The organism is Aliivibrio sp. EL58, from assembly GCF_900312675.1.
In the GTDB taxonomy this organism is placed as follows: domain Bacteria; phylum Pseudomonadota; class Gammaproteobacteria; order Enterobacterales; family Vibrionaceae; genus Aliivibrio.
Genome location: NZ_OMPC01000007.1, coordinates 115,344 through 173,014, shown reverse-complemented (window position 1 = coordinate 173,014; position 57,671 = coordinate 115,344). Strand labels below are relative to the sequence as shown.

63 protein-coding genes (2 of these 63 cut by a window edge) are annotated in these 57,671 nt (G+C 38.6%); 34 read left to right on the top strand and 29 right to left on the bottom strand.

Annotated features, from left to right (window positions below; genetic code table 11):
* The 23 genes from ED622_RS09350 to ED622_RS19945 all read left to right on the top strand — a co-directional run.
* Window positions 1–112: the final stretch of a ClpP-like prohead protease/major capsid protein fusion protein gene (locus tag ED622_RS09350; RefSeq protein ID WP_122033628.1), read on the top strand. The gene continues 1,877 nt to the left of window position 1, outside the view; the window shows 112 of its 1,989 coding nt (coding positions 1,878–1,989); the start codon falls outside the window, past its left edge; it ends in the stop codon at window positions 110–112.
* Between the two features lie 56 nt (window positions 113–168).
* Window positions 169–504 carry a hypothetical protein gene (locus ED622_RS09345; RefSeq protein WP_122033635.1) on the top strand — a complete coding sequence of 112 codons (336 nt, stop codon included), beginning with the start codon at window positions 169–171 and terminating at the stop codon, window positions 502–504.
* Window positions 505–516: 12 nt separating this feature from the next.
* Complete coding sequence (locus ED622_RS09340; protein WP_122033627.1) at window positions 517–819, top strand: hypothetical protein; 303 nt, start codon at window positions 517–519, stop codon at window positions 817–819.
* A gap of 1 nt (window position 820) precedes the next feature.
* Window positions 821–1,348 (top strand): hypothetical protein, encoded by a 528-nt coding sequence (locus tag ED622_RS09335; protein ID WP_122033626.1) that lies wholly within the window; start codon window positions 821–823, stop codon window positions 1,346–1,348.
* Window positions 1,311–1,766 (top strand): hypothetical protein, encoded by a 456-nt coding sequence (locus ED622_RS09330; RefSeq protein ID WP_162922494.1) that lies wholly within the window; start codon window positions 1,311–1,313, stop codon window positions 1,764–1,766. The genes ED622_RS09335 and ED622_RS09330 overlap by 38 nt, the downstream gene beginning before the upstream one ends.
* Before the next feature lie 6 nt (window positions 1,767–1,772).
* Complete coding sequence (locus ED622_RS09325; RefSeq protein WP_122033624.1) at window positions 1,773–2,435, top strand: phage baseplate assembly protein V; 663 nt, start codon at window positions 1,773–1,775, stop codon at window positions 2,433–2,435.
* Window positions 2,435–3,106 carry a hypothetical protein gene (locus tag ED622_RS09320; protein ID WP_122033623.1) on the top strand — a complete coding sequence of 224 codons (672 nt, stop codon included), beginning with the start codon at window positions 2,435–2,437 and terminating at the stop codon, window positions 3,104–3,106. The genes ED622_RS09325 and ED622_RS09320 overlap by 1 nt, the downstream gene beginning before the upstream one ends.
* A complete protein-coding gene (locus tag ED622_RS09315; RefSeq protein WP_122033622.1) occupies window positions 3,103–3,435 on the top strand; it encodes a phage baseplate protein in 333 nt (110 codons plus the stop codon). Before ED622_RS09320 ends, ED622_RS09315 begins: the two co-directional genes overlap by 4 nt.
* The gene (locus tag ED622_RS09310) at window positions 3,432–4,409 is read left to right on the top strand and encodes a baseplate J/gp47 family protein (protein WP_122033621.1); all 978 of its coding nucleotides are present in this window, start codon (window positions 3,432–3,434) and stop codon (window positions 4,407–4,409) included. Before ED622_RS09315 ends, ED622_RS09310 begins: the two co-directional genes overlap by 4 nt.
* Window positions 4,393–4,923, top strand: a complete 531-nt coding sequence (locus tag ED622_RS09305) for a phage tail protein (RefSeq protein ID WP_122033620.1) — start codon at window positions 4,393–4,395, stop codon at window positions 4,921–4,923. Before ED622_RS09310 ends, ED622_RS09305 begins: the two co-directional genes overlap by 17 nt.
* Complete coding sequence (locus ED622_RS09300) at window positions 4,920–6,101, top strand: phage tail protein (protein ID WP_122033619.1); 1,182 nt, start codon at window positions 4,920–4,922, stop codon at window positions 6,099–6,101. Before ED622_RS09305 ends, ED622_RS09300 begins: the two co-directional genes overlap by 4 nt.
* Window positions 6,101–7,042, top strand: coding sequence for a hypothetical protein (locus ED622_RS09295; RefSeq protein WP_122033618.1), 942 nt, complete (start codon window positions 6,101–6,103; stop codon window positions 7,040–7,042). Before ED622_RS09300 ends, ED622_RS09295 begins: the two co-directional genes overlap by 1 nt.
* A gap of 74 nt (window positions 7,043–7,116) precedes the next feature.
* Window positions 7,117–7,305: a hypothetical protein gene (locus tag ED622_RS09290; RefSeq protein WP_122033617.1), complete on the top strand. Its 189-nt coding sequence runs from the start codon at window positions 7,117–7,119 to the stop codon at window positions 7,303–7,305.
* On the top strand, window positions 7,305–8,480 hold the full coding sequence (locus ED622_RS09285) for a phage tail protein (protein WP_122033616.1): 1,176 nt from the start codon (window positions 7,305–7,307) through the stop codon (window positions 8,478–8,480). Before ED622_RS09290 ends, ED622_RS09285 begins: the two co-directional genes overlap by 1 nt.
* Window positions 8,473–8,964: a phage major tail tube protein gene (locus ED622_RS09280; protein WP_061036760.1), complete on the top strand. Its 492-nt coding sequence runs from the start codon at window positions 8,473–8,475 to the stop codon at window positions 8,962–8,964. Before ED622_RS09285 ends, ED622_RS09280 begins: the two co-directional genes overlap by 8 nt.
* A gap of 60 nt (window positions 8,965–9,024) precedes the next feature.
* Window positions 9,025–9,597 (top strand): phage tail assembly protein, encoded by a 573-nt coding sequence (locus ED622_RS09275; protein WP_122033615.1) that lies wholly within the window; start codon window positions 9,025–9,027, stop codon window positions 9,595–9,597.
* Between the two features lie 115 nt (window positions 9,598–9,712).
* Window positions 9,713–12,418 carry a phage tail tape measure protein gene (locus tag ED622_RS09270; protein WP_122033614.1) on the top strand — a complete coding sequence of 902 codons (2,706 nt, stop codon included), beginning with the start codon at window positions 9,713–9,715 and terminating at the stop codon, window positions 12,416–12,418.
* Between the two features lie 10 nt (window positions 12,419–12,428).
* Window positions 12,429–12,794, top strand: coding sequence for a phage tail protein (locus tag ED622_RS09265; RefSeq protein WP_122033613.1), 366 nt, complete (start codon window positions 12,429–12,431; stop codon window positions 12,792–12,794).
* Window positions 12,791–12,994 carry a hypothetical protein gene (locus ED622_RS09260; protein ID WP_122033612.1) on the top strand — a complete coding sequence of 68 codons (204 nt, stop codon included), beginning with the start codon at window positions 12,791–12,793 and terminating at the stop codon, window positions 12,992–12,994. The genes ED622_RS09265 and ED622_RS09260 overlap by 4 nt, the downstream gene beginning before the upstream one ends.
* On the top strand, window positions 12,985–13,962 hold the full coding sequence (locus tag ED622_RS09255) for a hypothetical protein (protein WP_122033611.1): 978 nt from the start codon (window positions 12,985–12,987) through the stop codon (window positions 13,960–13,962). Before ED622_RS09260 ends, ED622_RS09255 begins: the two co-directional genes overlap by 10 nt.
* 8 nt (window positions 13,963–13,970) lie before the next feature.
* Window positions 13,971–15,200 (top strand): site-specific integrase, encoded by a 1,230-nt coding sequence (locus tag ED622_RS09250; RefSeq protein ID WP_254052613.1) that lies wholly within the window; start codon window positions 13,971–13,973, stop codon window positions 15,198–15,200.
* Between the two features lie 75 nt (window positions 15,201–15,275).
* Window positions 15,276–15,563: a MarR family transcriptional regulator gene (locus ED622_RS09245; protein ID WP_122033609.1), complete on the top strand. Its 288-nt coding sequence runs from the start codon at window positions 15,276–15,278 to the stop codon at window positions 15,561–15,563.
* Between the two features lie 143 nt (window positions 15,564–15,706).
* Window positions 15,707–15,877 carry a hypothetical protein gene (locus tag ED622_RS19945; protein WP_162922493.1) on the top strand — a complete coding sequence of 57 codons (171 nt, stop codon included), beginning with the start codon at window positions 15,707–15,709 and terminating at the stop codon, window positions 15,875–15,877.
* 183 nt (window positions 15,878–16,060) lie between these two features.
* Here the strand turns inward: ED622_RS19945 and ED622_RS09240 are convergent, their stop codons facing one another.
* Complete coding sequence (locus ED622_RS09240; protein ID WP_122033608.1) at window positions 16,061–17,578, bottom strand: P-loop NTPase fold protein; 1,518 nt, start codon at window positions 17,576–17,578, stop codon at window positions 16,061–16,063.
* 276 nt (window positions 17,579–17,854) lie between these two features.
* Window positions 17,855–18,421 (bottom strand): PhnA domain-containing protein, encoded by a 567-nt coding sequence (locus ED622_RS09235; protein WP_122033607.1) that lies wholly within the window; start codon window positions 18,419–18,421, stop codon window positions 17,855–17,857.
* A gap of 301 nt (window positions 18,422–18,722) precedes the next feature.
* Here ED622_RS09235 and ED622_RS09230 point away from each other — a divergent pair, with 301 nt between their 5' ends.
* The 3 genes from ED622_RS09230 (at window position 18,723) to ED622_RS09225 (ending at window position 20,079) form a co-directional block, all read left to right on the top strand.
* A complete protein-coding gene (locus tag ED622_RS09230; protein ID WP_122033606.1) occupies window positions 18,723–19,523 on the top strand; it encodes a phytanoyl-CoA dioxygenase family protein in 801 nt (266 codons plus the stop codon).
* A 35-nt stretch (window positions 19,524–19,558) separates the two neighbouring features.
* Complete coding sequence (locus ED622_RS20165; protein WP_371413434.1) at window positions 19,559–19,627, top strand: hypothetical protein; 69 nt, start codon at window positions 19,559–19,561, stop codon at window positions 19,625–19,627.
* 77 nt (window positions 19,628–19,704) lie between these two features.
* Window positions 19,705–20,079 (top strand): phage protein, encoded by a 375-nt coding sequence (locus ED622_RS09225; RefSeq protein WP_122033605.1) that lies wholly within the window; start codon window positions 19,705–19,707, stop codon window positions 20,077–20,079.
* 566 nt (window positions 20,080–20,645) lie between these two features.
* Here ED622_RS09225 and ED622_RS09220 read toward each other — a convergent pair.
* From ED622_RS09220 to ED622_RS09185, 8 genes are all read right to left on the bottom strand, one after another.
* Window positions 20,646–22,058 carry a zonular occludens toxin domain-containing protein gene (locus ED622_RS09220; protein ID WP_122033604.1) on the bottom strand — a complete coding sequence of 471 codons (1,413 nt, stop codon included), beginning with the start codon at window positions 22,056–22,058 and terminating at the stop codon, window positions 20,646–20,648.
* A complete protein-coding gene (locus ED622_RS20085) occupies window positions 22,055–22,387 on the bottom strand; it encodes a DUF2523 family protein (RefSeq protein ID WP_122033603.1) in 333 nt (110 codons plus the stop codon). The genes ED622_RS09220 and ED622_RS20085 overlap by 4 nt, the downstream gene beginning before the upstream one ends.
* On the bottom strand, window positions 22,387–23,745 hold the full coding sequence (locus tag ED622_RS09210; RefSeq protein WP_122033602.1) for a hypothetical protein: 1,359 nt from the start codon (window positions 23,743–23,745) through the stop codon (window positions 22,387–22,389). The genes ED622_RS20085 and ED622_RS09210 overlap by 1 nt, the downstream gene beginning before the upstream one ends.
* 127 nt (window positions 23,746–23,872) lie before the next feature.
* Window positions 23,873–24,082 (bottom strand): hypothetical protein, encoded by a 210-nt coding sequence (locus ED622_RS09205; protein WP_122033601.1) that lies wholly within the window; start codon window positions 24,080–24,082, stop codon window positions 23,873–23,875.
* Between the two features lie 9 nt (window positions 24,083–24,091).
* Window positions 24,092–24,325: a hypothetical protein gene (locus ED622_RS09200; protein WP_122033600.1), complete on the bottom strand. Its 234-nt coding sequence runs from the start codon at window positions 24,323–24,325 to the stop codon at window positions 24,092–24,094.
* A gap of 19 nt (window positions 24,326–24,344) precedes the next feature.
* Complete coding sequence (locus ED622_RS09195) at window positions 24,345–24,698, bottom strand: DUF1293 family protein (protein ID WP_122033599.1); 354 nt, start codon at window positions 24,696–24,698, stop codon at window positions 24,345–24,347.
* 5 nt (window positions 24,699–24,703) lie between these two features.
* Window positions 24,704–25,801: a replication initiation factor domain-containing protein gene (locus ED622_RS09190; protein ID WP_122033598.1), complete on the bottom strand. Its 1,098-nt coding sequence runs from the start codon at window positions 25,799–25,801 to the stop codon at window positions 24,704–24,706.
* Complete coding sequence (locus tag ED622_RS09185) at window positions 25,788–25,994, bottom strand: hypothetical protein (protein ID WP_254052612.1); 207 nt, start codon at window positions 25,992–25,994, stop codon at window positions 25,788–25,790. The genes ED622_RS09190 and ED622_RS09185 overlap by 14 nt, the downstream gene beginning before the upstream one ends.
* A gap of 166 nt (window positions 25,995–26,160) precedes the next feature.
* Here ED622_RS09185 and ED622_RS09180 point away from each other — a divergent pair, with 166 nt between their 5' ends.
* Window positions 26,161–26,529, top strand: coding sequence for a DUF3693 domain-containing protein (locus ED622_RS09180; protein WP_122033597.1), 369 nt, complete (start codon window positions 26,161–26,163; stop codon window positions 26,527–26,529).
* Between the two features lie 172 nt (window positions 26,530–26,701).
* Here ED622_RS09180 and yciH read toward each other — a convergent pair whose 3' ends face one another.
* Together yciH and ED622_RS09170 are read right to left on the bottom strand one after the other, a co-directional pair.
* A complete protein-coding gene (yciH, locus tag ED622_RS09175) occupies window positions 26,702–27,013 on the bottom strand; it encodes a stress response translation initiation inhibitor YciH (RefSeq protein ID WP_122033596.1) in 312 nt (103 codons plus the stop codon).
* Between the two features lie 36 nt (window positions 27,014–27,049).
* The gene (locus ED622_RS09170) at window positions 27,050–27,400 is read right to left on the bottom strand and encodes a DUF3319 domain-containing protein (protein ID WP_122033595.1); all 351 of its coding nucleotides are present in this window, start codon (window positions 27,398–27,400) and stop codon (window positions 27,050–27,052) included.
* Between the two features lie 160 nt (window positions 27,401–27,560).
* Between ED622_RS09170 and ED622_RS09165 the strand changes: the two genes are divergently transcribed.
* On the top strand, window positions 27,561–28,475 hold the full coding sequence (locus tag ED622_RS09165; protein WP_122033594.1) for a tyrosine-type recombinase/integrase: 915 nt from the start codon (window positions 27,561–27,563) through the stop codon (window positions 28,473–28,475).
* A 36-nt stretch (window positions 28,476–28,511) separates the two neighbouring features.
* On the opposite strand, the gene ED622_RS09160 is transcribed toward ED622_RS09165, so the two are convergent.
* Window positions 28,512–29,504, bottom strand: a complete 993-nt coding sequence (locus ED622_RS09160; protein WP_122033593.1) for a D-alanine--D-alanine ligase — start codon at window positions 29,502–29,504, stop codon at window positions 28,512–28,514.
* Between the two features lie 51 nt (window positions 29,505–29,555).
* Complete coding sequence (locus tag ED622_RS09155; protein ID WP_122033592.1) at window positions 29,556–30,122, bottom strand: SPOR domain-containing protein; 567 nt, start codon at window positions 30,120–30,122, stop codon at window positions 29,556–29,558.
* 220 nt (window positions 30,123–30,342) lie between these two features.
* Here ED622_RS09155 and ED622_RS09150 point away from each other — a divergent pair, with 220 nt between their 5' ends.
* Entirely contained in the window at window positions 30,343–33,033 is a 2,691-nt protein-coding gene (locus ED622_RS09150) for a bifunctional acetate--CoA ligase family protein/GNAT family N-acetyltransferase (RefSeq protein WP_122033591.1), read from the top strand.
* A 263-nt stretch (window positions 33,034–33,296) separates the two neighbouring features.
* Here the strand turns inward: ED622_RS09150 and ED622_RS09145 are convergent, their stop codons facing one another.
* The 10 genes from ED622_RS09145 to ED622_RS09100 form a co-directional block, all read right to left on the bottom strand.
* On the bottom strand, window positions 33,297–35,264 hold the full coding sequence (locus tag ED622_RS09145; RefSeq protein ID WP_122033590.1) for a diguanylate cyclase domain-containing protein: 1,968 nt from the start codon (window positions 35,262–35,264) through the stop codon (window positions 33,297–33,299).
* Window positions 35,261–35,791 (bottom strand): YfiR family protein, encoded by a 531-nt coding sequence (locus ED622_RS09140; protein WP_162922492.1) that lies wholly within the window; start codon window positions 35,789–35,791, stop codon window positions 35,261–35,263. The genes ED622_RS09145 and ED622_RS09140 overlap by 4 nt, the downstream gene beginning before the upstream one ends.
* Window positions 35,781–37,859, bottom strand: coding sequence for a TonB-dependent siderophore receptor (locus ED622_RS09135; protein WP_122033588.1), 2,079 nt, complete (start codon window positions 37,857–37,859; stop codon window positions 35,781–35,783). Before ED622_RS09135 ends, ED622_RS09140 begins: the two co-directional genes overlap by 11 nt.
* A 324-nt stretch (window positions 37,860–38,183) precedes the next feature.
* Entirely contained in the window at window positions 38,184–38,720 is a 537-nt protein-coding gene (mog, locus tag ED622_RS09130) for a molybdopterin adenylyltransferase (protein WP_061005337.1), read from the bottom strand.
* Between the two features lie 77 nt (window positions 38,721–38,797).
* On the bottom strand, window positions 38,798–39,985 hold the full coding sequence (locus ED622_RS09125; RefSeq protein WP_122033587.1) for a conjugal transfer protein TraF: 1,188 nt from the start codon (window positions 39,983–39,985) through the stop codon (window positions 38,798–38,800).
* 166 nt (window positions 39,986–40,151) lie between these two features.
* Entirely contained in the window at window positions 40,152–40,307 is a 156-nt protein-coding gene (locus ED622_RS09120; RefSeq protein WP_174213442.1) for a YoaH family protein, read from the bottom strand.
* Window positions 40,304–41,212 (bottom strand): DUF2861 family protein, encoded by a 909-nt coding sequence (locus tag ED622_RS09115; protein WP_122033585.1) that lies wholly within the window; start codon window positions 41,210–41,212, stop codon window positions 40,304–40,306. Before ED622_RS09115 ends, ED622_RS09120 begins: the two co-directional genes overlap by 4 nt.
* Window positions 41,213–41,217: 5 nt before the next feature.
* On the bottom strand, window positions 41,218–41,874 hold the full coding sequence (locus ED622_RS09110) for a response regulator transcription factor (RefSeq protein ID WP_122033584.1): 657 nt from the start codon (window positions 41,872–41,874) through the stop codon (window positions 41,218–41,220).
* Window positions 41,849–43,294, bottom strand: coding sequence for a sensor histidine kinase VxrA (gene vxrA / locus ED622_RS09105; protein WP_122033583.1), 1,446 nt, complete (start codon window positions 43,292–43,294; stop codon window positions 41,849–41,851). Before vxrA ends, ED622_RS09110 begins: the two co-directional genes overlap by 26 nt.
* Before the next feature lie 82 nt (window positions 43,295–43,376).
* Entirely contained in the window at window positions 43,377–43,628 is a 252-nt protein-coding gene (locus tag ED622_RS09100) for a hypothetical protein (protein ID WP_122033582.1), read from the bottom strand.
* Window positions 43,629–43,733: 105 nt separating this feature from the next.
* Here ED622_RS09100 and ED622_RS09095 point away from each other — a divergent pair, with 105 nt between their 5' ends.
* Window positions 43,734–44,696, top strand: coding sequence for a coproporphyrinogen III oxidase (locus ED622_RS09095; protein WP_122033581.1), 963 nt, complete (start codon window positions 43,734–43,736; stop codon window positions 44,694–44,696).
* 96 nt (window positions 44,697–44,792) lie between these two features.
* Here the strand turns inward: ED622_RS09095 and ED622_RS09090 are convergent, their stop codons facing one another.
* Entirely contained in the window at window positions 44,793–46,511 is a 1,719-nt protein-coding gene (locus tag ED622_RS09090; RefSeq protein WP_122033580.1) for an SgrR family transcriptional regulator, read from the bottom strand.
* Window positions 46,512–46,637: 126 nt separating this feature from the next.
* Between ED622_RS09090 and ED622_RS09085 the strand changes: the two genes are divergently transcribed.
* From ED622_RS09085 to ED622_RS09075, 3 genes are all read left to right on the top strand, one after another.
* Window positions 46,638–47,435, top strand: coding sequence for an AraC family transcriptional regulator (locus tag ED622_RS09085; RefSeq protein ID WP_122033579.1), 798 nt, complete (start codon window positions 46,638–46,640; stop codon window positions 47,433–47,435).
* A 60-nt stretch (window positions 47,436–47,495) separates the two neighbouring features.
* Window positions 47,496–48,314: a phosphate ABC transporter substrate-binding protein gene (locus ED622_RS09080; protein ID WP_122033578.1), complete on the top strand. Its 819-nt coding sequence runs from the start codon at window positions 47,496–47,498 to the stop codon at window positions 48,312–48,314.
* Between the two features lie 77 nt (window positions 48,315–48,391).
* Window positions 48,392–48,673 (top strand): pyrimidine/purine nucleoside phosphorylase, encoded by a 282-nt coding sequence (locus ED622_RS09075; protein WP_122033577.1) that lies wholly within the window; start codon window positions 48,392–48,394, stop codon window positions 48,671–48,673.
* A gap of 110 nt (window positions 48,674–48,783) precedes the next feature.
* Here ED622_RS09075 and ED622_RS09070 read toward each other — a convergent pair whose 3' ends face one another.
* Entirely contained in the window at window positions 48,784–50,121 is a 1,338-nt protein-coding gene (locus ED622_RS09070; protein ID WP_174213441.1) for a DEAD/DEAH box helicase, read from the bottom strand.
* Between the two features lie 168 nt (window positions 50,122–50,289).
* Between ED622_RS09070 and ED622_RS09065 the strand changes: the two genes are divergently transcribed.
* On the top strand, window positions 50,290–51,117 hold the full coding sequence (locus ED622_RS09065) for a DUF2797 domain-containing protein (RefSeq protein ID WP_122033575.1): 828 nt from the start codon (window positions 50,290–50,292) through the stop codon (window positions 51,115–51,117).
* A 93-nt stretch (window positions 51,118–51,210) separates the two neighbouring features.
* Here ED622_RS09065 and ED622_RS09060 read toward each other — a convergent pair whose 3' ends face one another.
* The 3 genes in view from ED622_RS09060 to ED622_RS09050 are tightly spaced (at most 39 nt apart) and all read right to left on the bottom strand, a layout consistent with a single transcriptional unit that may run on beyond the window.
* The gene (locus ED622_RS09060) at window positions 51,211–52,131 is read right to left on the bottom strand and encodes an OmpA family protein (RefSeq protein WP_122033574.1); all 921 of its coding nucleotides are present in this window, start codon (window positions 52,129–52,131) and stop codon (window positions 51,211–51,213) included.
* Window positions 52,132–52,142: 11 nt separating this feature from the next.
* Complete coding sequence (locus ED622_RS09055) at window positions 52,143–55,670, bottom strand: hypothetical protein (RefSeq protein WP_122033573.1); 3,528 nt, start codon at window positions 55,668–55,670, stop codon at window positions 52,143–52,145.
* A 39-nt stretch (window positions 55,671–55,709) separates the two neighbouring features.
* A protein-coding gene (locus ED622_RS09050; protein ID WP_122033572.1) for a DUF11 domain-containing protein crosses the window boundary here: on the bottom strand, window positions 55,710–57,671 show its 3' portion. Its footprint extends 8,106 nt past the window's final position; only the last 1,962 of its 10,068 coding nucleotides appear in the window; its start codon lies off the right edge, out of view; its stop codon occupies window positions 55,710–55,712.

Genomic DNA, 57,671 nt, shown 5'->3' with positions numbered 1-57,671 from the left:
GGGTGATGGCTTTACCTCTGATGGTGCCAAGATGCGTATCACTTATGACATTGTGGCAAAAGTGACTGATCGCCGTGGTTTATGTAAAGGCACATTCGCAGCGGCTAAGTAAGGTTGTTGTGTTCATTTATAGGAGCTTTCGGGCTCCTTTTTTTATAGGTAATGATTATGCATTTATGTGATGGAAACAAACTCAGTATTGCGGCTCCTGCAGGTGGTTTTGTAAAGGATGAGCCGTGTTTAGTGGGCGCTTTGCTTGTTGTTCCAAGTTTTAGCGCTGAAGAAGGTGTTGTGGTGAGCTGCGTGACTCGCGGTTTATTCGATGGTCCGATTAAAGCCGGTGATAACCCGATGTTTGATTGCTCACCAGCATATTTTGATGGTGTTGAATTTACAAAAACGCTGCCAACGGAAGTGGACGCAGTCATTCAGCCAATTGGTGTGTTCGTCGATGGCGGTGTGCTGTTAACGGGTGGCTTAATTACTGAGATTAAAACGGCGTAATAAGGGGCGGTAATGTCTGATTTTGATGAAAACAGAGCGGATGCTTATGAAGCCATTTTAGATGCGATGGGTGATGAGAAAACGGTGATCTCTCCGAGTGAAGAAAGCTCAGTCATTACCGCTTATGTTAAGGCTCGCCAAAAAGGTGGATTGCAGCGTTTAGCGATGATCACTGATAGCAAAATAGCGGAGCAATCCACTGTGGAGCATAAAGGCAATACCTATCGAGTGAGTTTTCAAAGCGGCTGTAATGGGATGTTTGAATACGCGTTGATGATGGAAAGTGCATCAAAACGCCGAGATTGGGCGGAATAATATGCTAAGTGTTGATACGGCTTGGCTCAAGGAGTTGGCCTATCTTCCTGAGCATATAGAACAAGCGGCTATGAAGGCGGCTCGACGAACTAACCAATGGCTAAAGGTGAAAACCAAAGCGGAGATGAAAACGGAATTAAAACTGAAAACGTTTAATGATCGTTTAAAACCGTTTAATCGGGTGAAGAACCGCAATTACACCGGCAAGCTTTGGATTGGTACCAATGATTTGGCGGCTCATCGTTTTGGTGAGCCTATCCAATTAGGCGGTTCAGTGGTTCGAGTGGGTAACAAAGAATACGACAATGCTTTTGTTCGTTACATTGGCAATGGTCGAACACCCGTAGTTTTTGAGCGGTATGCGCCTCATTCTGGCAGTGCGAAAGCAAGACGCCAAATACGCGCCGTTACCGAACCCATTGATAAAGAAACAGCAGACATCATTGCCACATTAACGCCTCAAGTGGATGCCCAATTTAGGAAGTTCTTTGATGAAGAGATCATATCAATTACTGCGAAATCCGTCTGACTATGTCAAGGCGGTGATTGACCATTTAGAAACGACGTTAGCTCTTGAAATTCCAAGTTCATACAAACGAATAGCAAGCAGTCCTGAAACGGTTGAGATCACCTATCGATGTGGTCAATCCAAAATAATGAAAGAAGACACCAACGATGGCAGAGAAAAGCACAGCATTGAGCTGATTTTTTCCATTACGGTGAATACGTCTAATGAAGGTTTTGATTTAGAAGCCTTGGATGCCTCATCACGTATCGAGCGTGAATTTCAGAACAGTTATTTTGGATTGGGTGACTCGGTTGAATTGCCAGATTATATCGTTAATGAGCCTCAAATTATTGATGATGAGCATGGGTATCTTATTCGAGCGGTCACGGTGAGACAGTCAGTGTCTATTGGTGAAGTGGATGAATCTTGGTTGGAGTAAAAAACTATGTTTATTCAAATCATGCAAAGGATCATGTCACTAGAAAACAAAGTACTTGAGCAAGGAGAGGAACTTGAAGAGCTTCGAGGTAATCTGGCTAATCTCATTCGTCTTGCTGTGGTCGAGAAGGCCAGTAAAACCACCGTCGATATAAAAACGGGTGACAACGAAGTAAAAGGCGTCCCGTTCTTTGTTTTTTGTAGCGGTAAAGTGAGCCATTATCGCCGTCCTTCAGTGGGTGAGTTGTGTTTATTGGTTAACCTTGGCTCTGGCACTAACTTGAATAATGCAGTGGCTTTAATGGGATTACCGTCTAGCAAATACCCAGCACCAACCACCAAGGAAAATGAAGTGATGGTGGATTATGGCAACGGCATGACTGAGCTTTATAACATCGAGAGCGGAAAGCTTGTGGCTAAGTATCCAGGTGGTTATGAAATTCATGCGGACAGTAAACAGATTGGCAAGAATGAGCTTGAAGGTGATTCGATTCAAAAGGGCAATCAACAAATCGAAGGCAACACCAAACAAAAAGGCAATATTGAAGCGACTAAAGAGATCTCTGATGGCGTTCGCAGTATGTCCGAAGATAGAAACCTCTTTAATGCACATGATCATATCTGTTCTAAACCCGGTGACCCATCCATGCCTCCAGGAGTAAATCAATAATGGCGCTTAATCTTAATATCTATCAGCACATCMTGAACAATGGATTAACTATTTCAAATCCAGCGGTTGATGCAGGGCGTGAAACCAGTAGTCAATTAATGGCATTAGAAACCGCATTAAATAACCCAGCATTAGATTTACTCGGCATTGATTTGGCGGTGCTAACCTCAGCYAGAGACAGCATTGCCAGTACCAATACYAATATTACAGGCAGCGTGAATGCCATGGCGACCACGGCRGATAGTGCTATTCAAATGAGTTCGATGGCRCAGCAAGTCAACCGATTGGATGCGATGAGTGATGCTGTTCCTAGCAGTTGTTCAAATACCACAGAATTGTTTGGATCAATCCAAGGTGAAAATGATGCGGCCTTTGCGGTTGTCGATGAGTCAGCCAGTGCTTTATTTCAAGCCATTACTGATTTTATGAGTGGGGTTATTGAACTTGGTGAGTTTGAAACCTTATTAACAACGCTGAGTGATTATATGTCGGCGGCTGATGGTGAGATCTCGTCCTTGCTCAGTAAGGAAACGGCGAAAGCATCAGAGATAAAGAACAAAATCACCTCCTCGGCCATCGCTCAAAATATTGCCATGCTTTGGGATAATCCTTGTTCAAAAGCGGTAATGAATGATGTGTTACCCGATGAGATAAAAGGGCTTTTACCATGATAGGGATTGACCCAAAGACAGGCAAAACAGTAACAGGATTTGAAGCGCTTAAACGGCGCTTCATTCGTATATTAACCACAGAAATCTCAAGCAGAGTGAAACGACGAAAAGTGGGTAATCCTGCGTTACGTTGTCTCGGAAAGCTGCAAACCCCACAAACTACGTTAATCATTCAAAACCTTACGTTGTCGGCCTTTACTGAACATCAAAACGGCCTGTCTGAGTTTAAAGCCACTCAATGTATCGCCCTGCCAACCGCGACGGGTTATTCCATTAAAGTGATTGGCAAGTGGAAAGGTAATCAACTTAAGCTTGAAGGTGAATTATGACCATCCCTAATGCATTTAAAGAGCCGTCATTTGAAGCCTTATTTGATGATTATGTGGCCTTTGCGGTTAATTACGTTCAAGAGTCGAACCCTGAAATGGCGGTTCAACTTGAAGAGGCGTTTCGTAATGAAGCGGAAACCTTAGCGCAAGTGACGCAAGCCTTCATGCTAAAGCGATTGGCTGAAATTCGAGAGCAAAACTATTGGGCGCTGCAGATGTTCCGAAAGTTTGTGACTGAAAGCGACATGGTGGATTTGTTAGCGGCGCAATATCAGCTTAAACGCCAAGTACTCATCCCTGAAGACATTAATGTCTTTCCACCCAAAGCGGCGGTGATGGAGAGTAATGACAGTTTATTGCAGCGTTTTGATTTAGCGCCGTACATGTTTCACACCACAGGCACTCGCGCCGGTTATCGTTTTCATGCACTGACTTTGGATGAACGGCCAACCATGACGGTGAGCTCAGAGCTTGATGCGGTAGTGATGCGCTTTGAGTTTCCAAAAGAGAGCCAACCAGCACAGGTTAAAGATGCCAGAGCCAAAATGTTGGTACCAAACAGCGGTCAAGTTCAAGTGGCGTTGGTCAGTCGTGAAAACCCAGATGGAACGGCAAGTCCTGAATTAATTAAACGCGCCAGTGATTATTTAAACCGTGATGATATTGCTCAAGAAACCGATGAGGTCGCAGTGAAAAGCAGTGTTCCAAAACCGTATGTGATTGAAGCGACGTTATTCACAGGAGGCGATCCGGTCAATGATATTTCAAAAGAAGAAGCCCAAAGCGCAGCATTACGTTTTGCAGATAAAAGCCAGTTACTTGAAGGTCGAGTGGAGCGGCTTGAACTTGGCCATGTGTTTTATTCATTAGGGGCAAAGCGTGTCGAGATAACCAAACCCACAGCGGATGTTTTATGTTTGTGGGATGAAGCGCCGCACTGCACAGAGGTGATCATTAATGTCAAAGCCCAATGAGTTTGTGTCGGTTCAACCTGAGAACCGAACCTTGATTGAAGAGGGATTGGAGTTTGCCTGGCACAGTTTATTAAGTGCATCAGAAAACCCTTATCCAGAATTGAAACAACCCCTTTTAACCTCTGATGAATTTGTGTCCCTGCTTGCCTCTGAGCGTGGTGTCTTGGATTGGCAACCTAATGACACGATGAAACAACGCCGAGAAACCACAGAGCAAGCCTTTGCCATCCATAGAAAAGCAGGAACACGCTTTGGTTTATCTCAAGCCTTGAGTGTGTTGAACATCACCACGGAAATGAAAAAGGGTGAGTTGGCGTATTCATTAGTGATTGATGGTTATTTGTCAGATCTTCCCATCGATAAAGAAACTACAGCAAGGGTGGCCTCTCGAATTGATAACTACAAATCAGAGCGTGACACGGTGGACATTGCCCTTATTCGCTCTGCTGATTCACACGCCTTTATAGGCTCAACCATTCAAACCGGTGTTGTTATAGAAATAGGTGCCGCATGAGTACAGGATATTTAAATTACATTACGTTGGCAGGGCTTGATGAAGAAGCGCTGGCCAAAGAAGAAGGTCGTAAGGTTRCGATTGAAAAAGTGGTTATTGGCCTTGGATTACTTCCAGAGAATGAACAACCACAAAATCAAACCGCGTTATTACAACCTAAAGCGGAAGCGGTTTGTTTTGTAAAAGCGATAGATACTGAACATGGTTTCTATCGTGTTGAAGCAGATATACCTATTCCCGATACTGGTTATAACTATTTTGAAATTGGTACTTTGACCGATACTGGTGTTCTTTATTCATACGCACGCTCACGCGGTGATTATGTTGCAGGAACGGCAGATTCAGATGGGAAACTTACACGAATTAGACTGAACTTTAGAACGGATAATTCAGAATTAATTACCATCACTCAAGATGATTCGGTGCTCTATACACCGATCACGGATTTTGAAGCGCATGTTGAAGAGTTTAATGATCATGTTAAAGCTGATAAAGCCCATGAGCAGTATGAACGTAAAGACAATGCGGCAACGGATGCTGAGATAGATTCAGGATCTCAAGAGAAAAAGCACGTTAAGTTGCCACAGTTTTGGCGAGCATTAACGCCACAACGATTGATTGATAAATTGTGGTTGGGACTTGCTGCAAAGATTTGTCCTGTGGGTGTTTCATTACCTTGGGAGAGTGATATTGCACCTGAAGGGTGGGCTATTCGAAAGGGGCAAGCTTTTGATTTAGTGGCATGCCCTAAACTTGCTGAAATTTGGCCTGATGGAATTATTCCAGATATGAGAGGGAATGGTTTTATTGGTAAAGAGGATAGTGAAACCGTTGGCGTATTTGAAGAGGGACAAGTTAAAGAGCATGGGCATGAAGGGTCAACTGTAGGATCTACAGATTTAGGAAGTAAAACCGCTGAAGCCGCAGGAAATCACGCACATGCTACTTATACATCTGGAATGGATAACGGTGATGGGGGTTATGGTGGCAATTACCCTGCTGGTTGTAAAAACCCTATATCCAAAAGAACATCCCCTTACGCAACTGCTGGGCAAGGTGACCATTATCACTCGGTATCAATTGGATCTCATGCTCACACTATAATGATTGCTCTATTTGGTGCACTTAAAAACACCATAAATCATCGTAAAGTTAACTGGATAGTGAGGCTTGCATAATGAACAACATTCAAAAGAAATCCGTCATTTTACAAGTTTCACGAATTCATCCTGATGGTTGGTGGCTTGGTAATGGTGAAGAGCATGTTGCAGCAGGAACCGCATTAGGTGATGACTGTACTGAAAATATTTATGAGCCAAGTACCAATGGTGTAATTGGTAAGTATGATCACCAATTAAATACCTGGATAGAAATTGAAGACAAATCAGCGTATGAGTTTTGGTCTCCAACCGGTGACGCTTTTGTTATTGGTATACCCGATGGTGATTACCCTGAATGGGCAGTGAAAGAAGCGCCACCAAAGTACGACAAAGAAATTCAAACTGTTCTTTATGAGGATGGTGAATGGAAAGTGTTTGGAATTTTACTGGGTGAAAAGTTCTGGGATAGTGAGACGAATGAGTTTGTTATCTCTGATTATAATTTCACGTTGCCAGATAAGCATTCATTCACTAAACCGCCAGAGCCAAAGGAAGGTTTTGCAGTTCGCTTAGTCAATCATCAATGGAAACAGCTTGAAGACCATCGTGAGCAAATTGCTTTTGCTAAAGATCGTGATAACGATGAAAAAGGAGATTATCAAGTTGAAGAACTTGGTGCGATCCCTGACACTCATACATTATTAGAGCCTGAGCCATTTGATTCATGGAGTATAGAGCTCGGTGTTTGGCAATACGATGAAGCGCGTTATCGTCCTCATTGGATTAACGTTGAAACGCAGTGGCAACAAGATGTGCTCACCAATGTTGAAGCTGAATTACTGTTTTATGCTCAAGATAAACAAATCCCTGAAATCTATTCTGAACTTCGTAAAACTAATTACACCGAAGATGATTATTACTCGCTCCTTGGTGATCGCATTCTCTTAAATGAATACCTTGAACAACAAGACTTTCCTGAATGTGGCCGACCTAAACTATCAGGCTTAGTGCCAGGCTAATCACATCAAACCAATCACTTCAGAGCCCAGCCATTGCGCTGGGTTTTCTTTTATCTAGCCACAGGACAAACCCTATGGACAAAAACAGTAAAAGCGATGGGCGAATTGAATATCAAATTCTAAAGCCTTTTCGATTGGCCAAACGTTGGGTTCAGCTCAATGAAAAGACCATTCGTCTTCATTCACGACAAGCCAGCTTTCTTCTTTTAAACGGAAAGATTGCCAAGATTGTTGCTCAACCAACTAAAGCCGAGGTTAAATAATGGCAGAAATGATCCCAATTCAGGATTTTGAATTAAACGGCGCGGAAGTCATTGCGATTGAGCCATTACCAAGTATGGGGCCATTGGCTCAACATGTGGTGTGCTTAGTTGGAACTGCACCTAATAAACACGCAGGTATTGCTTACAATGAGCCGGTGCGTTTGTTTGATTACCCACAAGCCAAAATGATGTTAGACACCACAAACACCAGTGAAGGGACGCTGCCGTTATTGGCGCGTTATCTATTGGGTTATGTTCGTGCGGTGTTCTATGTAATTGTGGTTGAAGAAGGTGCAGATAAACCAGCCACAGAAACCAATATCATTGGTGGTGTGGATGCAAACACCGGTGCGACTTCTGGCTTGTTTTCAATTAAAGGTTGTCCTGAAACGCCAACCTTAATTGGTGCTCCAGGTTTTAATTCGATTCCGTTTGTTCAAAAGCTTTGTACCGTGGCGCGTGATATTCATTGTCGTCCTATTGTTGATGGACCAAATACCAATGATACGGAAGCTGCAGAGTTTGCCGGTGAATTTGGCGCTGAAGGAACAGGGCAAGATAAACTCAGTATTATCGACCCATGGTTTATTAAAACCTACGACGGCTTACCAACCGTATTACCAGCATCAATCGCTCTTATCTCAGCCATGGCAGCGGTTGAAGGGTATGAATCACCGCAAAACCAAGGCGTGTTGTGTGATGAGCCTTGCCGTTTAGTCACTTATAAGATTGGCGATAAGACCACCCAAGCCAACTTCTTGAATAAACACGGTGTGGCCACCATGGCAAAAACGCGCATGGGTGGCGTGTCTATCATTGGAAATCGAACCAACACAGGGCGCTTTATGGCTCATGTGGGTTTAGAAGATCTGATGGTACGTAAACTAGAAGAGACCTCTCAGCCCTACATGGGCAAATTGCTCACTGAAGAGTTTATGGACAGTGTGGTTGAGCGCTTGAGCAACTGGGGTCAATCCTTAGTGGCTGATGGGGTTATTCCTGTCTTTCGTGCCTACTTACACCCAAGTAAAAACAACCTTGAAAACTACAATTCAGGGCGTTGGTTCTTGTGTGTGGATTATGGCCGTTATAGCCCGAATGAACACATGGTGTATGAAATGTCCGTGGATAACGGATTGATTGAACAATGGCTTGAGGAGGTCGTAAATGGTTGATCGCGTTCGATTACGATTATCAGCAGTGGTGCAGGATGTACCATTGGTGAATGAGATTGTGGAATTTAGTGCGCCGGAAGTGACGTTTAAAACCGCCGCGAACGAAGGCAGCTTTGTTCAAAGTGAAGACGTTGTGGGTATGGATTTACTTAAATGGTCCATGAAGGTTCGTGGTAAACATGCTGATTTGGTGATGTCGTTGGGCCGTTATGCTCTATCTGAAGCGCAAGTTAACGTGACTGAAAAAGGTAAAGACAGCAATAACGGTGGGTATAAAGCGCAATACTCTCTTTATTCTACCATTAGCTCTATTAAGCAAGAGACAGTGAAGATGGGAGAGAAGCCGGTGTGCACGATTGAAGGCACCTGTAAATCTTACAAGCTGATTGATAACGGTAAAACGGTGTATGACATTGATACCCGAACCGGAAAAACCACCATTGGCGGTGTCGATCTTATGGGCCAATACGGCGCGACGGCTTAAACCACATTGTGACATTACTTTTAATAGGGGCTTCGGCTCCTTTTTTTGATCGAGATAATTATGAAAAAAACCTCTGCATTGCCATTTTTTCGTTTAAATGACAGCAACACCCTGACTATTTCTTCTATGACACTTGAAGTGTTTCGAAAGCTCCCGTCCATCAACAAAGAAGGCAAGCTCACTGATAAAGAGCTGTTTGACCAACAAAAAGCGGTCATCCTTGAAACGACAGTATTAACAGAAGAGCAGTTTGAAGAATTAACCGCCCCAGATTTTAATACCTTAGCCAATGATTGTACGGCTTACATTTTAACGGGCAGTGATGAGCTTCAAGGTAAGAAACTGTCGAACGATTGCTATGAATTTGATTTACTTTTTCCTTTTGAAAATGAAGTGGGTGAGAAGATTGAACACATCAAATTTACGGTACCAAAAGTAAAGCATTCACAAGCGCTGACAGACATCACTGAAAAGCAATTGCGTGAAGATTTCATGTTCCAGGTGGTGTGTGATTTGGATAAAGAAGATCTGCAGAAGATGTCGGTAAATGATTACTTAACGATTAAACCGAAGGTCGGTGATTTTTTTCTACAGTCGGCGGCTTACTTTCAAGTGACGACGTCGAAAACTTAATTGATGTGATCCCGATGTACCGCAACACCTCCGAAACCGAATTAAAGGAATGGCGGCAGGATTTAGCGGTGCATCGATACGAGCTGATTTTAACTAAGCTGGGGATTAAGAAGCGATGAGTAATCAAAAAAGCAAAGTGTCCTTGCTGCTTGATGTAACAACCAGAGGTTTGGGAGATGTGGTATCAACCACCAAAGCCACTGAAAAGTTAAATAATACGCTTGAGCAACAACGCAATGATGTGGCCGCCTTAAACCGAGACTTAAAAAAGGTTGAAGGTTATCAAGCTACAGAGCAATCATTGCAAAAGGTGAACGTCAAACTTGATGCCTCAAAGGTGAAATTATCAGGACTTGGCGCAGAGCTTAGCGACAGTCAGAAGAAAAACCGAACTCTGGCTGAAAGCTATAAAAGCACTGAACAATCACTGGGTTTGCTTCATAAGAAGTTAGCCGATCCCACGGCATTTAATCTCTCCCAATCTGAAACTAAATCGTTAGGGGTTGAGATAGCAAAAACCGAGTTACGGCTTGAAAAGCTCTCTGATGAAATGGCCAGCAACGCCATTCACACCAACAAACTGCGCTCATCCCAATACCAAGCCAAGAAACAGATAGACCGTTATTCCTCAAGCAGTGATACCCAATCGGCAAAACTTAAAAAGCTACAGAGTGAATTGAAAGGCGCTGGCCTTAATACCGATAAACTATCAGATGAGCAGCAACGATTAAAAACCGCCAGTGAGCGAGCCACCGGCGCGTTAGAAAAACAAGGACGACAACTTAAAGAGCTTAATTCTATTCAAAGCCGAATAGATAAGCGAAACGCCAAACTTGGAGAGTTACAAAGCCAAGCATCCGGTCTTGCCATGGCAGCCGCTCCGATTGCCGGCACCATGTATGCCGCTATAAAGAATGAATCCTCTTTTGCGGATGTGAAGAAGGTGCTCTCTGATAAAAATGATCCTCAAGATGCCGCCAAAATGCAAGCATTGAGAGAGTGGTCATTAAAAGAGTCGGGCAATATGCCGATGTCGGCCACTGAAATCAACGCTATGTTGGCGGCTGGTGGTCAAAGTGGCATTAAGGATCATGGAAAGCTCAAAGCGTTTGTGCTTGATTCCGCCAAGATGGGCGTGGCGTTTGATATGGAGGCAGGTGAAGCCGGTGAAACGCTCGCCACCTTTAAAGCCTCAATGGGATTAGATCAAAAAGGGGCGGTTGGTTTAGCTGGTCTTTCAAATTATCTCTCGAATAACTCCAACGCAAAGGCCAAAGACATTGCCGGTGTCATGGCGCGTGAAGGGGCAACCGCCAAAACGGGTGGTTTTAAAGTTAATGAATCCGCAGCATTAGCGGCTTCACTGCTTTCCACTGGTATGAATGAAGAGCGAGCAGCAACCGCTCTGAAGAACATTTCAGGACGTTTGACGCTAGGTGATGCAGCCAGTGGTAATCAACAAAAAGCCCTAAGCTCACTGGGTTTTGATTCAGGCTCGTTAGCCGCTGACATGCAAACTGATGCATCAGGAACCTTGTTAGAAGTGCTTGATGCTCTAAAGAACGCGCCGCTTGAAGAGCAAAGTGCGCTTATTTCTCAAATCTTTGGGGAAGAGGCCAAAGGTGCGGTGGCTGCATTAGCTGGTAACACCAAAAACTTCACTGACATTTTGAAACTCGCCAATGAAAGCCAAGAAGTACACGTTCAATCGCTGCAAGATGAATACGATGCGCGTGTGAACACCACTGAAAATGGCATTAAACAGTTTGTAAATAAACTCAATGCGTTGGCGGTTGTCCTTGGTGAAAAGTTATTACCAGGACTGAATTGGGTATTAACCCCATTAGGTGCCGTGGTTGATGGCATCACCGCGTTTGCACAAGAAAGTGATGTGCTTGTGCCGGTTATCATGGGCGGTATTGGGGCAATCTTAGCGTTTAAAACCGCATTGATAGCAGGAAAAGCCGCATCATTACTTTTTGGTAATACCGTTGATAAAACTCGTCTGTTTAAAAAAGGACTAAACCGAGAAACTCAAGAAAGTGGCAAGGCGGCGTCTTATGCGACTAAGGCATTTAAAGGATTAAACCAAGAGCTTAGACGCTCTGGCGGCTCAAGAGGATCACGTTCTGGTTCAGGTAAGCGCTCTCGACGTCGTTCAAAATCTAGAAATCCATTGTCTCGTATTGCTGGTTCATTCTCTCATTCCAAAAGAGGCATTCCATTAGCCTTGGCTGGTGGAGCCATTGCCAGTTTACCAGGCATGGCGATGGCGCAAGATGCCATTGATATGGGTGCTGATGCAGCGCAGTCTGCTGGACGACTTGGTCTTGCCAAAGTATTGCGACCATTAAACATGGCTATCAGTGGTGTTGATGCAGTGCAATCATTATCTGAAGGAGATATGGAAGGTGCAGGCAGCTCACTTGGAAGTTTAGCCGGTGGTATGGGAGGCGCATCTTTAGGGGCTGCGATTGGGACCATGATTTTGCCAGGCATTGGCACCATGCTTGGTGGTCTTGCTGGTTCAATGATTGGGGACATGGGCGGTGAAATGTTAGGGGGTTGGTTTGGTAGCAAACTTGCCTCATCCGATGAAGTCAGCCAAAAGGTCGAAGAGAAAGCCAATAAAGAAGTACTGCAGGAAAAGAGTTCAGCCGTTCACTTTGCACCACAAATCCACATCACCCCATCCAAAGGCCAAGATGAAATGGCCATAGCCAAACAAGTGACAGAGCAAATGCAGCAACAATTCAGTTATCTCATGGGCGGACACTCGATTGAATCACGCTTTAATTATGCAGGAATAGACAGAGGATAAGGAGCCATACATGCATCACCTCGTTATTGGTGAGTTTGTATTTTCGGTGGGGGATAAAACCCCCATTATGAAAATGAACCGCGTCACAATAGGCCGCTTTACTGAAATAAGTCTGGTGGATGGTGCGATGTCATCACCCACAGGAAAACCCCTTGAAACCCTTTCTATTACAGCCAAGTGGTTACGCCAAACCGCAGAAGATAATGTGGAGCGTTTACGCCAAATGGTCGATGAGCCACAACAGGTCAGCAATGGCGGAGGGGTAAATCTAGGTCAATGGACAATTAAAAGCATCAATGAAGGAAAATCAGAATTGGTGCATAACGGCTCGGCACAAGTTACCGACGTCACTCTTGAGTTATTGGAGTATCGATGAAAGTCACTGCACATAAAGGGGATCTCATTACGGATGTCCTTTTTAAACATACAGGTCAAGATGATGACCAATTAGAAGCCGACTTCTATCAATTAAATCCTCACGTTCGTGGGGATTTTTTTATGGAAGAAACCATGGTCACCATTCCTGAAGTCAGCTTTAAACAAAATATCAAAGAGGTAAACCGCTCATGGGACTAGAACTCAAAGGCAAGCACAGTGAAATGATGCTCTCTTTACTGCAAAGCTGGACACTGCGTGATGAGAACGGCATCGATGGCGATGATCTAAAGTTAGTCATTCACTCATCAGACATTGATGGTTTACCGCCAAAGGGCGAGAAGTACACCGTTTATCTTGATGAGGTAAATCGTGGGGTGTTCCAAATTTCAGGCCGTCAATTCTTAGTGGAGCCAAGAACCATCACGATCACCATGACGGTGTCACCATTCTCAATCAAAGATAATTCAGGCTTTAGAGAAAGAAAGAGCATGAGCTGGAACAAAGCAACGCTAGGCCAAGTGGTCTCTGATTGTGTTTCTCCACATGGGTTCGTTCCTTTTGTCGCACCTGAATTACAAAAAATTGAAATCGAGAGTTTACATAGACTCGATGAAAGCACGTTGCCTTTTTTACGTAAATTAGCAAAACGTTATGATGCGATTGCAAAGCCGGTGGAAGAGCGCTTTGTATTTGTGCCAATTGGCCAGCGTTCAGCGTCAAGCGGTAAAGAGATTCAATCCATTACGTTGTCACTTCCTGATGAAAACAAAAGCCTTAACTCAAACTTTGTGAATGTCTCGGGTGACTTGGATGGCCGTAATGATTTCGCAGGGGTTAAAGCGTTCTATTTGGATCCAACGGACAGTTCAAGAAAAGAAGTCAGTATTGGGACCGCACCGTTTAAACGTCTAGGTCAGGATAAGAACAACCAGCAAGAAGCCGATCAAGCGTGTCATGCTGAGCTTAGAAAAATACAAAGACAAGGCCGCAAAGTCACCATTCAAGCTCCGGCCATTGCCACGGCTTTTGCTGAAGGTCATGTGATTTTGGATAGTTCATTTCCAAGCGTGGCTCAAGGGACGTATTCGATTGATTCAGTCAGTCTCAGTGGCGCAGGAAAACAAGCGACACGAATGACGTTGCAAGCCACGTTATTGGGGGAATGATGATCACAATGAATCAAAACGCACTGTTTCAAACCACGGTGCGATGCAAAATATCAGAAGCTCAAATAAAGAAATACAGTCGTGACAGCCAAGTGAGACAACTTAAAGATGAGCGTTATTCGTTGTATTTGCGCTTTAAACAGAATCGAGAGCAGGGAAGTTGGATTTATTATGAATACAAAGATGGTAAACAAAAGAGCTATCGTATTGGTAAATATCCAGACTTAAACGCCAAAGGCGCATTTGAAGTGCTTAATGCGTTTATTGTTGAGCTGACAACAGGAAAACCAGTATCAGGCAATTTGTTCTCAACTGTTGATGAGGTGGTGTGTTGGTATGTAGAACGTGAGTACCAAACTAGGAACGTGTCTAAAAATCGTATTACAGGCATTAAGTCGATGGCAGACAATCATCTTATTTCTAATTTGCATTGCTTACCTATTCGAGATTTAACCCATAAAAGTGTGGATGAGCTTTTAATCAAACCATTATTGAAATCTTGTTTTGCAAATAGCTATATCAGGACCATCTTTCAATTACTCAAAGTGTGTTTTACGCGAGCTAAAAAGCTTAATTACTTAACGTTTAACCCAATGGATGAAATGAAGTTTACGGACTTTGTCACTAAGCGAATTGATGTAAAAGGATCACGTTTAAAGCCCGACGATGTGCCTGAGCTGCTTTCTAAAATCACTAAAGCCAATCCTATTGAGCGCGTTCTCTGTTCAATGATGCTTTGTCATGGCACACGATTAGGTGAAACGCGTCTTACAAAATGGAGGCATATAAACCTTAAACAAAAGAGATGGGTTATCCCTAAAGAGAATACGAAATCGAAAAAAGAGATCGTTTATCCATTATCTAATGACATGGTGGCTTTACTGAGTGAGTTTAAACAGTGGCAAATAAAGCATAACTACGCCATCAATAACGTATTTCCTTTAAACAAGCGAGATTTGCACCCAATCCATTCAGTGAGAGCGTCTGAATTAGTGAGAGCGGTGAGCAATAAAGAATGGTCAGCTCATGACTTACGAAAGGTGGCCAGAACGGTATGGGCTGATTTAGGTGTTGATTACATGGTTGCTGAGACATTATTGAATCATGCGAAAGATAAGCTCGATCAAGCCTATATTCACACTCATTTGGAAATGAAGAAGAAAGAAGCCCTGAATATCTACCATCAATGGCTAAATAATTGCTGTCACCACTGTCTTAGTGCTGATCTAGTTGCTTAAGAGATCGTTTAAAAGATCATTAAAATCAAATCGAAAGTTCAATTCTCATTGTTAATTACAGAGGGTAGTAAAATCATGCCAATTTTAGCCAAAAATGAGCATATTCCAGAAAATTTATTGAAATGCGCACGGTCGGTACCACACCAAGTTGGACTGCTTAAATTGAGCAAGACACAGTTAATTGTTCTGCAGTCGATAAAAGAGGGTGAGGAGGTGACACCGTCACAGATTGCGGATAGATGCGGTTTATCATCAAGCTGGGCAAGTTCTTTGTTGAAGCGATTAAATGAAAAGTGTTACCTAAGTAGAAGTTATATGCAGCAACTTACAGGAGGGGTTGAATTTAAATACATGAAACAGTAACCTCATTCGCATGTGATTGACATTAATCGTTAATCTTTACTCACATTGTTCCGTAATAATTGAGAGCTATAAATAGAGTAGTGCTTATGCGTTAGGACCAAATAAATCTGCATTATTTATACATGCAGTTTGGGACTTATTGTATGAAAAAACTTTGCTGTTCAATTATTCTACTAATGATATTTATTATCACCCTTTTTAGCTTGTATGTTGTTTTTACCAAAAGCACAGAAGATGCTGTTCATTTATTAACTGCGTTCGCTGGACTTTTTGCTGCAACAACAGCATTAATTACAGCTGTTAAGTCGATTTAATTAACCCGTTGTTAAGTTTCAAGCTTTCTTAGGTTATTGATTTTAGGTACTTCTAGAGCCTAAATCCTAACCTACGGGGCTACATCCTGGGGAATGAAAATTTTTCGGGCTCTATGGTCACCACCAACAGGCTAGAAATATTGGTGGTGATTAGATAATTTAGACTTTACGTGACGCATAACACTAGTCAAATGTAACAGCAAGTTCTACCCAGTTTTTATAATCATTCTTATTCGCATTTAATTCTAGTGTGTCAGAAATAATACCTATTTTATGTTTTTCAGCTATATCTGTAATATTTTGCTCTTGGTATTTAACGGCCAAATCACGCTTTATAGCATGAGAAACATCCTTAGAGTAATGTGAGTTTGAGTATGAAAGCAGCTCTATTATATTAATGTTAATACTTTTACTAAAACTACTTTGAGGTGGCATTGCAGGATAAATATCTCCCCATGTATTTGTTGAGAACCATATCACGCTGTTTTTCAGAAGCTCTTCATCATGACTATTCATATTAAATGTTTTTTGCTTTAGCGCCGTATCTATTCTAAAAGCAGTATCTAACCATGATTTATATATACTATGATACTTATCATGTAAGACAAGCAATGTTAGCAATAGGTATGCATCAAAACTCTTATTTCCTACATTTCGAAATACGGCTAGGGCTCTGTCGCATAATTGTTCTGATTCACGAAGCGATAACACGAATGTATCCGCAACAGATGTTATTGCTGAAGTTAGAGACGCTGCATTGTTAATATTTGGCCATATGTTAGTACCATGGAACAAGTCACCTGCAGTTCTTTTTTCTAAATATGACTCAATAAATGCTAAATTAGATACTTGATTTAGTGAGAGTCTTCGCTTAAAGAACCGACCTAAATAAGTCGTAGCATCAAAACCTTCTCCATATATAGCTTTAATCGCATGTTGTAATTGGTCAGTATCAGTTGCAACAACAAAAACAACATTTTTAACATTGAAAAAATGTTTAATGACTTCCAGCATTTCAACAGCATAAGTTGGTCGACAACGGTCAAGTTCATCCACAAAAATAAATGCAGGGCAGGTGAGACTGTTATCTAAAGCATTTATTGCTTCAACCCATAGCTTTAACTCTTCCTTCAAATGCTCAACATCTTCAAGCTTTTGATTATGATCTGAAACCAGTTCAGAAGCCAACGCCGAGGCTATTGAACCATCAAAAGAATCACTGTCTTCTGAAGGTTCTTCATCAGTTGGAATTGTAATCACATCAGTATCAATACCTGAAACCTTCTTGAAAATACCTTTTGCTACAGCAGGAGCCACTGCCTTAAAGAAACGAGCAGCTTTTGATCCAAAGTCATTTATTGCCTGTTCAGATTCTGGTAAAAGCTTTTTCAATTGTTCAATAATTGATGCCATCACTGTTAACAACGGGTCATTGGAAAAATCTTGTTTCCAAGCATCGATATAAACAACAGGATGCTTATCACTTAATTCATGAATCCAACGTTTAAGAAAATATGTTTTTCCTGCCCCCCATTGGGCATTCAGATTCAATACATAGCCGTCATCAGAGTTTTCATATATTAAAAATTTAGTTATGAATTCAGCGTATCGAGCACGATCTAATTTATCTGCAGGTAATATTTCCCCGTAAGTACTTGTAATATTATCTTCCCAGTTGAATCTATAATGATGCGTTGGCATTGAGACTCCATCTTCAAACAAATATGTTAGTATGCCATACACGAATAAATAACTTATGTTAATTTTCTTTAAAATGTTCACTTACATAAAATAAAACATATGATTATTTTGGGGCAAAACGAAAATGCAGAATCCTGATTTGGGGCAATTTTGGGGCAAAATGAAAGGTTAAATAACGTCGTTTTCGACTATTCGGACTTAAAAGCAGTAGAATTCAGACATAAAAAAAGACGCAATTAAGCGTCTTTTTTAGTCTGTAGATTTTGAAGTAACGAATTACTTTTTACGACAGAACTCAGCGATTACATACATAGATTGACCGCCGTTTGCCTTACCAGAAACTAGACGAGGATCGTCGCCAAGGCTGATGCCACGGATAACGGTGCCTTGTTTAATTACTTGGTTAGTACCTTTAACTGGAAGGTCTTTAGTAACCGTTACGTCGTCGCCTTTTTTAAGCTCAACGCCGTTAATGTCACGTGGTTTTTCACCGTCAGAAAGAAGTGCTTTCTCAGCCCATTCTTTAACGTCTTCTTCAACGTACATCATATCTAGAGCATCTTGAGCCCAAGATTCAGAAGTTAGTTTGCTTAATAAAACGTAAGACATAACTTGAACCGTTGGAATTTGGCTCCACATAGAGTCATTTAGACAACGCCAGTGATTAACATCCATTGTTGCAGAGTCCTCGATTTGTGCCGTACATGTATCACAAATCATTACACAGTTATCAACGTTGATGTCTGTCTTTGGTGGTACTGCGAATGGTGCTAGAGAAGATGCAGAACCACATAATTCACATTTAGAATCACAGCGAGATAATAGAGTTGTTTCAGTGCTCATAATAGTGCCTGTTTGTTTAGTAAAACCAATGTCGCTAATTATACAACACAGAAATCAATTGCGGTGAGAATACTGTAATTTTTCTTATTAATACTCTGTTTGGTATCATTAGGGTAAACATAGGATTTCAAAGAGGTAAAACATAATCATCAATGGCGTTACAATTTCTAATTATTGATAAACAGAAAGGTTATTTTTCGTAGTATTTAGCTTTTATTCTTACATTAAGCTTGAATGCTTTAGGTTTAACGATACTATGCGCAACTAAGATTATGATGCAAAACAGAGGCAAGAATCGTAAATGGTAAACAATCAAAACCAATGGCAAAGTAACTATGAAGAGAAAGGCTACTTTGTCATTAGAAATTATTTTACTCAGACTGAAATTTCAAAGCTAAGAAAAGTGATATTGAAATTTCATGAATCATGGAAGCAAGATAATGAAGAGTTTTACCATGACGATGCATTCAATTCCTCATTAATTACTGGTAGCCAGTATTTAAAAACTGATGATAGATTAGCGCTTTTTAATTTCATTAGTTCTAAAAAAATGATGAATGCTGTTGAATCTGTAATAGCTGAAAATCCTGCATTTATGAATACGCAGTTGTTTTTTAACCCAGTGAATCCTCAACAAAAGGATTTCTGGCACCGAGACTGCCAATATGACCATGATGTGGACATTCAAAAAATTGTGATTCACGAGACGCAAGTTGTCCATCTACGAGTGCCTTTATTTGATGAGCTAGGCATGGAACTTATACCAGGAACGCATAAGCGCTGGGATAATGAAGAAGAGTATGATGTTAGACAAGAAGAAAATGGTCGTGAGAGTCATGAGAACATTTCAGGCGGAAAAGTCATTAATTTAGCGGCTGGTGATATGTTAGTTTTTTCTGCTGACATGATCCATCGTGGGCTGTATGGATTAGATAGATTGGCATTTGATATTTTAGTTTTTGATCCAGTAGGAGACTTTGTTGATTATGTCGATGACGATTGTCTGCCAGATAACTCAATGCTAAAGAGAATTAATGACCCTAGATTATTTATGAGCACGTTAGAGTTAAAAGCGAAGGCTAATATTAAAGTTGCAGTGTAATGCATTGAATCCCTAAGGATTAAAAAAGATTATCAATGACTTGCGGAGGATTGGCTATGTTTATTGGTACCCTTAAAGAAGCTATGGGTCAGTGCGCATTATGAGGGCTTATGTAAAATCAAGCTCTGATTTGTCTCGCTTATAATACTATCGCCAACTTTTCTAAATGAAGAGTTGGCTAATGAAATATAACAAGATGACAAATAACTACTTTTTCCGCTTTTATAAGTGTGGTTTAAGCGTCGAGCAGACAGCTAAACTATGTTTTAAAAGTGTGACACAGGTCAATAACTGGGACAAAGGCAAAGAAATACCGCCAGAGTGCAAGCGATTGATGCGAATGTATTGTGAAAGAAAAATAGGAGTAGGAGAGTCCTGGCATGGTTTCACAGTTGAACGTAATAAACTTAAATTGCCAACCGGGCAAGAGTTAGAACCCCAGCAAATTTTAACTGCAGTAGCGCTTTTAGAGATCGAATGCGATACAGACAAAAGCACATTAACAAAACTTCTTAAATTTTCACGCGCTATAAGTAAGATCAAGAACGGGTTTTAAGAAGAGCCGAGAATCAAGAGCTTACACCGCAAGCGTGATAAAATGGTCGAATGAACCCACGTATTACATAACGTGGGTTCTAGCTCCGTTCCGCTTCTTCCTCCTCAGTCTTCGTCGCTCATCAGCGTCACTAAGCTAGGCGCTATTAGATTTATAGCAAAGCGATAAACTCTATCTATAGCTATTTGTATATTGGACATTAAGAGCGATTCTAGCAGGAAGGCGGTTTCTTTTTATTTGATAACGTCATTTGGAAATTGATTAGAGATAATTTTTAATGGAGTGAAAGAACAGCGTTTCGCTCCGCTTATATGCGCAAGCGCATAAGATCTTTCCTCGCGCAGCTCGTCAAAGCTAAGAACGTAGACGGCCAGAGACCAGCAACAAAAAAAGGTATGTCATTTTTTGACATACCTTATGTTATCGATAACAAACTAATGCGCACTAGAAATAATCACGGAATAAAAATTGTACTAATTGGTAAACAAAAACCCCAATACTAACAGATACAAAGCTGCCTAATAAAACATGTAATAACGCTAAAAAAGTTAATTCCATTTAATCACCTATAAAAATATTGAATTGTCTTTAACTAAATCAGTTACAGACGGTTTTTGTGTCGTGTTGGCAATGGATGATTCTTGTGAATTATCATCATTACCCGCAAGCGTTGTTCCAAGTGCGCCACACGTAACCATAGCTTTTAATGCACCATTGGATAGTTCGATTAAACAATCATCCAGTATCTTATATTCAACACCTACCGCAGCTAGATAATGCTCATTAACTGAATAAACGCCTTTAACCGTATTAACGTTAAATAATAAACCAGTCTCTATTTTAAAATGCTTCCCTGTATTAATCACTTTTCTATGAACAGCAGTTAAATGAGCGTCAAGTATGCCGTCAAAATAAAGAACTTGATTTACAGGAACATAAACAGAACTAACTTGCCCACTATCCGAACCGCTACTCCTATTGCTAGATAAAGACACAGGAGCTTTATTATCTTGAATAGTTTTGACCCCAGATTGTGAAACGGTTGAAGTATCTTGTGTCTCAACTTTAACTTCTTTAATTTCACCATCATCATTATTAACTTTATTCGCAATTCCATAAATAACATACCCAAAACAAGCTATAACTAGCAAAAAGTAAAACCACACCATAGGATTTTTTAATAAAACATTCATACCACCTGAATGCGTAATCGCTCCGGTTCCGGTGGACTTGTAAAGTAAATGAGCCTCAAGCGGAATTTTTAACGTTAGTAAATTTGGATCCTTTTTCTTGGGTAAAGAGATCTTACTTGTATTGGTCGAATGCTTATAAATATAGGGCTTACGTTTTGCACCGATAAAACCATCCCTATTTTTATGATAGAAAGCCTGTTCAGCACATGATTTTATAGACGAATCAATTTGACCCCAGTCGGGCGAAATCAAATCAATATCCCAGTTGTATTTTCTATGACGCATAAAGCCTTCATTGAAAGAAAAAGGATAGATAATGCGTCCGTTATCATCGTATTCAGCCTTGCCCCTATCATCAACTTCAGACGGTTTTAATTCATCGAGATTAACCGGAACATGGCGAGAGTTAAAAAAGTTTTCATAGTCTGGTGGTAACAACTCAAGAAAATCAGACAAGGGTGCGGCCTTAATCTTCTTAATATCAAAACCAGTATTTTTAGAAAATAAATCCTGGCACTCATCAATTACAATTAACGCATTAAGAGGACACCAACAGAAAAAGTGTTGCCACAATTTAACGCCCTCAGCGTCCCTAGAAAAGATACGAATCAATTTAGCGGTAGATGGAAACTTAATATCTAAACGCTCCTCTATGACCTCCAGAGGTTCCATCCCCTCGAAGTTAGTAACAACAACACGGCCAGCTTTTAAAGCGGGTAAAATTGTAAAATAAGCGACATAGGCTGATTTGTATGAACCATTGCCGCCAGTGCGAATTGTAATCATCGGCTTAACCTCAAAACAAGTGACGTTGTAGCGCAATTTGCATAGATTCCCAGACCTTCAGGAACTCGAAACAAATTTGCGTAATAACGGATTTCAGTAGGTAACATATTGAACAAGTCAGAGAAAAAAGAATTAAATCCAATTTCATCAAGCAACGTTGTGGCGACCGAGTAAGATACTTTTAAAAACATAATTGAAGACATCAGTTTCATTTTTATATACCAACTTTGTAACCACGTGAAAAAGTCTAAGAAATAAACGTCTATATTTTCAAGATAATTAATAAGCGTTGTAAAACTTGTACCAACGTAATCGAAAAATTCTATCATTAAACTGTCTCCAAAATTATGCGAATCCCTGCAACACCAAAGCCGAATATAATTATTAAACCGATAATATCCGCATTATCTACAAATACAGTTAATGCGAAATTATCAAATGTTAATTCCTTACCGCCCCAATTTTGTTTTAAAGTATGTGCATTATAATCACCTGAATTTACATCAGTTTGAAAATTGAAATAAGACTTAAATTTATTTAATTGTTCTTGGTATTCCGTCTTTAAATTCGCTACGTCTTCATTTAATTCATTAAAACTATTATCAGTGTATAAGTCATCAGCCGGAACATCTGCAACATCAATTATTTTATCTTTCTCTGAAGCCTTTTGAATTGCATCTACTATGCTATCAGACCCTTTTTTTGTAGTTGAAATTAATGTAGATAAATAATTATTTGTCGAGGAGCTCGATTGCCTAATAACATCATTCTGATTGTTTATAGACTGATTAACATTATTAAACCCATTAATTGAATCTTGCCAAAATCCTATCGTATTATCATTTAACTTCTTTATGTGCTCAGTGTTATCAGAAAGACCAACGTTTAAATCTTTATTTAATCTAGTAATTAACTCGTTATTATCTTTATTCAAATTGGCAATAGCTTTTAATATGTTGCCGTTACCCTCATCAGGTGGTAGAACGTCAACTGGCGGAGTCTCTGGACTTGGGTCAATATCTGGACTTGGTTCATTAGTAGACGGTGGATTATTAGAATCAAAATCAGGATTATCCGGTGTGTCAGGTTCAGGAGGCCACAAGCAAGCAGGCCAGTTAGGATTATTAGCGTTACATTTTGGAACATCAGCGCATTGCGGCCAATCAGGAGAACCTTCCTCACACTCAGGTTCAGGAACGTTGCGACATTCAGGCAGCCATTCTTCAGGGTCGTTAGTACACGTTTCATGGTATTCACCACCGATATTTGTACACATTTCCATTTCAGCTTGACGCTTTTCTTCTATCTCAGGAGAATCACAAAAAGACGGTGGCGGCGGCTCTTCACAAATACCAGTCACAGGATCCAATTCTAAATCATCAGGACATGACTCTGACTGATAAACTACATTACCAATATTTTTTTGTTTACAACCACTATTAGGACTCATACACATCCAAGCACCAAGGCTAGAATTACCGTTATAAACAATAAGAGATTCTATTGTATAGACAGTATAGCGGTCTTTATAAGTAACCCCATTGCACGCAGGAGACGGAAGCTTAACAAGCTGACCAACAGAAAAAGGTTTACAGCCAGGCATGCCACTAAAAGATGTAACTTTATACACAGCAGAATGAACAGTAAAAGAAAAAAGAAAGGTAAATAATAAAAGTATTCTTTTCATAATTTAAGCCTAAAAAAAAATGCCTCACTAGGAGGCATTAACACCGGATGTGAACCCACCCAAGAACGCTAAGAAATGTACGAGACCAAACCCGAACGATATTAAATGGATCACAAAATCTTGCATATTACTTACGCATTGATGAAACAATCATACCAACACCAAAACCGATAGCAGCAAGGCCAATGATACCGATAACAACTAAAGAGTAGTTAGCTTGACCAGATGCAACAGCAGCCGTAATTGCTGAACCGATAGCATTTGCATCAGTTGCAAAAGCAGAAGATGAAGCAACAACAGCAGTAGAACCTAAAAGAACTTTATTTGAAAATTTCATAATTTTTACTCACTTTAATTTTTTAACAATACGGCCAATAATGTGACCACTTAAAAAAGATAGTAATAAGTATCCGATTGTGTCGGCAAAAATAGCACTATCAATATCAAATATTAAATTGGAATTATCCAATCTAATATATTCTTCATAAGTAATTAGAATATTTGGGCAAGGATTTACAGGGTCAAAATTAGAAGCTACTAAATAGTTGTTTGTCCCAACGTTTGCACATAATGTTTTCATAATTACTTCTTAATTTACTTTATTTACCCATTGAAGCTTGAAAATGCTTTTTAATTTCATCATCAACAGGAATCAAACGAGTAACAATAGAACCCGCTAACGGATTACTATAATCAAGACCTAACTCTAGTTGGTATTCACGTCGAGGAACTAACGCGCCTGATTTTTCAAGCTCTAACGCGTATTTATAATCAACCAATAAAAGTTGGTCATACTTCTGATTAACATCACCAGATTCACCAATTGTGCGACGCTTGTATTTATCCATATCAATTTCACGAAGTGGACGACTGATATTTAATTGCGCTTGATGTCCATTAAACTCATTCCAAGTAATATCCATACCAAGAACGAAAACTGAATTTTGTGACATTTTAATTACTCCAAAGCCATATTTAATAAGTTGCTATAAGTCCGAGGCAATCCTATTGTTTTAGAATCACGCACAACAGTAGCTAGAACGTGTTTAGAATTACCGTTATATAATTCAAGTAAATCATTTAATATGCCGCCGTATTGACGTTTAAGCCAGTACGTAGCATTTAATAAATCAAAAGCAGGGCGCTTTTCTTTTGTAATTTTTGTATGAAAAGATGGACTAGATTCTATTGAGCGAGCAAAGTCATTTAATGCCGCAAAACCACCTTTGATATTTAATAAAATATCTATATTCCATTTTTTCAATTCAACTTCTGAGCGATACCATACAAAATCATCTGATTCTATTTTCTGCTCTAATTTCTTATTGTATATACGCCAATAAACAGGCGATTGACGAGAACCAACCGAAATTTGTTCTTTCGTATAAGTACGCTCATTAAACGTTTTACCAAAGAAAAACTCACGATCGTCTTTTACCTTTGGAGAACGGCCGCGAGGATTTAATCTAAACGCGTCCTCATAAGCAGCTGTTAGAGCATAATCACAATCAAAAATACCGTCATAGTCATCGTAAGCAATATCAATACGAGATAACGTTTGAACACCTAACACTTTGTGTAACCAGTGATGTAAAGAAAACGCAGAACGACGAGCTAAAACGTGCTTGCAACCAGTACCATTTATTTGAAAGTGTACCGTGTCATTGTTGCCACCAATCCCGACTAAGCCACAGAACTGAGAACCATCTTCAGAAAAAAGGTTGAATGAATTTTCGTAAAACTGAAAACCCTTATCTCTAAGCGGTGAAAGCGATAGGCCAAGAACGTGAACAACAAAAGCCTTTAAACATTCAGTGTAATACTCTGAAAAAACATTACGCATTTTTTCGTTATAAGCATCAATTTGCTCTAAACTTGCCGCTTTTTGTGACTTGTACTTAGGCTGTTTAGGGAAGTGCGGCTGCGTTTCACGAGTAAAACCCATAAAGCCCGCACGCTCACAGTGACGTAAATCAGCAATCTTGAACGTAAACGAAAGCCAATCAATATTTAATCTTGATTCCGTTCCGTCAGTTTCGTGTTTATCTAAGCTCATCAATGATCGCCTTACGTTCTTCAAACGACAAATTAGTCAACGAAATCAATTCATACTCTGAAAACTCAGATTCACAGTAAGAAAATAGATTTGAATACGATTTGAAAAAGTCCCATTCACCATGAATGAACACTGAAACAGTGCAATCTGGCATCATGTCGTAATAAACTTTTTCAATATCGATAAAAATCATTGAAAGCCCCAAGTAATAAAAAGACCGACACGCAATAAAGACAAGGTAAAACGCTGCGAGTCGGTGTAACCAGATATGGTGACTATAATAGTCACCAATTTCGGATACCACAAGACACCAAAACGGGTGACTTTTAAGCTACAATTAAAAAAACGGAGGATTTGCCATGTATCAAAATGAACTGTTAGACGCATATAAAAAGGCGCAGAATTACGTACAAGACAAGCAAATAGCTATGGATTTGAATATACCTAAACAAAGAATTACTGATTTCAGAAAAGAGCGTCGCCATCTATCTGATTCACAAGCGCTTTTTCTTGCTCAAGGTGCAAGTATTGAACCTGAGTTAGCTTTGCTTGGTTGTCAGGCTGATCGTAATGAAAATCCGATTATCAAAAAGCTCTGGGAAGACATTGCAAAAAAGTTGAATAGTCGAGGTTTGCAAGCGATATCAACGGCTTGCGGAGGCTTGGCTATGTGGATTGGCACCCCTAAAGAAGCTGTGGCTCAGTGCGCATTATATATCTTATGTTAAATAGTGTTTAGCCATACTTGATATTCACACGTGTTAGCTTCCCCATCACTATTAATTCTTTCAATAACAGCTAATTTAACCATAATCTTATTTACCATAAAATAGCTAATAATCACTAAATAATACTTCGTATCTATCTAATGATTATTAGCTTTCACTAAGAACTTAATGATTAACCACCAGCAAGTTTTACTGTGTGGCCTTGCTTAGTTAAGAATTCTTTAATCTTTTCGCGATTGTCGCCTTGGATTTCAATGTCGCCATCTTTAATTGCGCCGCCACAGCCACATACTTTTTTAAGTTGTGCCGCTAATAACTTAAGTTGTGCATCTTCCATATCAAGTCCAGTAACAACACAAACACCTTTGCCTTTACGGCCTTTAGTTTCACGTTGAATTCGAACAATACCATCACCTTTTGGACGCTCTTGTTTTACTTCTTCTTGTTTAATGCGGCCAATATCGGTTGAATATACTAAAGACATAATTAATCTCGTTTTTAAATGATGGTGAATTGTAAATTATTTTTCGTGTTTATCCAAAAAGGATTTTATGGCTGTTAACGAGCCCTTCGCAAGTTTTCCATGATACAAACAATACCAAGTGTTTACTTCACCGGTGTCATTCTTAATTTGAAAACCTTTGTAATCTTCACTCTGGAATTTATCTCGTTTCTCGTTAATCGCAGTTTCACCCATATCGCCAAACTCTTTAGGCTGGATGATTGAGCCCGTATCACTCCACCAGTCGATACTTTTTTTTACAGCACTTAAGTGACCTTGTAACACCTTATTTTTAATCAATACTTTCCAGTCATCAGGAACACCTGTTTTATTTTCAATGAAAAAACCTCTGTACAATGACTTCTGCATACTAATTACTCTTACATTTTATCTATTAATAACAACATAGTTAGGATCGAATAAATGTTTCCTTTATGCCAGACTTTAGCTTCTGATTCGTGATCTTATGTGTAATTTAAATTGTATGGTATAGTTTTCTAATATACCTATTAAGTTATGGTGCACTAGGATGGATAAATCTCTTTTTTTAACTCCAGATATAGACATAGATACATTGGCTTCTTGTTTAAAAAAGAAATACTCACACAACAGCTTGGTTTCATTCAAAAATGATTGGGTTAACTTTGTTGTGTTTTGCCAATTACATCAAGTGATAGCTCTGCCCGCTTCTACCACTGCGATTCGTATCTTTATCGAGAAACAAGCTAAGGATAAAAAGCTAGCTTCAATTAAGCGCTCTCTCATTTCTATTTCACATATTCATAGTGCTTTTGAATTTAAAGATCCAACTCGAACCTCTCAAGTTAAGACGGCTCTTGGAAAGATAAGACTAGATAAGAGAGACGATAGCAAACAAACAGAAGGTATTACCCTAGATATGCTTGCAGAACTTGAGCGACAACTCTCTCATTCTGTTGAGCTAAAAGACATTAGGGATTTAGTTATTTGGCATCTAATGTTTGAATTACTCTTAAAACGTGGGGAGTTAAGAGATTTAACTCTTGATGATGTCTGTTTTGATGAATTAGGAAATTGTTTAATTCAATTACAACAGAGTTTTTACCCTCTATCACAAGAGACGACTGTCTTACTCAATAACTGGTTAAATGCATCACAACTTAGTGAAGGATATTTATTTAGAGGACTTGATCGACATCAGAATCTTTCTTCAAGTAACCTAAATGATTCATCCATCTATCGTATTTTCCGTCGGGCGAATGAATTACTTAATCTTGATATTCAATTTTCTGGGCTATCTGCAAGAGTTGGGGCAACGAAAGAACTGTCTAAATGTGGTTATACAGTGCATGAGATTCAAGAGATGGGACGCTGGGTGAGTCCTGCAATGCCTAATCAATATATTGGCAATGTTGAACGTTCTGAGCGACAAAAATCAAAATTTAAAACAAAAAAACCTGAATAATATCAGGTTTTTGTTTAAATACTTACGCAGGCTAAATTACTTTATTGCGTTAAGAATTGCTTTTTGTAAAAACGTTTTGAAGCAGTCTCCGTTATGTTCTAATAATTTAGGGAACATAGAGATTGGAGTCATTCCCGGGAAGGTATTTACTTCATTCAAGAATATCTCGTTATCTTCTGTTAGGAAGAAATCAATACGAGATAAGTCTTTTAGCTTCATCTGTGTAAATACTTTTTGGCTATATTGATTAATTAACTCAATTTGTTCATTCGATAAATTTTCAGCGGTCAATGTTGTCGTTGAGTGACTACCACTGCCATATTTTTCATCATAAGTATAAAAAGCACCATCAGGAGCGGTGACTTCACCAGGAGGTGTTGTAAACAGCTTGCCATCAATTTGATAAGCGGCAACTTCTAGTTCTCTTGGTTTCACTGCTTTTTCAACAAGTACTTGCTCAGAGTAACCAAAGGCATCATTGATCGCTTGTGATAACTCACTCTCAGACGTTACCTTGTAACAACCAACAGAGGAGCCTTGGCAAGCAGCCTTAACAAACAATCCGCCCCATTCTTTAAACGCAACTAATGCAGAACTGTGTGTCTCTTCATTGTTTTCAGTTAAGAATAAATATGGCGTATTAGGGATCCCAAGTGCATCATACCAAAGCTTTGATGTGATCTTATTAAAGCTGTTAGTACTTGATTCTGCATTACAACCAAAATATGGAATTCCAAACATATCAAGCATAGATTGAATGTCGCCCGTTTCACCAGGGTAGCCATGTATACATGGGATCACGTAGTCGACACGACCTGCATCTACACCGTCACACAATAAAGATTTGTCTGAACGTAATTCATACTTAATACCACTGTCAATGTGATACCAAGCACCATCTTTAATTTCAAGATGAGTAATTTGAAAGGCATTTAATTCAGAAAGCTGTTGAGAAATATACTTTGAAGAAACCAGTGAAACTTCGTGTTCAGTACCGCTACCGCCACAAAGTAAAAGGATATGAGTCATAATAGTCACTATAGAAAAATCGGCATACACTTAATGCACGCCGATTCAAAATTAATTTAGTTTATGTAATTCAGGATTATCTGAATTTTTGATGCTGTTAATGCTACGTACAAACGGGCCATACGCTTGAATTTCTGTTGGCAATTGCTTGATTGCTTCACGAGCTTCTGCAGGTGTTGCAAAATCACCGTATAGAATTGTATACCAAGGCATATTATTAACAGTTTTACGATTCATCCAAACAGGCTGTTCACCAGCTAGTTTACCAGCATAAGTACTAAGATCTGTTTTACGACTAAGCGCTAAAATCTGCAAAGTATAACCATAACGGTTCTGCATCTCTTTTTGCTTTTCTGTTGGTGGCAAAATCTTAATTGCAGAATCAGAAGTCGCTGCAGTTGCGCTCTCTTCTGAGGTTAATTTAACCACTGGTTTTTCCGCTTCAGTTTGTGGTACTGCAGCAATCTCAGTTTCTTCAAATGTAGTTACTTCTTCTTCAATCGGTTGAGATACTTGATACACTTCTTCAGAAGATTCTGTGGTAATGTTTGTGGTATACGAACTACTTGTACATCCTGCAAGTAGAACGGTTAACGTAATAGGAATGATTTTTTTCATTTTAATTCACAATATAGTCATGCTGATGTCCTAATTTTGCACCTGATATAATATACAATCAAGTGTTTAGCCTTGTAACTGTTCATTTACTCTTAAATTTGTGCTCCATATTTAATAAATGACGTGTTTTTGTGCGCTGGCTTTCGTTTATATTCATTTCCAAAGCCAAAATAGTTAATCTCAGCTATCTTATTCTTATATAAGGATTAAGGGAGCTGTAATGTCTGATTTAAAAACGCTTTTTCGACCACGTTCTATTGCGGTTATTGGTGCATCAATACACTCTGATCGTGCCGGTCATATTGTCATGCGAAATCTACTTGATGGTGAGTTTGACGGTCCAATAATGCCAGTACATCCTACATACAACTCAGTCTGTGGGATCCTTGCTTATCATGATATTCCCTCCCTTCCTATCACTCCAGATTTCGCCATTTTATGTACCCCTGCTAGAGAAAATATTAATATATTAGAAGATCTGGGGAAAAAAGGCGTCAAACTTGTAATCATTCTCTCTTCAGATATGCATTTACATTGCAGTGGTATTGGAGAGCCTCTCCCTTATGAGGCCGCTCGAATTGCCTCTCAATACAAAATGCGAATTCTAGGACCAAACAGCCTTGGGATTATTCTTCCTTGGGTGAATCTTAATGCCTCTTTTTCACCAATTAATGCCAATAAAGGAAACATCGCTTTTATTTCTCAATCCGCGGCTGTTTGCACAACAATATTAGATTGGGCGAAAGAGAAGGAGATTGGATTTTCTGCTTTTGTCTCTTTAGGTGATGGCATTGATATCGATTTCAGTGAGCTTTTAGATGCTTTATGTACCGATTCTAAAACCGACGCTATATTACTTTATATTGATTCTATCAAAGACGCGCGACGATTTATGTCTGCTGCCCGTGCTGCTGCGCGTAATAGACGTATTTTGGTTGTCAAAAGTGGTCGTTCTGTTGCCGGCAGTAAAGCGGCACAGCTTCATACCAATGGCGAGATAAGTCTAGATGCGGTTTATGACTCAGCTATTAGACGAGCTGGTATGTTACGAGTGTCTAATACCCATGAATTATTTGCTGCTGTAGAAACCCTTGCACACCCTATTCCATTTCGTGGAAATCGATTGGCGATTGTCACCAATGGTGGCGGACCTGCCATTATGGCGGTTGACAGTTTAATGCAACAAGGTGGAAAACTCGCCCAATTGAGTGAATCATTGATTCAAAACCTTAATCAACACCTGCCACATAACTGGTCACACTCAAACCCTATTGATATTGGTGGCGATGCAAACGAGAAAAGATACTGCGATACCGTGAATGCTCTGCTAGACAGTGATGATTGCGATGCCATTTTGATCATGCACAGTCCCTCTGCAATATCTAATGCTACACAAACCGCTTCTAAATTGGTTGAATTAATTAATAACCACAAACGCAAAGCTAAATTTACTATTCTTACCAATTGGTCAGGAGAAACCTCATCTAAGGAAGCTCGTTTACGATTTACACAAGCTGGAATTCCAACCTATCGCACACCAGAAAGCTCTGTTTCCGCATTTCTACATCTTGTTGAATACCATCGAAATCAGAAGCTCTTAATTGAAACCCCAGTATCATCAGGGCATATCAATAAACACGATGCAAAAATGGCAAGAGAATGGCTCGATGATTGTGTGTCTCATGAGCTTGTCGATCTTGATACGCATGAAACTCAAGCTCTTTATTCTTGTTATGGGTTCAAAACGGTAGACACCTGGATAACTGAAGAGCCCGTAGAAACTGGTTATATTGCTGAGAGTATTGGTTACCCTGTTGCGGTGAAACTTCGCTCCCCTGACATCCCTCATAAATCAGATGTTCAAGGTGTGATGTTAAATTTAAACACTAAAGAAGAAGTAATTACTGCGGCGCAATCGATCATTGATCGGGTTTCTGTAAGTTATCCTTCTGCACGAATTTCAGGATTAAGTGTACAAAAAATGGCGCAAAGAGCAGGATCTCAAGAGTTAAGAGTAAAAGTCTGTCAAGATCCCATCTTTGGACCGGTGATCTTACTTGGCGAAGGCGGATCTGAGTGGGATCTCAATAATAACGCCGCTGTAGCACTGCCACCACTTAACATGGCTTTAGCTGAAAACCTCATTAAATACGCCATCAAAGAAAACATCATCCAACACCGAAATTCACCGACTAAAATGAGTCTATTTGACTTGAGTGCGTTTCTGGTTCGACTTTCTCAGATGGTACTAGATTGCCCTGAAATAATTGAGCTTGATATTCATCCTTTACTCATATCAGGAGTCGATCTCACTATCATCGATTCATCAATGAAGGTGCAACATTTTGCAGGTGATATTCATAAACGTTTAGCTATTCGACCTTACCCAAATGAATTAGAAGAGTTTGCCCAATTAAAAGATCAGAGCTCTGTTTTACTTCGCCCAATTCTTCCTGAAGATGAGCCGAAACATGCTGAATTTATCTCTCAAGTTTCGCACGAAGATTTATATAAACGTTTTTTTTCTGAGATTGGTGAATTTAACCACGAAGCTTTAGCTAACTTTACACAAATTGATTATGACCGTGAAATGGCCTTTGTTGCGACTAAACAAATAGAGAATCAAGAAGTCATACTCGCTGTCGTTCGTGCTCTATCTGATCCGCACAATATTAATACCGAATTTGCCGTATTAGTACGTTCAGACCTTAAGGGATTAGGTTTAGGCAAAATACTAATGGATAAAATTATTCGATATTGTCAATCACAAGGGATTAAAGTGATGAATGGTATGACTATGCCATCTAACCGAGGCATGATTGGGTTAGCACAGCATTTTGGTTTTACTGTGGATATTCAAATGTCAGATGGTATTGTAGAGATGAGTTTAGACTTAAATAAAGACTGTTGATTTAAAGACAAAAAAAACCAAGATAGTCATAGCGATTATCTTGGTTTCTATAGATATAAAATTGTTTTTAAAAGGGATATCTATATTATTTTGCTTGTTCAGCTTTTTCTTTTTTTACCATAATTGCACCAGCAATAACGAATGCAACTAATAATAAAACTTCCATTAACCTATCCTATTTTGTCTAAAAGTAATCAACGTGCGTAATATAACATCAATTTTAATAAGGTAAATAGATTTATATCAAATTTGTAAATAATTTGTCACAGCTCATAAAAAATGTACTTTCCCTTACCTGATAACTTTGCTTCATACATCGCTTTATCTGATTCTTTCAGTAAGTAATCAACATCTTTTCCATCGCTATAACGAGATATTGTGATACCAATACTAGCTCCAACACGAAGTATCTTACCTTGATATGTAATAGGTTGTTGAATCGATTCGATTACACGATGGGACAATTCTGCTAATTGATTCTTGTTCTGAACTGGATCAATGAAAAGGACAAACTCATCGCCTGCTAATCGACAAGCAAGGTCCCCTTTTCGAACTGCGTTTTCTAATCGTTTAGCAACAACTCTTAATACTTCATCACCTGCATCATGGCCATAAGTATCATTAATAGATTTAAAGCCATCAAGGTCTAAGTAACATAAACCAAACTCACCTATTGAATACTCATGTTTTTTAAGTGTTTTATGAACGCTCTTGTGAAATTTAGAACGATTAGGTAACCCCGTCAATGTATCGTGATGTGCAAGATAATATAAACGGTCCCTTTCTTTCGCGTCACTTAAGTCACTAAAAATAAAAATATAACTACTTTGAGTATTTTTCTCGTCATCTTTTATTTTACTTGCCTTAATATATAAAGGTAATTCGTTCCCCTCATTATCATGCTCTAAGACCTCACCGTGCCATTGACCAAAATGATCAATTGATTCAGTAATCAAATTGGTTGACGTTGTAAAGTGATGTCCATCAAACAGCTCAGCCATAGATAGAGCGCTTAAATCATTCATCTCATAACCAAACATATCAGTAAATGCTGGATTCATTAGTGTTAAGTTGCCTGAATTATCAAATATTAATACACCATCTTGGCTATTTCTAAATACATTCGCTGCTAGTTTCTGTTGAGTTCGACTTTTGATTGCCTCGGTTACATCAACAATCGAAAACAGTAACTGTTCTTTATTTGATAGTACACGGGTCGTTATCTGTAACGTAGATTCGTCTACAGTTTGGAGCAACAAATCATCCACTTCTTCACATGAAGTGATGATAGTTTTAAGCTTTTCAGTTTCAACAGCATTAATGATATCAAGTATGAATACATCACTATAATCATCATCTAACTTTCCTGGAAATAGTGTTTTTGAAGCATCATTAGATAATAGAATTTGGCCATTCTTTTTGTCTACCGCAAACAAACCATGTTGAACTGCTGTGATGATTTGCTCACCAAAATCTCGCTCTTGCTCTACCTTATCAAGAACAAAGTTAAGTTGCTTCTGACGCTCTTCCAATTTATCTGCCATTTTATTGAACGATAATGTAAGATCACCTAATTCATCTTTTGTTGTAACATTAGGTCTTTGATCGAACTCACCATGAAGAATAATCCCTTGCATTGCTTCATTCAAACTAACAACCGGTGTTATTACCCATTGCTGGATCTTGGAGATAAAAAGATAACTAAAAATAATAATTAAACCAAATAAGGTAAACGCCACTTGTATGGCTGCCTTTCTTGTATCATCTAAGCCTTGTTTAGAAACAATCAATCGTATTTTAGCTATTTTCTCATTCCCCATTTTAATAGGAATAAGAATATAAATAGCATGATCACCTAATGCATAACCTTTCTCTATTATTTCAGATTGCAGTTGTAAATTAGGCGCCAACGCAACTAATCCATCTTTTCGATATTCTGCAAATAAAGAACCGTCAGTCTTTAATAATAATGCTTGTAAAATATCACCATCAGCACTGAATGCATGAAGCACTTCAGATGCCGTTATTTCATCATCAAAGAGTAAAGCGGCTTGTAGGTTTACGCTTACCCCATTTGATAATACTTTGATTCTATCGATTAAATTTGTTTTCTGTAGCTGATACGTACTGAAATAATTATAACCTTGAAAAATCACAAACAAGCTAAAAATGAAAACAATAAGAGGTACCGCTAAGCGTTGTCGTAAAGAGGCTTTTTCTATCCATTTCATTTGTTATTCCCTCCCTCTATAACAGAGACACGAAGTAACTGTGAACTAATCTTAAAAGAAGAATTAGCAAGATTATCTAGATTAATGATTGGTTTTACTTTTCCATCAACTTTTCTTAATTCAATCATTCCAAACTCTCGAGTGAAGTTTTGTTTACCGCTAATGGTAAGCGTGTTTTCACCCATTGCTTGCAAATCACTCGATTGAGTATTTTGATTAGCAATATAGATATCGCATGCTTGAGTAGTCAGATGATTATTCGTATCAACTTCAATACCACGGCCCTGAATATGTTTATCTGTCGATATTTTAATTAAGGTTTGAACGACAGGATCAAACCTATCACCACAAAATATCAGTGGTGTTTTAGGCTCTTTCTCAGCCCACTGTATAAAGTTTGCAATTCTATAAATATAAACAGCTTCAATCTGGTGAGCTTGATAAGCAGCTTGAGCCTGAGCAGACAAACAAGAGCCGATAAAAAAGAATAAAATGGAATTAAATAACTTTGGTCGCTTAAAACTCATAAGAAACCCTACCGTAGATAGATTGCTCGGTTTCATATGCATTACAACTCTCGTAGCGAGTATTAATATTTAATTCGCACTTACTCGACATTCCAATATTTTTGACTATCACTTCAACAAGAGGGGCATTTTCATGTTTTTTCCAACCAATACGAGTATCTAAAGATATTAAATTATCTACATCATACACATATTGGTTACTATCACTTGTATAGTCGATATCTTTATAGTTAACAACAAAGTCCCACTGAAGTGTATTTGTCACTTGCCACAAGAGTTGATTTGAAAGCATATTTTGATGATTTATCTCGAAGTAATCATCAGAGCCTGAAGCATTTGAATCACCTTGTACTCTATCTTGTGAAAATGAAAGATAGCTGTAGCTGGTATAATTTTTTAGCGAAGAATTGATATTCCATTCGATAGCCACCTCTGCACCATAAGTTTGAGCTTCGTAATCATCGTTAAATTCATAGAGATCATAATAATTACCAATCCCATCATTAAGGTACCCTATATAGTCGTGACCACGAACATTGTTATACGAACTTGAATATGCGGTTAAATCCATATTGACGTTAGTACCTTCAAAGCGATAGCCAGCATCAATGGTTATAACACTCTCATTATCTAGACTTGTAGATGGTAAATAAGCGGCAACACCATCATAAAAATTGTTTTCATAAACATAACTATAATAGTTTGTATAAGTAGATTTTTGCTCAAAATAAGAAGGGGTTACCACTGCCCGGCCTACACCAAACCATATTTTTTGACTACCAGAGATCGAATACAAACCTCGTATCTGTGGGGAAACCTCAAAAGAATCATTAAGCGTAAAGTATTCGGCTTTTGCACCAACTTGAATCATAAATTGTTCAGTAAAATTATAGTCAATTTGAGCATAGAAATTACTGGTTGTATCGCTTGATATAGGATCGCTTGAGTAACGATTATATATATCAACATGACTCACATCATAATTACTTGAATCTTGTAATTTAATATTGATGTGCCTTAAACCACCACCAAGTAAGATCGTTACATCAGAACCATACTGGAAGGTATAAACTGAATCTAAATCAATCGTATTGAATTCTCCGTGAGCATCGGGAGAGTTATCTTTGTCTTGCCAATACCATAAATTAGTTTGCCATTGAGAATTAGCTAATTCGATTGTGTGATTAACTTGCCCGTAAAGTGAAGAGCTATCAACGCTTTTGTAACTATCGTCATACTGCCTATTAAGATCACTCATATCAACAGTATACCAATCATAATATTGTTCTGACTTTTCTCCGCCAAAAGCTAGCATCCAAGATGAATTACCATCTTCGATATCAAATTTTACTCCGGCGGTTTGTATTGAAATCGTATTTACTTTGTCACTTTCATATTGACTCTGAAACTTATCAATTACGCTAAAAGTATCTTTAGCTTTATAAAAGGCTCTTGCTGTGGTGTTATCATTAAACTGCAATCCATGACGTACAGAAGCTTCTCTATAGCCATTTTGCCCATACGCGATTTGGCCATAAGTGCCTAACGTCTCTTTAGTCGATTTTGTGATGATATTAATAACACCATTAACCGCATTACCACCCCAAATCGTTCCTGCTGGGCCTCTAATAATCTCAATTCGTTCGATATCGGCAAGAATGTAGTCGATGTTTTCCCAGAATGCACCACCATACATTGGGCTAAATACACTCCGGCCATCTATCATCACGAGCATTTTATTAAATAAGCCATCATGAAAGCCGCGAGAAGATACAAAGTCGTTAGACTCATTAAATTGACTAACTTCGATACCTGGAGCAAGAGATAGAGCATCTGCTATTGTTTTTGCGCCAGAACGCACAATTCGTTCATTTGAAATAACATAAATGGCTGCGGGAATTTCAGAAATATGCTGCTCTCTCTTTGAGGCGCTAGTTACACTCACCTCTAACATAGATAGGTCTTCTAAGCTCATTGACATTAACGCTTCAAGATCATGATCATAGGCGAAAGCAACCGGTGGAGCGAAGACCAAAGAGGTGTAGAAAGAGAGAGTTCTGATTCTCATAGTATTTTTGCCATTTATCCTAATTAATAGAATTATAACTTAAAGTATAATATACAGTTACTTTAATTTGATAATCATTCGTTAACAAGGTGATCAAGTTATCATTTATATATGAAACCAACGCTAATAACGACAATATTAAGATAGACGGATTCAGGGATCCTGACTAAATAGTCAATAATTCGCCGTCAAAATATCATTAACAATCCAATGCTAGGTATTTAGTATTAGCTTAAAAATATAATAGGCAAATAGATGATTGAAATTAAGAAAAAAAACCAACAAAAAATGTTGGTTTAATAAAATTACTGTTTAGAAAAATAATTACTTTGCTTTAGGCCTAAATGGTTTAATCACTTCTTCATTGCACTCAAGAAATGGCCCTTCCATTAGATCAATACAATATGGAATCGCAGGGAAAACAGCATCTAAACATTCACGAATAGATTTTGGTTTACCCGGTAGGTTTACAATTAAAGAGTCTTTACGTAGACCTGCAGTTTGTCGTGACAAGATGGCCGTTGGGACAAATTTTAATGACTCAGCACGCATTAGCTCACCAAAACCAGGCATCATACGATCACACACGGCTTCAGTTGCTTCTGGTGTAACGTCACGCTTAGCTGGGCCTGTACCACCTGTAGTAACAACTAAACAACAGCCTTTATCATCCGTTAGTTCAATCAGTGTTTTTTCGATGACATCTTGCTCATCTGGGATAACTACGTATTCAGGTTCCCATTCAGACGTAAGATAATCATTTAACGTTGCAATGATCGCAGGGCCTGAAATATCTTCATAGATACCAACGCTTGCACGGTCACTTACCGTTACAATGCCAATTTTCGCTTTCTTAGTCATAATCTTTTCTTATTGAAGTAAGGTAACCCTATTATTACAAGTGGTTACCTATTTTTCTACTAAAAAGGCAAATTGAATTAGTATTCGTAAGCCATATTTACTGATACACCATAAGTTGAATCAACAGAATAGATGGCAGCTAAATCAAAATGGAACATATTAAGTGGGGAAAAACCAATACCTGCGGTAAATGCATCATCGTAAGTGCCAGCTAAGTCTTTCTTGTAACCACCACGTAATTGAATTTGATAAAGTAAATCGATTTCAGCACCCGCCCTGAACATTTGAACATTATCGTCTAAACCAATAAAGCGCTCTTGCTCGTTTAAATCCATATCAGCGGTTAAGATGAAGTAGTTCATCATGAAGGCAACACCAGCTGTATATGTTGGGGTTAGTTCATAGTTGTATTGATAACTTTTAGTACCGTGAAATCCACCATTTACACTATCTGCAAATTTAACATCAACTTTTGCGGTTTCAATCTCATTCTTTATTAGATTTTTACCTGCAGCAGCAAAGCGCCATGGGCCATAAAACCACACTGCACCAACATCAACATTGAATGAATTATCTGAGGTTTTATTTTTATCATAATCTTTAAAATCAAAATTATTAATCGCTTCTACATAAGTATAAGTTAAATAGCTTTGAATCTTAGGAGTAACGCCAATAGTAATGTTTTGGCCTAAGAAGTTAGTGTAGCCTGCAAATGCAACACCAGCCTCCATTAAACCTATTGCAACCGTTCCAACAGCTGTAGTGTCAGCCATTGCAATTGGATCAGCTGTTGAACCTAATGCATTAACATCAGGTAAAGTCATCCCTTCCATTGAAGCTTTAGCGTAAAATGCTGTAGATAAATAACGATTGGGAATCGCAACTGCAATAGCGCCGCCACCATTAAAACTTAAAGCATCTCCACTTAAGTTATTTAAGCCCGCATTAATATCATTAACCCCTGACGGATCTCCTTTTGCTATTTTATCAAAACCGCCTTGAACTTGATCAACATCATCAATCATACCACCACGATCCATCACCTGAAGACCAAAGCTTGGCAATAGTAAGCCTGCATCATCTTTTCGGCTGTAGATAGCAATCAATGCAGGGTTATAAAAAACACCGGTTAGATAATCAGCAGCGGCGGTACCTGCACCACCCATAGCATCAATACGACCATCTACACTGTAGTTAGTTGCGAGTGACTGAGTTGACGTTAATACTGCACAAGAAAGTAAACTAACTTTTAACCACTGTTTCATCTTTATAAACCTAATAGAAATACTTAAATAAAGTATCGGCTTAATAAAAACTAACTTTAGGTAAATTTACGCTTTAATTGATTTTAATGATATACGGGAGGTAAGTAGGTGAAATTTGAATGGATAACGCAAAGATAAGCCGAGATCATATGATCTCGGCTTATCATTATTTTTTTGCTTTCTCTGCTAGTTCAGCACGGATTTGATCAGAGATCATCTTAATTGCTTCACCACTGCTTACGCCTTGACGCATTAATTCTTGAATCTTTTCAACCGCTTGTTGTTGCTCTTCATGGGTTAACGTTGGTAAATCTAACATCAGTTACTCTCTACATTTTCGATGGTATCAAAATTGATGACTTTAGTTATTGCTTGTATTTCTTGAATTGAAATGGGCCCTTGAAAACGTTTGTGATTAAACGAAACGCTTAAGATATAACTGCCAGGTAATACATTCGTCGGTGGGAGGCTTTGAGGGAAATTTTCTTCATACGACTCCTCCCATAATTTGATGTATTCACTGTCTTGATGATCATAAACGCCAATAGACATTTCCGGTAAAGGACAATTGGACTTTAGTAAACCCGTTTGCACTGTTTTCCACTTTTCTTTACCTAACCACGAGACCGCCATTTCGGTTTTCGGTGTTGTTAAAATTATCCATGATTCCCATTGAGTTTTATTAGTATCATCGGCAGTGATTGTTAACTTATATAATCCATTTTTAACTCGATTATTCAATGACTCACTTGCATAGATGTATTGAGTTACACTCTCATCTTGAGTCGGTATTGTTTTAATCGATGGATTTGTTAGCTGTTCTTGATCTGGCCATTTAGTAAAAGCTAAGTTAGCGATGCTTTTCTTTGTATCAAATTGAACCATCAAGCGATGATGCAAGCGACCTGGACTTTGGATAATCATTCGTTGAATACTTAAAGAATTCAACCAACTAGGTACACCTACGGTTGAAAAATCTCGCCCACAATCGTTTGAAACCGCAGAGCTAATCAACTTATCAATATTCTGTACAATACTCTTTTCATTTGTACTTTGTAGTACTTCTATAGAGGTTTGAAATCCCTTTAATGGATCGCCCTCAAGAAATTGTTTATGGGCACTAAAAAGCGCAGATTGTTCATTAAACCATTCTGCTGCGCTTGTTGTAGTGCCACACACTAAACAAAAAAAACCGATAATGGTGGCAATTTTTCGTTTAAATATCATAAGAGTTAAGCTTTCATTTTATAGCCGACGCCACGTAGGGTTTCAATTTCAATCCCTACAATCTTTTGACGGAGTTGCAAAATATGCGTATCAACAGTACGGGTCGTTGGAAAGTGATTATACCCCCAAACCTGATCAAGTAATTCGTCACGAGTAAATACTTTACCTAAGTTCGATGCTAAGAACAGTAATAAATCAAACTCTGTTCGAGTTAAAATTACGTTTTCACCCGAGTTAATAACATCTCTTGTCGATGTATCAATTGTTAACTGCCCAACCGTAAGCTGAGTTTTTACTTCGTCTGATTCTGGTGAGCGTAAATGCGCACGTAATCTCGCAAGCAGTTCTGCCTCTGCAAATGGTTTTGTTAAATAATCATTTGCTCCGGAATCTAATCCTGTCACTTTATCTCTTATCGACACCAACGCCGTTAATAGAATGACTGGTACGTCTTTAATTTGTTTCCATTGAGGTAACCAAGTTAATGAATCTCCTTCTGGTAACTGACGATCAAGGATCACTATATCAGCATCTGGCCATAAACCCGATACGTTCGCTGCGTTTTCAGAATGTAGACAGTGATAACCCGCCTCTTCTAAACTTACAATTAAGCCATCAGCTAAGTTTTTATCGTCTTCAACAAGTAGGATTGTCTGTTTCACAAGGTATCTCCAATATAAATGTTGTTGGTGGCCCCTGAAGTGTCATGGTGCCTCCCATTCTTTTTATCATTGATTCGACAATGGTTAAGCCTAAACCTAAACCTGCTTCACTAACAAAAGGCGTTTTTAATTCTTTCCAATTTGCTTTTGTTAATTGTCCGCCATCAATGACTTCAATTCTTAATTTTTTATGTTCTACAATAACATTCAATATAACCGGTTGGATACCGTATTTATGAGCATTACTAATTAGATTATCTATACAGTTACCAAGCCAATAAATATTAACCTTAACTGCAGAGTCTTTACTTAGTTTAAATTCAACGGGCTGACTGTACTCCATACAGCGATAGCTTAACCATTCCTCTACAGAGGGGATCCACTCCGTTGAAAATCCTTTATCTTCCGATTGCAGATAATCTTTACTCGCTTCAGCTAATTGGCGTAAACGCCTTGAATCTTCACATAGGCGTCTAAACTCGTCATATAGCGATTCCGGCAAAGATTCAAACTGTCGCCTGAAACCTTCAACGGTCAGCCCTAAACTGGCAATCGGTGTGCGTAATTCATGCGTTAATATTTGCAGAACTAACATTCGACTTTTCATGTCCCGGCGCTTACCGTTCCATCGTGATATCCCCCAACCAATAGCTAAACAAAGGTTAGCGAATACGAGAAATAGAACAACAAATGAGAGCGTTTTTGAGTTACTTTCTTCCAGCCAGCAAACATTACCATTTTTAACATAGCAACTATCTCCTTGCTGAAAAACCGACATTTCTAGGTCATATTTATCCAAATTTTTACGCTTTAATTCCATTGGATATAAATAGTAACGGCTTCCTTTTCTTAACCAAAGCAGTTTATCGGCAATAATGGTATCTGAACCACTAATAATCGCGCGTATTTCATTATCATCCATCATTTGTAAATGGTGTAATAACGTTCCTTCCTCTGCTCTTTTACGTTCTTTAATATGCATATACGTAGCTAACTGATCTGTGCGTTCAGGAAAAGCTTGAGCATAACGATATGCATAAGAACCACCACCAGGGTGAATCATGCCAGAGCGTGCAAACCAACTTGCTGGAAGGGTGAACCCTTTACAAAGCGCACGAACAATGACCAAGGGCTCGCCTACCGCAGGGCTTACAGGCCATGGACCAGAACAGGTTTGTGCACTTTTATATAATTTTTGTAATTGCTTATAAGGATATGATGCTGTTTGTGGCAACAAGGTATCTGGGGATAATAATACCGTTGGATATTCTTTTTGTATCAAGCGAATGTCATATATTTCGACAGCTTGCTCTTTTTTAAACGAATTTTTAAAGCTATCAATTTTTGAAGCTAAACTCACCGCGTGTGATGAGAAACTAGTTAGCAATAAAAATGGAAGTAAAAAACGCTTATTTATCAACAGAAAGTCCTTGTGAAAATGATTTAATAAAGATCAATTTAATCAGTATATTACAATTAGGTTCGAATACGAATAATTTCAATCATTTCATCATCACTTTTCCGCCTATCATCTTAAAAGCAGGAGTTCCTCTAACTAAAGCTTCTCGTGCAAATACACTATTACACTCAGGACATACACAAGGAGTGACCGTGTGATCTTCTACGATTCGTTCTATAAAGCATTTAACCAAAGCACCTTTGCCCCCTTTTCTGTATTTATACAGTAGCGTTCTGCATTTTGAACAGTAGATTTGTACCGTTTTAGTGGGGCCCTTTTTATTTGGTTTTGCCATCTCTAATTTCAAGTTCCCTAGTTGCTATCTATAAGTACTTTATTTTACACTCAATTAATTCGATTTTTCCGTCTTTTTGATTTTTTGTTATCTACAGGTCTTCTCATGCGAATTTACGCTCAAAATGCACAAGCGAAACACGTTCTAAACTTACTTTCTGAAGTGCAATCCTACTTTAAAACTGAACTTACAAAAGTCAGTGATTTGCATTCTATCCCAACTGAATTTATTCCCGTAGATTGGTTGCGTGATGAAGGGGTTCACGGTGGTGGCAAGCGCTTTGAAGCACTTGAAGGTGGGCTATTTAATCGCGCCTCTATCAACGTTTCACAAATCCATTACGAAGATCAACCAGAAAAGTCATACGATAGCGCAACCGCCCTATCTACAATTATTCATCCAGCGCATCCGTTATTACCATCAATCCATATGCATTTTAGTTGGACGACGCTAAAAGACGGTTCAAGTTATTGGCGCATTATGGCTGATCTAAACCCTTCTCATTTTGATAAAGATGATAAAGAGTACTTTGATCAAACCTTGAAAGTTGCAGCGAAAAGCTACTATGCACAAGGTACAAAACTTGGTAATGACTATTTTGCTATTCCTGCATTAAATAAACGCAGAGGTGTAAGTCATTTTTATTTAGAAGGGTTTAATCCAGTAGAAGAAGATGGGGCTATTTTTGCTAAACAATTTGTGACAAAAGTAATTGATACCTATGCTCACATTTTAAGTTCGCACTTAATTAACTTACCTCAAGCCACTGATGCTCAGTTACAACAACAATTGGATTATCACACGTTATACTTCTATCAAGTTCTGACGTTAGACAAAGGAACCACTGCCGGTCTATTGGTTCACAATCAAAATGATATTGGCACCCTAGGTTCTATACCATCGCATATAAACAGAGATTTACTTGAAGAATGGCAAGGTGTCTCACCTGTGCCTATAAATGGCCTTATCGCGGAATTAATTAACGTCTTACCTGAAGACTCTCCTTGTCCTATCACTTCAGATACCAAAGCTAAGTTAGCTCAAGCGATTCGAACGTTCTATATTTAAAACCTAATGGTTAATATTCATAACGAATAAGACAATAACTAGAGCCATTAAGTTTAGAATAATGGCTCTTTAAATAACACTGACTTCGGCCTGACTCTACGATTTAAGATCTGGTTTTATCCAAACCGTATCGAAATCAAACCAACCTAATCCATTACAAGATGCATTCTGAATGCTATTGTTCGCGTCTTCACTTATCCCCATCCAGCCATGAAACAGTGGGGTTATTTGACCGCTATCTACTAAGAATCGACAGATTTCATTCACTGGAAAATGTCTCTGAGAGGTTGATTGCCATTCTTCTATTAATGCTGTGATGCACTCAAATTCAACGATTGGCATAACACGCTCAATTTCATCAAATGCAAAAAGCCACGACAATAACGCCTCTGGGCACTGCGTCCCTAAACTCATGCCTCTTAACCAAATATCAATATTGGCCGTTTTCTCATCATCAAGCAGCTCAAGCGTATCTAATGGGTGCACCTTCAAAATAATTCCATCTTGAGCTAATCGTTGTTTGATGATTTTACCTAACAGTGGGTAAAGAGGATGTTCTTTCTCATAGCCCAAATTTACGACACTGCCTTTCTCTGGTAAGTCATACTCTGCTCTAGGTCTATTTAAACAATGCTGTAATCCTGGTAATAATCCATACGCATTAAATAAACCAATGCCATTCATATTTGAGTTTTGTAGCTCATTTAACAGCAGTAAAGGTGTGATGGTTTGAGTTAAGTACGAAAGCCAATTTTTATCGGTGGTGATCCCCGTTCTTCTATTAAATAGAATATAGCTACACCCTCTATCTACATCGACTTTTTCACCATAAGAGATAGGTGATAATTCAGTCGCATCATAAACTTCAAGACCAAGTTTCAATTGAATCGGCGCAATATCAGGTAAAACCCACACTTCAACGGAATCAATTAAAGGTCGGTAACCAAAATAATGTTCATTAGCAACGAGGATCAATTTTTTATCCGTATTTTCACTTATTTTATACGGTCCAGTTCCAATAGGAAGTCGGTTAAACTCTTGTGTATTATGTGCTAATGCTGGAATGATTTTGGCGTTAAACTGTGCAAGTTTCGACGGCAAACAATGATCATTTTTGTCTAATATAAAATCAATGACGTTAAGACTTGGACTGGATATGTCATTAATATGATTAAACACAAAATTGGGAGTAAGGGCTAAAAAGGTCGCTTTAATGTCTTCAAAGGTTAAGAGTTTACCATCATGAAAACTTATGCTTGGTCGTAGGTAGAAACGCCAATGTTGTGGAGTGATCATTTCCCAGTGATGAGCAATGTCCCCTTCAACCTCTCCTCTTTTGTTCCATTGTGTTAATCCATTAAATATCTGCTGCACAAGATGCTGCTCTGAGCGCCTTATTGCCATGACTGGATTTAGAATTTTAAGAGGTCGATAATAAGGCAGTTTAACAACGTGCTTGCCCTTTTCATGGGAAACACCTAACACATTATGGATAAGATCTAACAAGGCGTCTTGATTACCTTCTAGGATATCTAAAGCGACATCAAGCTTCCCTTCTTCTACGCTTTTTCGAGCAAGTAGTGCATATACGGTTTCAGGGCTTGAGGTAAATTCAAGTATTGAACTTTTTCCTCTCCCAACCGCTGGACTCCATATTATCCACTGTTCCTCAGACATTTTTTTGAGCACCATTCGAGTATTCCGACGGGTACAGCACAATAAATCAGCAATATCATCAATCTGAACACCTGAAGTGCTTTGATGATAATGCTGATATAATTTTTCAAATTGCTTTCGTAAACGTGGACTACCCATAACGCACCGCTCATTAAATTGATACAAGTCTTAGTATGAACTCAAATGTTGAGAGTTTGAGGCTATACTCTTGATTTTTCAATAGGTAAGTTTACACTAAATCTAGAAAAATAAGAGGAAATCATTATGCCCCCAGCTGAGTTACGCCAGTTCAATACACAAACGAGACGTAAGTCTGACCGTTACCCTGTAGAGCGCAATGGCGTATACATTGTAAAATCTGGTCAGTTCCACTATCGAGATAAGTCAGGAGAAGACATCATTCTCAACGCTGGTGACTTTCTTCTTTACAGTTCTGGTGACATTTCTAATGTAAAAATGATCAATACAAGCGGTAATTTTGAAGCAGAATCCTTAATATTTGACGTTTCTATTTTTCAAAAATTTATCACTTATACCAATAGTACAAGCTATCAAGCATCGGCTAGAGAGTCCTTCATTTTTACGCCTGAAGATACCTCAATTGTAAAACTATTAAACTTAATCAAAGAGCAATCATCAAATAATACCTGTGATGCTTCGGTTGAATTTTTAATTCTGGCTCTCTTAAGTGAAATGGTTAATCAGTTCCCAGATCTTATCGCTTTCATTCATCGAATCTCTGTACTGACAACCTCACAACAGTTAATTCGTTATGTAGAACAAAATATCTCAACAGATCTTACTATTGATACGGTTGCACCTAAACTAGGTATGTCATCCTCGACACTTAAGCGAAAATTACAATCCGATAAGCTCTCTTTTGCTCATCTGGTCAAAGTAAAACGCATCAATTACGCAGCCACTCAGTTAAGAGTCACTCGTAAAACAATCACCGAAATCGCTTATGAAACGGGATTCAAAACTGCGGCGCACTTTAGCACGACCTTTAAATCTATTCATGGGTTAACACCAAAAGAATTTAGAGAATCAATTCACTCATAACTGTCACATTGGTGTAACACTGTCACTTTATCATGCCTTTTTTCATTATGGATTTAGGTTATGTTAAAAGCGCTTAGTTACACTACTTTTGTTACAGGGTTACTTTTTTGTTCATCTGTTTATTCTGCAAACTCGAATACTGTTATTGCCGGGTCTACTTCTGTCTCTAACCTACTCGAACCCTTTATTGAAAAATACAATAATACCAATCAAGTTCAAATTGATTTACAAAGCATTGGTTCTAGTGCTGGTATTAAATTACTGGTTGATAACACGGTAAATTTAGCAATTAGCTCTCGCCAACTCTCCAATAAAGAAAAAGAAACATTAAGCTCAACGATTATTGCGTATGATGCGATTGCTGTTGTTGTTCACCCTGAAAATAAAATTACTAGTTTGTCTGCCGACAATATTTGGAAAATTTATCATGGCGACATCAAAAATTGGAAAGAAGTCGGTGGTGCAGATAAGAAAATAGCAGTGATTACAAGAGAACTGGCTTCTGGCTCCCGTTTCTCATTTGAAAAGAACTTAGGATTAACTAAAGAAATCAATTCTTTTACGGTGTCAGATATTAGTTCAAGTGCGATTGTGGTAAATGGTACGAGCATGGTGAAAAGTATTGTTGCTAGAAACCCTCACGCGATAGGTTATGTCTCTGCTGGGTCTATTGGTGATCTTGCTCAATTACAAATTGTTAAAATTGATAATGTATTACCATCACCTAAAGCAATTATTGAACACAAATACCCATTATCTCGTCCTTTCTTATTTGTGTACAAAAACAAGCAGCTATCACAACAATCAAAAGATTTTATCACTTACATCAATTCGGATGATTCATCGTCTACAATTCAATCACTAGGCTATGTTAAATAAACGTTACATCAATAATTTGTTGTAATAACACTTTTAATAACCTATTGTTTAATAGATTTTAATTACAAGGTTATATCATGCTAAGTGTAAACAGTTATTTTGAAGACAAAGTAAAATCTATCGGTTTTGACCAAAATGGCAATGCTATTTCTGTTGGAGTTATGTTACCTGGTAACTATACTTTTGGAACGAATGCTGCAGAGAAAATGACAGTTATCAGCGGCTCACTTGAAATCAAACGTACAACCGATATTGATTGGGTTACTTTTGTTTCTGGTGAAGATTTCTCAGTTGAAGGTAATTCATCTTTTGATGTAAAAGTAAGCCTTGAAACTGCTTATCTATGTGAATATTTATAGTCTTATATTCTGCATAACTTAATATAAAAAATGCCAAGTGAGATAACTCACTTGGCATTTTTATTGTCTTAAACTTTATTCTCTTAAACAAAAAGACTTAAAAATCAGTCTTACTCGTCATCAACAATCAACGTCTTTGATTTTTTCTTCGGCATAAACACTTGATCACCCACAGCTACATTGGTGTGGAATGAGTTATCACGCTTCTTAGCTGTTTTTGGTTTGTGAGAACCATGTTTCGCTGTCGTTTTCTTAGCGTCGCCTTTCTTAACAAACGTACGTTTCTTCTTAGGTACAAGACCTTTAAATTTGCCTTTTAGATCTTCAAATACAGAGAACGTTAATTCTTTCTGCAGGAAGTTTTCTATACGCTTAAAGCTTTCCCAGTCTTTTGGTCCTACTAAAGAAATTGCCGTCCCTTTTTTGCCGGCACGACCAGTACGACCAACACGGTGAACGTATTCTTCCATATGTTTTGGCATATCGAAGTTGATAACGTGAGTTACGCTAGTTAAATCTAAACCACGAGAAGCAACGTCCGTCGTAACTAGAATTTTGTGTGCACGACGCTCAAACTGACTCATGATGTTATTACGAGCGGTTTGGTTCATGTCACCACTTAGCGCTACTGCTTTAAGCTTACGCTCATTAAGTAGTTCAGTTAGACGATCAGTATCAGCGCGAGTAGCTGTGAAAATCATGATTTGGAAGTATTTTTCCGTCTCAATGATTTTGTCTAATAAAGCTTGTTTATGATCTAAATGATCACACAAGTAAAAGCTTTGTGTAATATCAGTATGTTCATCTGTTGATAAACCAACAGAAACAAACTTAGGATTATCAAGCATATTACCAGCAAACTGAGTCACTGCATCATGGTCTAATGTTGCAGAGAACATTAATGTTTGACGACGACGGTGATTCGCTGCTTTATGGATCTTCTGAAGATGCTCAGCAAAGCCTAGATCAAGCATACGGTCTGCTTCATCAAGGATTAAGGTTTCAAGACCATTCAAGAACAAAGATTGATGTTCTAGGTGATCAGCCAAACGACCTGGTGTTGCTACGATAAATTTAGGGAATTTACGCAGTGCATTTACTTGGTCATTGAAGTTTTCACCACCCGTAATTAGGGTAGCGTCATAACTTAACCCACCTAACATGCTACGTAGGTGTGTGTATACTTGTTTTGCTAATTCACGCGTTGGTGCCAAGATCACTGCACGAGGATCATTCTTAGAGAACGATTTTGATTTCAGTGATTTATGAAGCATTGGCAAGACAAACGCTAACGTTTTACCTGAACCTGTTTTTGATGATGCAAGAATGTCTTTACCTGCCATCGCAACAGGGACAGCTTTACGCTGAATTTCTGTCGGTTTTTTGATGTTCTGGTGAGCGAGATTTTTTAATAGGCGATTATCTAAACCTAAATCTTTAAATTGCAAAAGCTGCACTCCAATTTCGAGTATTGTTGATGGGTAACCAGTCATTCTGGTCTAATGCGGCGGAGTATAGCATAAGTGTCGTTTATCTTGCTACAATATGCACAAACAGATAGAAAGTCTTAACGCATAAAAAAACTAACTTAAATTATAAGAAAAGTAGAAAAGTCTATGAGCATTCAAATTACTGGAACATTAGCAAAAATGCGCGCATCACTGCTTGACGGTGCGGTTCAATATCGCCTACCTGTTGGTGAAGAAGAAGTCGAACTCAACGCACTCATTGGTAAAACACTAACACTAACGCATACGGGCAATATTTTCTGTTGTTCTTGCGGTAAAAAAACAAAGAAAAGTTACTCTCAAGGCCACTGTTTTGTTTGTATGAAAAAACTGGCAAGCTGTGACATGTGCATCATGAAGCCTGAAACTTGTCATTTTGCAGAAGGGACTTGTCGTGAGCCACAATGGGGTGAAGATAACTGTTTTGTGGACCACTATGTTTATCTTTCAAATACGTCGAGCATAAAAGTGGGTATTACTCGCCATACTCAAATCCCGACGCGCTGGATTGACCAAGGTGCAACACAAGGGTTACCGATAGCTAAAGTTAAGAACCGTTTAATTTCAGGATTAGTTGAAATTGAATTAGCAAAATTAATCGCTGACAAAACCAATTGGCGCACTCTGCTAAAAGGCAATAATGAGCCTCTAGCCTTAAAAGAAGCGGCATTAGAGTTATTACCACAAGTTGAAGAAACCATCGCTAAAATTCAAGTTGAACACGGTGAAGATTCTGTTGAACTATTAGATGAGAATATTCTTGATATCACATTCCCAGTCAATGAATTTCCAACCAAAATTATCAGCCATAACTTTGATAAAAATCCTGAAGTTACTGGCGTATTAAATGGCATAAAAGGTCAATATTTACTGTTTGATACGGGTGTGATTAATATTCGTAAATTCGGGTCTTATGAAGTAACCGTGACCGCGTAACTTAATAAGGGCGTCCATTGTATAAATGAATGCCCTTCCCTAATTATTTTATTTCTAAGGTAAGTGCTACTTAGAAAAGCCTTTAATAAAAAATCACTCTTTCTCTGTCAACGATTCAATCTTCTCTTCAGGTAATGGGCCTTCTTTAAAAACAACAAATGCACGACGGTTTTCGGCATTGGCTTTCAAAGAGTGCTCTTCAATAATCGGGTCATTTTCACCAAACGATTTTACTTCCCATACAAACTGCGTTGGATCTACTCTCGTTTTTAAGTACTCTTGAACCGCAATTGAACGTTCTCTAGCTAGTTTCTCGTTATAACTTACAGAACCTTGATAATCTGTATGCCCCGCAATCAAAATTCGTCCAGTTAACCCTTCTAGCTTTAACCCTAACTTGTCTAACTCAATCTTATCTTTTTCTTTTAATATCGATTTATCAAAATCAAAGTGAGATGCCATCGTGACATAAACTTTACGCTTTGGCTCTGGTGGTAAACAAGCAGGGTTTGTCTCTTTTTCGACAGTTTGCTCAAACACTAAGAAAGCACGACGGTTAGCGGCGTTTGCTTCTAGCGTTTTGCCCTCAACTAATGGTTTTTTCTCACCGTAGTATTTTATTTCCCACTCATAATTGTCAGCATTAAGATTTTGTAGTAAATACGCTTTTATAGATTCTGCTCGTCTAAGTGATAACTGCTCATTGTATTTTACTGATCCTTGGTAATCCGTATGACCAACAATAGCAACTCGCCCTTTTAGCTTTTCTATATCACGAACAAACTGATTCAGTGACGGAAAATCAGCTTCCATGACTTCTGATTGATCAAATTCAAAATGCTCTGCCACCCCAATTTGAATTTCTCGTTGAGGAACTAAACACTCTGCGATTAAAAACTTTTGAACTCGTTCATCGTATTTATCAATATTCTCTTGGCTAACATAGGTGTCTGTGCTGCACCCAAATAAAGAAAGAAGACTTAACCCAACCAGTAATTGTTTTTTTCTATTCATCTTCTCTTCCTTTAAATTTTGCCAATGAGGTTAATAAAGACCCCTCTTGCATCATAATCATCATCATTCGTTAAATTGTCATCAAAACGAGAGAAGTTATAACCAATACCCATTTTAAAGTTATCTGTTAGGTGTTTATTAAATGAAATTAATGCGCCGTCTTCCATTTCGTCATATTGTGTATCAACCTTCCAATGATATTGCCCAGTGACATCCCAATTTTTCATAATACGATAAGAAGCGCTAAGACCCGTCAGATAAATTTGGCTGTTGACATCAACAGTAGCACCAGAAGCTCGGTCAAAACGTTCGTATTTATCTTTATAAGCGTATTTAGCACCAAAGTCCCAATGCGCATCCCACGAATAAATTGCTTCTGTTTCGATGATGTGGCTTTCTTCATCAGAATATTCTACGTCTCGATTTAAATTATCAAAATCAACTAAGTAGGTATAGCGTGCTAACAGATTAAGTTTGTCGTTATAAATAGGACGGTAGGCTAAGCCGATGCTTGATTCAATAAATCGCGCTAACATTTCATTGTTTGTTTCATTTTCAGAGCGAGAATAATTAAACTTACCAAATACAGTGTATTCTTCCGTTAAGTGGTGAGTGTAACTATTGGTTGTTACCCACTGCTCTATTTTTTCATTCGTTTCTTCAGTTTCATCTACGCGGTATTCGATCTTATTTTTCAATAAGACATCATCGAGATCGAAACTAACATTAAAGCTCACTGCCTTACGATAAACAATGCCAGTAATGCTATTATCTGGATCATTATTGTATTCAATTTCGCCTTGTTGATAAGCAATACCAATATCTATATCATCGGTAAATTCATTATCAAAGCCAAACGAATCAATGCGCCCTTTGCCATTATTCTCATTAACAAATTGGTTTTCTTGATAGAAATCGACGGTTTGTGTTAATGCTGCTCTCTGACCTAAAATAACGTTATTCTGGTCTTGATAATTATCATCAATATAGGTGACATAAGTCGAGTAATCTTGAGTTACATCATAATTTACCGTTGCTTCTGCAGCATCACCTCGACTGCCCGTGGTATACGCGCCACCTAGCGTTAAATCGTCTAAAACACGGGTTTCTGCACCAAGAGTGATGCTGTCATTATCATCATAAGAATCCGTCGCATCGACAGTAGTTTGCCCCTTAATGTAGACGCTATTTTCGCTGTCCCACAAATATTCTGCTTTGGCTCCAGCCAGTGATCCTGTCCCTGATTCTTTTTGCTGATTCAGCTCTTGAATATGCTTACCTGCCACTGACAGTTTTATATGTTCAGTAACCAAAAATTGCGCTTCAGCTTCAATTTGCTCTGTGTCTGTTTCTAAGGTGCCATCTAGCTCTTTCTCTTCCATCGAGGTAAAACGTGTAGATATTTGAACACGGTCGCTCACTTGTAAGCGAACTTCAGTACCGTAAGACTCTTGCTCTAAATCATCGCTTTGACTTGCATAAGAGTAACCAGCATCTTTAGATTTGTACCAGGCTTTAACGTCATTACCTACTGCCCCAAATAATTCTGGCGCTAAGTCATATAAACTTGCTACACCAAGAACTTGTATATTATTACCTTCACGATCATCCGTATTACCTGATGAAATTGGTGTGAAAGTCAAACCGCCATCAAAAGAGACAAAGTTACTGTCTGCCTGTGTTCCTGTCGTATGACCAAATTCCGTTTTTAAATAGGTACCTTCTGTTGCTCGAAGCGTTAGGTCTGTTGAATACAATTCGTAATCTTGGCTGTCTTTCTCTTCCGTAATATAAGTAGCACCAATACCAATATAATCGTTCGCCCAACCTTTAACTCGGCCACCATAAGCCATTGCATCTTGAGCATCTTTTCCGCGAGGAACATATTCATAGTCAACTGAAAGGTAATTCTCATAACCACCACGTGGAGAGTCATCAATGACCGAACCAAAACTGTCTGAAACAATATCAGATAAAGGACGAGTTAAAATAATTCGGCCTTGATACTCATCAATTTCATAATCTCGACCAGGTTGTAATGGAAGTTCCTTCTCGACAATACCACTGTCTTTATTCATGACTTTTATCATGACTTTATCACTGCCTGGAAGTACTTCACCATGCTGTAGGAAATACAGTGAACCACCAGTACCTAAAAATTCATCATGTGAGTACAAAGAATCAGCTTGTGATGCAAAACCAACAATATTTAAGCGGTCTTCACCATATATAGTGGTTTCTCTTGTTCGATAATCCCCTCTAAAACCATAAAGGCTTCGATTGTAATCACCGTTATCTGTTCCTGTTATTCCTGTATTAAAGTTACCCCATAGGTATTGAGATTTATCATATTGAACATCCAAATACACTTTACCTTTGGTATTGACAACTTTTTGGATATTCGCACCATCGCCATAGTTGCCATACATCATCTCATCATCTCCATCGACAATATCAAAAACAGTTGAACTGTCATTGGCTGCAAATGGATTTTTAAACATGTCTTTTACGGCACTTTCTTTAGTATCGACATGGGCAACAACGCGCAGTTTATCTCCAAATTTACCTTGCCCGAAATAGGCGAGACGCCCTTGGTTATAGATATCTTTAGCATACTGGTCATTAACCTCTAGTGCTCCAGCACTACCACCAACACGATTTGCACCGACATAAAAATCAGCTAGACCTGCTTGCGCATAGTAGGTGTCAGGAATTCGTGCGTACAATGAAAAACGACGCTCTTCACCAGAGTCAAATACGACCGTCGTAGGAAATCGATAAGCGTCAGTTGGTAAGAATATTTCGGCGTAAAGTTTTCCTTCTGTAACATCAAACTCATCTTCTCCAATAATAACTTTATCAACACCATCTAGTCCTGTACCAATAAATTTAGCCAATCCTGATGAGGTTGGAATGTTATGACGCATTAGGGTCGACTTCCCAAAATGACGACCATTATCTTCATCATTTTCATTCTTATCTATCGACAAATCTTTATCTGGACGAACTAAATCAACCACACCAATAGTGGTAACATCCATATTGCCATCTTTATCCCACACTTTAAGTCTAAACAATAATTGCTCGCCAAGCTTAAATTGATAATCCACATCCGTAGAACCATCCCATTCAATATCGGTGCTATTGGCTAAAGTATCACCTTTTTTTATCACTAAAGGCTCTGACAAATGGCGATCAGCGCCTCGATATACTTCTAGCTGCCACGTTTTTATGTAATAACTGTAGTTTGTGTTAACTGAAAAATTCACTGAATTAACTAAACTGCCATCCGAAATTTCAACTTCATCGTTAACGCTTAAATCCAATACTGGATCAAATTTAGTGATATCACGACTTGCCCAAATAGCCCCTTCCTCTAAATAGATGCGAGAGCTGTCTGTTTGTTCATGGGCATCTACTGAAATACCCATACTGTCTGAATCCAACTGCTGTAAATTGTCGGTATTTTTTGCGAGCACCATTATAGGTAATGCGGATAACACGCACACCGTTAACTGACTCTTTTTAAATACGTTCATATATCTCCTAATAACTTCTATTCTTATTTTTATATTGAGTTATTTTTCATCTTTGCTTTGAATACTGAAATTAAATTTTGTCAGTGCGTGCGGTGTTATACGTAACACCTTTGGGTTTTCACTGATAACGGTCATGCCTGTTGGCAATGAATCACTATCAACCTTTACAAGGAATTGTTTGCCTTTTTTATCCAATACCCACTGATCTGGCACGTGATAGCGACCATATTGATCCGTTTCAATAATAATACCTTCAACCGTAAGTAGCCTAACGCCAGGAATACCATCTTCATATAACCCCATATTCTCTATGATAATTTCCCATAAATAATAAGAGCCATCTTTATAGAGATTTCGAGTGATGTTCAGATTTTCTCCGGTTAGGCCCTCTTGACGCTCATCGGTATGGCTTGTGATCACTGAATCATCTTTTTTGAACAGTATATGAGTGCCATCTTCAGTCGTTACCGTAAAATCAAACTTATCTCGAGTGGTGGTTGCAAATTGAAGTACCGCTTTATTGCCTTCAGGTAAGGTTCTGTTTCTAGAAAGCCCAAATAAATGGTCAATAACAATACTTTTATTTATTGGTGCTACTTCTTTTTCAGTAAGCGCCTCTTCTTGGCCTTGAATTTCTAAAGTCGTTGAATTCACGACATAAACGGATGACGGAATATCAGCAGTGATCGTAATATCAAATGCAGTGGCTTCTGCTTGGTAACCATCACCATTATGATCTTCAAACACTTTCCCGATAATTGAAGCGGTATCAAATAGCTTATCAGGGGTTATTTCAACCGTTGCGCTACTCATGTTTGATTTAATTTCTAATGGTCCGCTTGTCATTCCTTCTGCCGGTGTCATGGCATAAGCCGTATTCACATAACTGCCAAATGTGGCACCTACCGTGACTCGCAATAAGTATCGAACACGAACTTTCTCTTGAATTGTTGAACCGCTTGAACCATACGCCAACATATCGCCAATATTGAATGTTAAAACGCTGGTGATGCTTGGGTCTTGGTTGGTAAATACATCATCAAATGTATCAAATTCGCCATCTGGACCACTGTTAGTAATTTCAGTCGAACCTTCAAGGTATTGGAAACCTGATGGGTATCTATCTTCTAGTTTAACGCCTTTAAATTCGGCTTCATTGTGATTTTCAATAATCACTTCATACTCAATAACATCACCTACTTGAGCGCTGTCTTTAAGTGCTCTTTTAGTTACTTGAAGTTCACCTTCATTATCTGCAAACTTCTTAACGTGTATTGTGACGCTGTCTTCTGCTGTTATTCCACTTGGTGTGGTCACCGTAAAAGTGTTAGTAATATCATCATCAAGTCCTTTACCTATTTTACCGACAACGATAATTTCAAAAGCATTACCTTCATAAGCTTTTAGAGTCTGTGTTGAGTTAAGATCTATCGAATCTTGGGTTTCGATAACTGCTGACCCCGGAAACTCAATAACTTTTGCCGTCCACTCAGTAAATAGTGGGTTACCATTAGCCCCTTGAAGCGCTGAAATTTCATCAACTAAGCGTACTCCGGATACATCTGCTGAGCCTCGATTCGTAACACCTAGTGTAAAGGTAATTTCGTCGTCATCATTTGTGTATTCTGCTTTATCTGCGATTTTTTTCACCATTAAAACCACTTCTTCTGGCTTTAACACGGCAGTTGAGTCTATCGTTGTTACGCCATCATCCATACTTGCTGTATTCGAGATGTCGCCCAGAGCATTGGAATTTACAATGCCTTTAACAATAAAATCAATTGTCGCATTTGGTGCTAAATCAACAGTAACATCGATATCTTTCCCTAGCGGCAGTGGATCAATTGTTGTTGTGCTGTATTTATCATTTTGTATGTCATAGTTAATATCCCATGAACTAAACGCATCTTCAGTTGCACCTAAGATTGTCGTTACTTGTAGGTCACTAATGATGTCGATGATCTGTATATTTTGAGCAAAGCTAGCTGCATTATTTACTAA

Coding starts and splice junctions, on each gene's coding strand:
- ED622_RS09080 (WP_122033578.1), top strand. CDS start 47,496: ATGTTAAAAGCGCTTAGTTACACTACTTTTGTTACAGGGTTACTTTTT.
- ED622_RS09055 (WP_122033573.1), bottom strand. CDS start 55,670: ATGAACGTATTTAAAAAGAGTCAGTTAACGGTGTGCGTGTTATCCGCA.
- ED622_RS19945 (WP_162922493.1), top strand. CDS start 15,707: ATGAAAAAACTTTGCTGTTCAATTATTCTACTAATGATATTTATTATC.
- ED622_RS09325 (WP_122033624.1), top strand. CDS start 1,773: ATGTTTATTCAAATCATGCAAAGGATCATGTCACTAGAAAACAAAGTA.
- ED622_RS09145 (WP_122033590.1), bottom strand. CDS start 35,264: ATGAAATGGATAGAAAAAGCCTCTTTACGACAACGCTTAGCGGTACCT.
- ED622_RS09125 (WP_122033587.1), bottom strand. CDS start 39,985: ATGAAACAGTGGTTAAAAGTTAGTTTACTTTCTTGTGCAGTATTAACG.
- ED622_RS09170 (WP_122033595.1), bottom strand. CDS start 27,400: ATGCAGAAGTCATTGTACAGAGGTTTTTTCATTGAAAATAAAACAGGT.
- ED622_RS09165 (WP_122033594.1), top strand. CDS start 27,561: ATGGATAAATCTCTTTTTTTAACTCCAGATATAGACATAGATACATTG.
- ED622_RS09205 (WP_122033601.1), bottom strand. CDS start 24,082: ATGAAATTTTCAAATAAAGTTCTTTTAGGTTCTACTGCTGTTGTTGCT.
- ED622_RS09210 (WP_122033602.1), bottom strand. CDS start 23,745: ATGAAAAGAATACTTTTATTATTTACCTTTCTTTTTTCTTTTACTGTT.
- mog (WP_061005337.1), bottom strand. CDS start 38,720: ATGACTAAGAAAGCGAAAATTGGCATTGTAACGGTAAGTGACCGTGCA.
- ED622_RS09330 (WP_162922494.1), top strand. CDS start 1,311: ATGAAGAGATCATATCAATTACTGCGAAATCCGTCTGACTATGTCAAG.
- ED622_RS09310 (WP_122033621.1), top strand. CDS start 3,432: ATGACCATCCCTAATGCATTTAAAGAGCCGTCATTTGAAGCCTTATTT.
- ED622_RS09275 (WP_122033615.1), top strand. CDS start 9,025: ATGAAAAAAACCTCTGCATTGCCATTTTTTCGTTTAAATGACAGCAAC.
- ED622_RS09190 (WP_122033598.1), bottom strand. CDS start 25,801: ATGAGCTTAGATAAACACGAAACTGACGGAACGGAATCAAGATTAAAT.
- ED622_RS09115 (WP_122033585.1), bottom strand. CDS start 41,212: ATGATATTTAAACGAAAAATTGCCACCATTATCGGTTTTTTTTGTTTA.
- ED622_RS09340 (WP_122033627.1), top strand. CDS start 517: ATGTCTGATTTTGATGAAAACAGAGCGGATGCTTATGAAGCCATTTTA.
- ED622_RS09255 (WP_122033611.1), top strand. CDS start 12,985: ATGGGACTAGAACTCAAAGGCAAGCACAGTGAAATGATGCTCTCTTTA.
- yciH (WP_122033596.1), bottom strand. CDS start 27,013: ATGTCTTTAGTATATTCAACCGATATTGGCCGCATTAAACAAGAAGAA.
- ED622_RS09345 (WP_122033635.1), top strand. CDS start 169: ATGCATTTATGTGATGGAAACAAACTCAGTATTGCGGCTCCTGCAGGT.
- ED622_RS09160 (WP_122033593.1), bottom strand. CDS start 29,504: ATGACTCATATCCTTTTACTTTGTGGCGGTAGCGGTACTGAACACGAA.
- ED622_RS09095 (WP_122033581.1), top strand. CDS start 43,734: ATGCGAATTTACGCTCAAAATGCACAAGCGAAACACGTTCTAAACTTA.
- ED622_RS09085 (WP_122033579.1), top strand. CDS start 46,638: ATGCCCCCAGCTGAGTTACGCCAGTTCAATACACAAACGAGACGTAAG.
- ED622_RS09290 (WP_122033617.1), top strand. CDS start 7,117: ATGGACAAAAACAGTAAAAGCGATGGGCGAATTGAATATCAAATTCTA.
- ED622_RS09060 (WP_122033574.1), bottom strand. CDS start 52,131: ATGAATAGAAAAAAACAATTACTGGTTGGGTTAAGTCTTCTTTCTTTA.
- ED622_RS09220 (WP_122033604.1), bottom strand. CDS start 22,058: ATGATTACAATTCGCACTGGCGGCAATGGTTCATACAAATCAGCCTAT.
- ED622_RS09240 (WP_122033608.1), bottom strand. CDS start 17,578: ATGCCAACGCATCATTATAGATTCAACTGGGAAGATAATATTACAAGT.
- ED622_RS09200 (WP_122033600.1), bottom strand. CDS start 24,325: ATGAAAACATTATGTGCAAACGTTGGGACAAACAACTATTTAGTAGCT.
- ED622_RS09270 (WP_122033614.1), top strand. CDS start 9,713: ATGAGTAATCAAAAAAGCAAAGTGTCCTTGCTGCTTGATGTAACAACC.
- ED622_RS09140 (WP_162922492.1), bottom strand. CDS start 35,791: ATGAGTTTTAAGCGACCAAAGTTATTTAATTCCATTTTATTCTTTTTT.
- ED622_RS09100 (WP_122033582.1), bottom strand. CDS start 43,628: ATGGCAAAACCAAATAAAAAGGGCCCCACTAAAACGGTACAAATCTAC.
- ED622_RS09260 (WP_122033612.1), top strand. CDS start 12,791: ATGAAAGTCACTGCACATAAAGGGGATCTCATTACGGATGTCCTTTTT.
- ED622_RS09235 (WP_122033607.1), bottom strand. CDS start 18,421: ATGAGCACTGAAACAACTCTATTATCTCGCTGTGATTCTAAATGTGAA.
- ED622_RS09265 (WP_122033613.1), top strand. CDS start 12,429: ATGCATCACCTCGTTATTGGTGAGTTTGTATTTTCGGTGGGGGATAAA.
- ED622_RS09245 (WP_122033609.1), top strand. CDS start 15,276: ATGCCAATTTTAGCCAAAAATGAGCATATTCCAGAAAATTTATTGAAA.
- ED622_RS09150 (WP_122033591.1), top strand. CDS start 30,343: ATGTCTGATTTAAAAACGCTTTTTCGACCACGTTCTATTGCGGTTATT.
- ED622_RS09315 (WP_122033622.1), top strand. CDS start 3,103: ATGATAGGGATTGACCCAAAGACAGGCAAAACAGTAACAGGATTTGAA.
- ED622_RS09195 (WP_122033599.1), bottom strand. CDS start 24,698: ATGTCACAAAATTCAGTTTTCGTTCTTGGTATGGATATTACTTGGAAT.
- ED622_RS09305 (WP_122033620.1), top strand. CDS start 4,393: ATGTCAAAGCCCAATGAGTTTGTGTCGGTTCAACCTGAGAACCGAACC.
- ED622_RS09225 (WP_122033605.1), top strand. CDS start 19,705: ATGAAATATAACAAGATGACAAATAACTACTTTTTCCGCTTTTATAAG.
- ED622_RS09280 (WP_061036760.1), top strand. CDS start 8,473: ATGGTTGATCGCGTTCGATTACGATTATCAGCAGTGGTGCAGGATGTA.
- ED622_RS09295 (WP_122033618.1), top strand. CDS start 6,101: ATGAACAACATTCAAAAGAAATCCGTCATTTTACAAGTTTCACGAATT.
- ED622_RS09185 (WP_254052612.1), bottom strand. CDS start 25,994: ATGATTTTTATCGATATTGAAAAAGTTTATTACGACATGATGCCAGAT.
- ED622_RS20085 (WP_122033603.1), bottom strand. CDS start 22,387: ATGATAGAATTTTTCGATTACGTTGGTACAAGTTTTACAACGCTTATT.
- ED622_RS09090 (WP_122033580.1), bottom strand. CDS start 46,511: ATGGGTAGTCCACGTTTACGAAAGCAATTTGAAAAATTATATCAGCAT.
- ED622_RS09285 (WP_122033616.1), top strand. CDS start 7,305: ATGGCAGAAATGATCCCAATTCAGGATTTTGAATTAAACGGCGCGGAA.
- ED622_RS09135 (WP_122033588.1), bottom strand. CDS start 37,859: ATGAGAATCAGAACTCTCTCTTTCTACACCTCTTTGGTCTTCGCTCCA.
- ED622_RS09075 (WP_122033577.1), top strand. CDS start 48,392: ATGCTAAGTGTAAACAGTTATTTTGAAGACAAAGTAAAATCTATCGGT.
- ED622_RS09250 (WP_254052613.1), top strand. CDS start 13,971: ATGAATCAAAACGCACTGTTTCAAACCACGGTGCGATGCAAAATATCA.
- ED622_RS09335 (WP_122033626.1), top strand. CDS start 821: ATGCTAAGTGTTGATACGGCTTGGCTCAAGGAGTTGGCCTATCTTCCT.
- ED622_RS09180 (WP_122033597.1), top strand. CDS start 26,161: ATGTATCAAAATGAACTGTTAGACGCATATAAAAAGGCGCAGAATTAC.
- ED622_RS09155 (WP_122033592.1), bottom strand. CDS start 30,122: ATGAAAAAAATCATTCCTATTACGTTAACCGTTCTACTTGCAGGATGT.
- ED622_RS09065 (WP_122033575.1), top strand. CDS start 50,290: ATGAGCATTCAAATTACTGGAACATTAGCAAAAATGCGCGCATCACTG.
- ED622_RS09230 (WP_122033606.1), top strand. CDS start 18,723: ATGGTAAACAATCAAAACCAATGGCAAAGTAACTATGAAGAGAAAGGC.